The sequence below is a fragment of the Skermanella aerolata KACC 11604 genome (genome assembly GCF_000936425.1).
In the GTDB taxonomy this organism is placed as follows: Bacteria; Pseudomonadota; Alphaproteobacteria; order Azospirillales; family Azospirillaceae; genus Skermanella; species Skermanella aerolata.
The window spans coordinates 168,126-225,796 of the sequence record NZ_AVFK01000002.1 but is presented as its reverse complement, the minus strand read 5'-3'; the positions used below and the strand labels follow the sequence as shown (position 1 = coordinate 225,796).

Below are 57,671 nucleotides of genomic sequence, written 5' to 3'. Positions count from 1 at the left end.
TCGTGGCTCTCAGCATGGGCGTCTTCGGCTTGGGTGAGATCCTGCGCAACCTGGAGCACGAACACAGCCGCAGCGTCATGGTCAAACACGTCAGCGGCCTTATGCTGTCCAAGGCTGACTTCAAGCGGATCATCGGTCCTGTATTGCGCGGTACCGGCCTGGGCTCGGTCCTCGGCATCCTGCCCGGCGGCGGCGCCATGCTGGCGTCATTCGCCGCCTATACGATGGAAAAGAAGATTTCGCCCAACCGCGCCCAATTCGGCAAGGGCGCCATCGAGGGCGTTGCGGCACCGGAGTCCGCCAACAATGCCGGCGCGCAGACGTCCTTCATTCCGATGCTGACGCTGGGCATCCCGTCGAACCCCGTCATGGCGCTGATGATCGGCGCGATGATCATCCAGGGCATCACCCCCGGCCCCAACGTCGTGACCGACGAGCCGGAACTGTTCTGGGGCATGATCGTATCGATGTGGATCGGCAACCTCATGCTGGTCCTGCTCAACCTGCCGCTGATCGGCCTGTGGGTCCGGATGCTGACGATCCCCTACCACCTGCTGTTCCCGGCCATCATCGCGTTCTGCTGCATCGGCGCCTTCAGCGTCAACAACAGCGTGTTCGACGTCTTCATCATGGCTGTGTTCGGCGTGGTCGGCTACACGCTGATCAAGCTGGACTTCGAGCCGGCGCCCCTGCTGCTCGGCTTCGTGCTCGGTCCGATGCTGGAAGAGAACCTGCGTCGCGCCATGCTGCTCAGCCGCGGCAGCCCGATGGTCTTCATTACGCATCCGCTCAGCCTCGGCCTGCTGCTGGTGGCGGCTGCACTGCTGCTGATCGTCGTCCTGCCCTCGGTTCGCTCGAAACGCGAGGAAGCCTTCAGCGAATAGGCCCCACAGGCTCATCCACCGCCCGTCCCTTTCCCGATGGAGCAACCGATGTCGATCAAGGATCTTCTGGTTCACGTCGATCAGTCCCCGGCAACGGCAACCCGCCTGGACGCCGCCCTCGACCTGGGCGAGCGTTTCGGCGCCCATGTCACGGCCCTCCACCTGATCGCGGAACCGTTCATGCGCTCCATGGCTGGCTATCACCTGCCGGCCGACATCCTGAAGGAGCATCTGCGTCAGGCGGAGGCGGAGGCCGAACAGGTCTTCGCCCAAGCCCGCGAAGCAGCGGAACATCGCGGCATCTCCCTCGATGCGCGGGCCGAATCCGGCTCGCTCGACCGCCTGCCGGCTTTGTTCGCCCGCAACGCCCGCAACGCCGACCTCGTGATCGTCGGCGAGCCCAACCCGGAAGCGGGCGGCGCAGACGAGACGCTTCTGGTCGAAGCCGCCTTCATGGACACCGGCCGGCCGGCGCTGGTCATCCCCCAGGCCGGCGCCGTCAAGCTCCCGCCCGAACGGATCATGATCGCCTGGGACGGCTCCCGTGAGGCCGCGCGCGCGGTCCACGACAGCATGCCCCTTCTCCGACTTGCCGAGGAAGTCGTCATCCTGATCGTCGACGCCAGCAAGCTGGGTCCGCGCTTCGGCCAGACGCCCGGCGCCGGCATCGTGGCGCATCTCGGCCGTCACGAAGTTGCCGCCCGAATCGCACAGGTGCAGAGCGGCGGCAGCGCGATCACCGACCTGATCCTTGCCGAAGCCAAATCGGCCGGGGCTGACCTGATCGTCATGGGCGGCTACGGCCACTCCCGCCTGCGCGAGTTGATGCTGGGCGGCGTCACCCGTCACATGATCGAACGGATGACGCTTCCGGTCCTGCTGGCACACTGAACCTGGAGACCGCCGCGCGCGGAAGGCGCGGCGGTCTCAACGATGCCGGCTGAAGTTTCTCCGCCTCTCGGGCTACGATGACCCGTCGGCACCGTAGTTCTCCGGCTCGCGCTTTCGCTCCGGTTCCGGCCCGCCGTTCGGCCCTTTCCCTTGCTCGTGCAGCGGACTGCGGACCGAAGCGCCGTGCGGCTTCGCCTTGCCCTTGGACCGTTTCGGGTCCTTCTGCCGCCACCATGCATCCAGCCGGTTCATCACAGGCGTCACCGTCATGCCGTGGACCAGGATCGAGCACATCACCACGAAGCCGGTCACGGCCCACAGGATCTCCTTCTCCGCCAGCGCCGTGTGGTTGACCGCATAGGCCAGGTAATAGAAAGATCCGATCCCCCGAATACCGAACAGGCCGATCACGAAGCGCTCCGACATCGGCAAGCCCGATCCCGTCAGCGCGATCAGTCCCGCGACAGGCCGCACCAGGAACACGAAGGCCAGACCGGCGAGCATCGCCTCCCACGTCAGCGCCGACAGCAGTCCGCCGGCGATGGTGCCGCCGAACAGCACCAGCACGACCATCATCAGCAGCTTTTCGATCTGCTCCGAGAACGTGTGCAGGCTTTCATGGAAGTCATGCGACCGCTCGGTATGGCGCAGCGTCACCGCCGCGACGAACACCGCCAGAAACCCATAGCCGTGGACCAGCTCGGTGACGCCATAGGAGACCAGAGTTATTCCAAGCGCCGCTAGTCCCTCGCGCGTATCGGCGATCCTTGTCTCGGCGGGCAGACGGAACGCGAGCCAGCCCAGTACTCTGCCGACGATCCAGCCCACGACCAGACCCGCTGCCAGTTTCCAGAAGACATCGACCGCCAGCCACTCCGCCATCCACCAGTCGGGCGTCAGCCAGTTCGCGGCACCCGCGCCGATGGTGGCGGTGCTGGCCGCCATGGCAATGGCGAAATTCGTGAAGGGAAACGCCAGCCCGTCGTTCAGGCCGGCTTCCGAGGTCAGGCTGAACCGCACCTCGTCCTCGCCGCCCGAACGGGGCGGTCCGACCTGGATATCCGCCGCCAGCACCGGGTCTGTAGGCGCCAGGACGGCGCCGAGCAGGATCGCAGCCGGTAGGGAAAGCCCCAGTATCCACATGCTTAAAAGGGTGATGCCCAGGATCGACAGAGGCATGGTGACACCCAGCAACAGCCAGGTGGTCCGCCACTCCCTCAGGCCCATTGGCCGATCCAGCTTCAGCCCGGCCCCCAGCAACGCGATGATCACCACAAGCTCGGTAATGCGCTCGACGAAGCTCGACTGCACCAGGAAGTTCGGGTCGGGTCCCGTCCCCGGCACCATGAAAAGCCCGAACCCAAGCATGACGCAAAAGATCGGCAGCGACAGCGGAGCATTGCGCAGCAGCATGGGAAGCCATGCGATGGCCAGGATGACCACGCCAAGCCCGGTCAGGAGAACGATGTAAGAGTCCATAAAGCTTTCTGAAGTTCCGGCGCGATACCGCCCTTCTGCAACACTCCCGGCAGGCCGATGTGCCGGAGAGCCCTGCGCGCGGCAGCCGTGCTGAGCGCCTTACTATCCGGCGACTACTAACAAAAGGTAGTATACCGCAACCGTGGATCATACTATGTTCATGGAACGTTACCGAAACCCCGGCGTTTTCCTCACCAGATTTCATCCTTGCCAATTTCCTCCCCAACTTCCTCCCGCTCAACCGGTCCCGCACGGAGCGCATGACACGGCCCTTTCGCCGACATCAGGAGATGGTCAACAACATCGTTGGCGCTATCGCCCGGCGAGAAACCGATGTGCGCGACATCCTCGCGGCGGTCACTCCCGGCGGCGGCAAGAGCCTACTCCCCGTGATCGCCGCCGCTCGCCTGATCCAGGCCGGCGTAGCCGAACGCGTCTGCTGGATCGTGCCGCGCGACAGCCTGCGCCTTCAGGCGGAGGAAGCCTTCGTCGATCCGCACTGGCGTACCGCGCTAGGCCATAACCTGACCGTACGGGCTGCGGAAAATGCACCCGATCCGTGCCGGGGCCTGCAAGGCTACGTGACGACCTATCAGGCCGTGGCCGCCGCGCCCGAACTTCATCTGGCCGAGTTCCAGCGGCACAAATACCTGATCGCGATCGACGAACTCCACCACCTGCCCGCCCTCTCCGATCTCGACACGCTGACCGTGGCCGCCGACGAGACCGCCTGGAGCCGAACCATCGTGCCGCTGCTGGAGCTGTCCGCGGTACGCCTGCTAATGTCCGGCACATTGCAGCGGACCGACGGCAAGGCGATCCTGTGGTTGCCGTACAGGAAGCCGCAGGGCATGCGGCGCGTCCGCGAAATCGACTTCACCGCCGACAACTGGGCCATCGTCGGTTACAGCCGCCGTCAGGCGCTGGCCGAACGGGCGGTCCTGCCGGTGACGTTCGGAGCGCTCGACGGCGATGCCGAATGGCGAGATCCGCTGTCGCAGGAGCGCAGCGTCGAAAGCCTGAGCCAATCCGGAGAATTGGCCCACGATGCCCTATTTACCGTCCTGCGGACGGAGTTCGCCGACGCCATGCTCCGCGTCGCCTACAATGCCTGCCGCGATCACCGCACCGCCCGCCGCAAGGCCATCGGCGCCCGGCCCGGCGACGAGGTCCGGGGCCTCGGCAAGCTGCTCGTGGTCGCCCCCGATCAGGCGACCGCGTGGCGTTATGTCGAGCATCTGAGGAAGCCCTTTCCCGACGACCTCAAGCAACTGATGGTGCGGGCAGCCATGAGCGACGTCGCCGACGCCCAGCAGGCCATCGCCGAGTTCCGCATGCGCCCTTTTCCGGCGATCCTGGTGACGGTGTCGATGGCCTATGAGGGGATGGACTGCCCGGAAATCTCCCACATCGCCTGCCTGACCCATATCCGCTCCCGCCCCTGGCTGGAACAGATGATCGCCAGGGCCACCCGCGTCGATCCCCATGCCGGCGACTACGAAGGTCAATCCGCGCTGGTCTACCACCCCGACGACCCGATGTTCCGCGCCTTCCGCCACGATATCGAGACCGAACAGGGCACCAAGGCCCGCATCGTCCGCCGCCGCGCCCAGCACAGCCTGCCGCTGGAGGAGATCGAGCACAACCGCCCGCCGGCCATCACCCCCTTGCACAGCAACGCCACCGCTCTCCGCTTCGACGTCGTCGCACCCGGCCCCGACTTCGGCATAACGGCAGCGGCCAATGCCAGCTCCGGCACCCTGCCCCTGTTCGACCCGCCCTCCGTCGCCGAACACCGCCTGCGCCAGCGTATCGGCCAGATGGTCGCCGCCCAGGTGATCGAGGACGAGGACGCCCACCTGATCCGCCGAAACTCCGGCTACCATGCCTACAACGCGATCCTGAAACGGGTGCTCGGCAAGAGCCGCGCCGAAATGCACCTGTCCGAACTGGAAGCCGCCGTCGGCTGGCTGGAGCGCAACCGCCTCAGCGACCACGCCGGCCTGATCGAGAACGACCCCCAATACCGCTGGTCCGCAACCCGCCGCCCCAGCTCCATCCGGCTCGGGCCGCACAAGTTATGACCGGTGGTTCTCAGAGTTTCAGGTTTGAATAAACGCTTCAGATCGTCGTACCAAGACTTGATCTTGACATCTCCCAACTTCAATTTTGTGGAGAAACTCACCAATAAGCTCGATACTGTGCAGATCATTGCAAACAACTTTGAATCTAGACTGAGGTCTTTACGCCGGGAGATACCAAGATCAAGTCTTGGTATGACGCTTATGAAGTTTTTTATGCAACCCTGTTAAGCACGAATCGCGCGCGCTTCTGTTGAGAGTAAAGGACCATCCGAACCAGATGCAAGGAAGCGACACATGACAGACGAAGCACAGGCCGCCGCCAAGGCTCAGGAACGCCTCAAGGGCGACAGCACAATTCCGCAAGGCGGCGGAGAGGGCGGCAAGAAGGACACCACGACATCGGGCGGCACCGGCAGCAAGCAGGGGCCAGCCTCCGATGCCGCCCCCAACCTGAAGCCGCGCAAGCCCGGCGACAGCTAAAGCCGGATCAGGCTGCGGAAACCGCCTTCAGGGCGGTTTCCAAGTCCGCCCGCAGGTCCTTCACGTCCTCCACCCCGACCGACAACCGGATCAGCCCGTCGCTGATGCCCAGAGCTTGCCGCTGATCCGGTGGAATGGTCGCGTGCGTCATGATCGCAGGATGCTCGATCAGGCTCTCCACACCCCCTAAGCTCTCAGCTAGCGCGAACAACTGCGTCCGCTCCAGCATCCGCTTGGTTTCCGCCAGACCGGCATTCAGTTCGACCGTGACGATACCGCCGAAGCCGTGCATCTGCCGCCGCGCCAACGCGTGCTGCGGATGGCTCTCCAACCCTGGGTAGATCACCCGCTTGACCTCCGGCCGGGTTTCCAGCCAGCGCGCCAATTCCAGCGCGTTGCCGCAGTGGCGCTCCATCCTCAGCGCCAGCGTCTTCAGCCCGCGCAGCGCCAGGAAGCTGTCGAACGGCCCGCTGATCGCTCCGACGGCGTTCTGGAGGAACTTCATCTGGTCGCGCAGCTCGGTGTTCTCTCCCACCACCACCGTTCCGCCGACCATGTCAGAGTGGCCGTTCAGGTACTTCGTCGTGCTGTGGACGACCGCGTCGATTCCCAACTCGATCGGCCGCTGCACCCAGGGGCTGGCGAAGGTATTGTCCGCGACCGTCCAGATGCCGCGTTCCTTGGCGAAGCGGGCGATTGCTTCCAGGTCGCTCAGCTTCAGCATCGGGTTGGTCGGAGTCTCGATCCAGATCAGCTTCGTCTCCGGCTTAACCGCCGAGGTCAAGGCATCCATGTCAGCCAGATCGACATAGTCTATCCGCAGGCCGGCCGAGCGCTTCCGCACCCGCTCGAACAGCCGGAAGCTGCCGCCGTAGAGATCGTCCGACGCCACCACATGGGCGCCGGCATCCAGCGTTTCCAGCAGCGTCGAGATTCCGGCCAGCCCCGAGGCGAAGGCAAAGCCCGCCGTCCCGCTTTCCAGATCGGCGATGCAGCGCTCGAACGCCATACGGGTCGGGTTCTGGCTGCGCGCGTATTCGTACCCCTTGTGGACGCCGGGGCTTTCCTGGACGAAGGTCGAGGTGGCGTAGATCGGCATCATGACCGCCCCGGTCGATGGATCGGGGGACTGCCCGGCATGGATGACGCGGGTGGAGAAGGCCAGCCGGTTCGCGGAATTCGAGTTCATCATTGCCCCAGGCGGAAGTGGTTGATCATGTCGACCCGCGTCACCAGCCCGATGAAGCGGTCGTTCTCCGTGATGATGGCGACTCGGTCCGCCGCGAAGATCGGGAACAGCGCGTCGATCGGCGAGCGCGCATCCAATGTCTGGAGCGAGCCGGTCATGGCGTCACGGACATTCCGCTGGAACGCCTTCGGCCCGCCATGTCCCGAGATATCCCTGAGCAGGTCGCTCTCGTCCACCAGCCCGACCAGCTTGCCGTCCTCGATCACCGGCAATTGTGAAATATCGGCTGCCCTCATGCGGCTATAGGCGGTCCGCAGCGTGTCGTCCGGTCCGACCGAGATCGTGCCGCCCCTGTCGTAGCGGCGCGTCACCAGATCGCGGACGTCGCCGTAATGGGGCCGGTCGGTGAAGCCCTGCTCCAATAGCCAGAAGTCGTTGAACATCTTGGACAGGTACTTATTGCCGCTGTCGCAGATGAAGGTGATGACCCGCTTCGGCACCGTCTGGTCCCGGCAGTAGCGCAGCGCCGCCGATACCAGCGTACCGGACGACGATCCGGCCAGGATGCCTTCCAGCACCAGCAGGTCACGCGCCGTCTCGAAGCTTTCGCGGTCGGGGATGGTGTAGGCCGAGGTCACAAGTGACATGTCGGCGACCGGCGGGATGAAGTCCTCGCCGATGCCCTCGACCGCCCAGGAACCAGCCTCCAAAAGCTCTCCGGTCTTGACGTAATGGGCCAGCACCGAGCCTTCCGGATCGGCCAGCACCATTTCAGTTTCCGGCGACACGCGCTTGAAGAAGCGTCCCAGCCCCGTTAGCGTCCCGCCCGAACCGACGCCGCAGACAACGGCATCGACTTGTCCCTCCATCTGCCGCCAGATCTCCGGCGCCGTCGTGGTCTCGTGGGACAGCGGGTTAGCCTCATTGCCGAACTGGTTGACGTAGAAAGCGTTGTCCAGGCCGGCGGTGATTTCATGGGCCAGGTCCTGGTAATACTCGGGATGGCCCTTGCCGACATCGGAGCGGGTGATCCGCACGTCAGCCCCCAGCGCCCGCAGGTTCAGGACCTTCTCTCGAGCCATCTTGTCCGGAACCACCAGGATCAGCTTATAGCCCTTGCGGGCCGCGACCAGAGCCAACCCCAGCCCCGTGTTGCCCGCCGTCGCCTCGATGATCGTGGCGCCCGGCTTCAGGCGGCCGTCGCGCTCCGCCGTCTCGATCATCGACAGGGCGATGCGGTCCTTGATCGAGCCGCCGGGGTTCTGGCTTTCCAGCTTCACGAACAGCCGGCACGGTCCGGTGTCGAAGCGGGTTATCTCAACCACAGGCGTATCGCCGATCAGGCCGAGCACCCCCGGCCGGGGCGCCGTCGATATCTGAGTAGCTGGCATGTCACAAACTCACTTCGATGTTGAGTTGCAGAAGACATGGACGCAGAAAACCACCAGTCACCCTATACCAACGTCATCCCCCGCCCGGCGCAAGCGCCAATTCAGGGCTATCCGACCGAACGTTCCGGCGTTTCCATATCCCTTGGAACTACGAACACCCCATCCGCGCTTTCTTTCCATAGCGCCCCGATCAACGGCACCAGGACCCCCAGATGCCAGCAACCCGCCTCCTCGTCGCCGCCATCCTGTGGCTCAGCCTGCCGGCATTCGCGGCGGCACAGTCCGCCACCGACCGCGTCAATGCGCTCAACCAGGGGATAATCGCTTTGATGAAAGCCGCTGAACAGAAGGTCCCCGCGCGCACCCGCCTGCAACAGTTCGAACCTGTCGTCCGGGAAAACTACGACCTGGAAACCTCGCTTCGGGTCGCCGCATCCCCCGACTACGACCGCGCACCGCCCGACCAGCAGAAGTCGCTCCTGGAAGCCTTCGCCCGCCGCAGCGCCGCCCAGTACGTCCAGCGCTTCACCGGCTACGGCGGCGAGAGCTTCGAGACGGTCGGCGACCGCGTCGGCCCCCGAGGCACCACCCTGGTCGAAACCCGCCTGATCCGCCCGAACGACAAGCCGGTGACGCTGACCTACGTGCTCCGCCAGCGCGACGGCAAATGGGGCATCGCCGACGTGCTGCTCGACGGCACCATCAGTCAGCTTGCCGTGCAACGCTCCGACTACGCCAACGCGCTCCGCAACGGCGGCATCGCGGCGCTGACGAAGGAGTTGAACAGCTACGCGGATGGGGTGGCAGCGGGGCGATAGCCTCGGTACCTCCTGCCAGAGGTGATCGGTCGCATGCCTCGGCCGTAAGGCGGAGGCGATACGGCATTGACGCCATTAGAGAACGTATATAAAAAAGCTACATAAATTGTAGGTTTTTTGGATGTGTAACTATGGAAACATACAGAAAAGATTACCGCCCCCTGCCGGACACAGAAGGTCTTGAACATGTCCGGATGAGCAATGCGAGTTCGCCTCTCGATTACGACAAGATCAGGGAACGTATGACCGCCGCAGAGGATCATATCCGCTCAAGGACTGAAAAAATGATAAATCGCATGCGTCATCAAGACCTGGAATAATGAGCGAATCAGTTTTTGTAGACCTTAAACGTCGCGGCATGCTGCTCGACGCTGGAAAAAAGACAGAGTCGCTCTTCTCGAGTTTAGGATTTCCTGTTTCTTTCCTGCGTAAAAGCGTTGCAATCGATAAAGCTCTCACTGACTACCTGAAGCTGCGAACCGAGTTTGCCGAGATCCAGGGGACGGGTGATAACCTGCTCGCCAACCACAAAATTGCTGCCTTATACATCTGGACACTGGCCAATTATACAGCATCAGAGTTCTTCACATTCAAGGGCAAGGTACCGAATTCAGGAAAACGTATCGCCCTTGTAACGTTTATGTATTTTGTCATTTATGGCATTTTAGAAATAGACCCTCAAGATATGGATGAGTCGATTCAGGACGACCTTGAGTACTGCCTTCTCAAAGAACGCCCAGAAAATCTTGAGTGGCTTTGCCTAACCATGCATGCCTTCTGTAGATATAGAGGCAAGCCCACTAATATAGTAGAATAATCTACAAATTCTAGAACCATTTTCACTTAATATTTAGCGAACTATTCGGCAGAGGAATGCTGCTGAGTTGCATTCATGCCCACCCCCGGCGCCTTCGATCTGTTTCCACCCACCCGCTCCCGCATCCGCTGGAAGATCACGTAGAGCATCGGGATCAGGAAGATCCCCAGCGTCGCCGCCGCGATCATTCCGCCGAACACCGCCGTGCCGACCGCCCGCCGGCTGGCCGCTCCCGGTCCGGTCGCGATCACCAGGGGCAGCAGGCCCAGGATGAAGGCGAAGCTGGTCATCATCACGGCACGGATACGCGCCCTGGCGCCGCCGACCGCCGCGTCGATGATGGAATCCCCATGCTCGCGCCGCTCCTTGGCGAACTCGATGATCAGGATGGCATTCTTGCTGGCCAGCGCTATCAGGACGACGATGCCGATCTGGGCGAAGATGTCGTTGCTGAGCCCTGCGAGCCACAGCGACGCCATCGCACCGACCAGTCCGACGCTGACCGACAGCAGCACGGGAATGGGGATGTTCCAGCTCTCGTACAGGGCCACCAGGAACAGGTAGGCGAACAGCACCGCGATCCCCAGGATCACCGTCGTCTGCCCGGCCGCCGCCTTTTCCTGCAACGCCGTCCCAGTCCACTCGAAGGTGTACGAACCCGGCAGTCCCGTCGCCGAAACCCGCTCCATCGCGGCCAGCGCCTCGCCGGAGCTTCGCCCAGGGGCGGCCTGCCCGTTGATGGTGACGCTCCGCAGGTTGTTGTAGCGGATCAACGATTGCGGCCCCAGGATCAGCCGGACTTCAACCAGCGAGCGCAGCGGCACCATATCGCCGGCGCTGTTCCGGACATGGATGCGGTAGATGTCCGTAACCTTGGCGCGGTCGGCGGCCTCCGCCTGGATGTTGACCTGCCAGACCCGGCCGAAGGCGTTGAAATCGTTGACGTAGCTGCCTCCCAGCGACGCCTGGAGCGCGGCGAAGATGTCGCCGACAGCGACTCCCAGGGCCTGCGCCTTTTCCCGAGCGGCCTCGACGTAAAGCTGCGGTGTATTGGCGGCGAAGGTGCTGAAGACGGCCCCCAACTCCGGCTGCTGGTTGGCCTGGAAGATCAGCCCGCGCATGGTCGCCGCCAGATCGGCGGCGCTGCCGCCCGCCAAATCCTCGAGCTGGTACTCGAACCCGCCGCTCGAGCCCAGACCTATGATCGGTGGCAGGTTGAACGGGATGACCGTGGCGGCGCTGATCGCCGCCAGCTCGCCCCGGATGCGCCCGATGATCGAGGCGACCGACAGGCTAGGATCGTCGCGCTCCTCGAACGGCTTCAGCGACACGATCATGAAGCCTGCGTTGGACTGGTTCAGCCCGTTCAGGAAGCTGTAGCCAAGCACGGTCGATACGTTCGCAACACCCGGCGCTTCCGCCACGATCCGCTCGACCCGCTCCGCCACCGCCAGGGACCGGTTGACCGACGCACCCTCCGGCAGTTGCATCTCCATGAAGAAGGCGCCCTGATCCTCTTCCGGCAGGAAGCCGGACGGCGTCACCGTGAACAGATACCCGGCACCCGTCATTGCCAACACCAGGAAGACGATGCCCAGCAGAGCCCGCCGGACCAGCATCCTGACGATGGAGGAATAGCCGTCGCAGGTCCGATCAATCACGTTCAGCACCCGCCCCATGATCCCTTTCCGCCCATGGCTGGGCTTCAGCAGGATCGAACAGAGCGCCGGGCTGAGCGTCAGCGCGTTGATCGCGGACAGCACCATCGATACCGACACCGCCACCGCGAATTGCTGATAAAGTTGCCCGGTGATACCCGGCACGAAGGCTACGGGCACGAACACCGACAGCAGGACCAGCGTGATGGCGATGATCGGGCCGGTGATTTGGCCCATCGCCTTCCGCGTCGCTTCCTTCGGCGGAAGCCCGTCCTCCTCCATCACGCGCTCGACGTTCTCGACCACGACGATAGCGTCATCGACGACGATGCCGATCGCCAGCACCAGGGCCAGCAGCGATATCGTGTTGGCGGAAAACCCCAGCGCCAGCATGATGGCGAAGGTGCCGATCAGCGATACCGGCACCGCTATCGTCGGGATCAGCGTCGCCCGCCACTGACCCAGGAAAAGGAAGACGACGGCGACCACCAGTACGAAGGCCTCGATCAGCGTATGGATGACCTCTTCGATGGTCGATGACACGAAGACGGTCGTGTCGTAGACGACCTCGTATTCGATATCGTCGGGGAACCGCGTCGCCAGCCTTTCCATCGTGGCGCGGACGCCCTCCGCCACCGCGACTGCATTGGCGCCCGGCGCCTGATAGACTCCCAGCATGGCGGCCGGCTTGCCGTTCAGCCGGCTCGACTGGTCGAACGACTTGGCCCCCAGCTCGACCCGCCCGACATCGCGCACCCGCACCACCGAACCGTCGGGATTGGCGCGGACGATGATCGCGCCGAATTCCTCCGGGCTGGTCAGCCGCCCCTTGGTCTGGAGCGACAGCTGGAACTGCTGGTCCTCGGAAATCGGCTCCGCTCCGATTCGCCCGACCGGAGCCTGGACGTTCTGGCTGCCGATAGCGGCCGAAACGTCCTTGGACGTCAGCCCGAAATTGGTCAGCCGCGTCTGGTCCAGCCACACCCGCATGCTGTAGTCGAGTGCTCCGAACTGCGAGGCCTGCCCGACGCCGGGTATCCGCGCCAGCGCATCGGTCAGGTTGATCGTGACGTAGTTGCTCAGGAACAGCCCGTCATAGGTCCCGTTGGGCGAGTACAACGAAATGACCTGGAGCAGGGCCGACGACATCTTGCGGACGTCCAGCCCCTGCCGCGTCACTTCCTCCGGCAGCTTCGCTTCCGCCAGCTTGACGCGGTTCTGCACGTTGACCGTATTGATGTCGGGATCGGTCCCGACCGCGAAGGTGACCGTCAGCGTGTAGCTGCCGTCGTTGCCGCTGGTCGACTTCATGTACAGCATGTCGCTGACGCCGTTGACCTGGGACTCGATCGGCTGGGCGACGGTGCTCTCCACGACATCGGCCGAAGCGCCGGGGAAGAACGCCGTCACCCGCACCTGCGGCGGCACGATGTCGGGGAACTGGGCGACCGGAATCCGCGTCAGGGCTATCAGGCCGGCCAGCGTTATCACGATGGAGATGACGAAGGCCAGCCGGGGCCGGTCGATGAACAGGCTGCTCAGCATGACCTTACCCTCATGTACCAGCCGGGGGAGCCATGGGACTGGCGGTCACGACTTGTCCCGGCCTGACCTTCTGCCCGCCCTCCACAATGACAAGATCGCCCTCGTTCAAGCCCTTCGCGACCGTGATCCTGCTCCCCTGGGCCTGGCCGACCTCGACCCGCCGGGGTTCCACCTTCTTCTCCGACCCGACGACCAGAACGAAGGGACCGGCCTGATCGATCTGCAAGGCAGCCTGCGGGATCACCAGAGCCTCTTCGGGCGCCGATTCCTCGATCACGATCTCGGCGAACTGGCCCGGCACCAGCACGCCGTCCGGGTTCGGGAACTCGGTCCGCACCGCGACCGTGTCGGTCCCCGGATCGACCTTGACGTCGAGGAAATTGAACTTGCCTGCCTTGCCGTACATCGACCCGTCGGCCAGCCGCAGCTTTACCGCCAACTCCCCTTCCTTGCCCGATGCCTGACGCTTGCGGACATCCAGCAGCTCCCGCTGGCTGACCGGGAACGTGACATAGACGGGGTCCTGGCTGACCACCACCGCCAGCGGGTTCGACTGCGGTCCCACCAGACTGCCGACCGTATATGCCGCCCGTCCGACCCGCCCGCCGATCGGTGACGCGATCTTCGTGTAGCTCAGGTTGATTTCGGCGTCCCGAAGCGCCGCCTTCGCCTGAAGCACTCCGGCGCGGGCGACGCCGGCGGCGGCCTCGCGCTCATCGACCGAAGCTTCGGAGATGTTGTTGCGCTTCAGCAAGTCGCGGCCTCGGCTGAGTTGGACTTCGGCATTCGCGACCTCCGCCTCCGCCCTGGCGACCTCCGCCTGCCGTTGGGCAAGCTGCGCCTCATAGGGCTCCTGCTCGATCAGGAAGAGCGGATCGCCCGCCTTGACCACCTGCCCCTCGGTGAACAGCCTCTCCCGCAGGAACCCCTGTACGCGTGCCCTGACATCCACTTCATCGACCGCGACGACCCGGCCGATAAAACTGTGATTGGCGGTCACCGCCTCCCGGTTGACGGCGGTTACTCCGACAGCCGGAGGCGGCGCCTGGGACGCCGCACCGGTTGCCGCATCTTTGCGGTCGTCGCACGCCCCGAGCGACAGCAGAGCGGCAAGGGCCGCAATGCTCCGCAAAGATCTGATTCTCATTGAACTCTCCCCGCTGCCGCACCGGCTTCCGGCAATGGGGAGTATTCTAACGAAGTTACCGATTACGCCTCAGAATTGCCGTGCAACTTACTGTAATCCCCCAAAAACGCCGGGTGACGTACACGTACGTCGGAACCTAGCCTCCCGTCAGTCGTTCCCAAACCAGGGGAAATCAGCGGAAAGGCCGGGGCCATGACATGGAAGAACGGCTGGCGTGCGGCGTGCGGCACGCTCCTGATGCTCATGGCGCTCGGCGCGTCGCCCGCATCGGCGCAGGTCCCGGACGATGTACTGGTCGTCGGGCAGATCGCGGAGCCGAAGTCGCTGGACCCGCACGCTGTCACGGCGACCAACGATTTCCGTATCCTGATGAACCTCTATGACGGTCTCGTCCGGGTCCGCAGCGGCACGCTGGAGATCGAACCGGCGCTGGCCGAGACTTGGGAAGTTTCATCTGACGGCAAGACCTACACCTTCAAGCTCAGGCAGGGCGTCAAGTTCCATGACGGCGCGCCGTTCGACGCCGAGGCCGTCAAGTTCAACTTCGACCGCATGCTGGACGGCAAGCACCCGCAGCATGACACCGGTCCCTTCCCGCTGGCCTTCTTCTTCAGCGCCATCGAACGAACGGAAGCCGCCGATCCGCGAACAGTCGTCTTTCACCTGAAGGAACCTTACGCCCCGCTGCTGTCGAACCTCGCCTACCCGACCGGGCTGATCGTATCACCCGAAGCCGTCCGCAAGGGCGGCAAGGACTACGGCCGTAAGCCGGTCGGCACAGGGGCCTACCGCTTCGCCGAATGGCAGAGCAACACCAAGGTCGTGGTCGAGCGTAATTCCGACTACTGGGACGGCGCGCCCAAGCTCCAGGCCGTGATCTTCCGCCCGCTGACCGACGCTAACACCCGCTTGACCGAGCTGCTGGCCGGCGGTCTCGACCTGATGGTCGAGGTTCCGCCCGACGCGGTTGACCTGCTTGGCAAGGCCGGCGGCTTCAAGTTCCATGAGCAGGCGGGACCGCATCTATGGTTCCTGATTCTCAACACCCGCGAAGGTCCGTTCAAGGACGTCCGGGTTCGGCAAGCGGTCAACTACGCCATCGACAAGGAAGCGCTGGTCAAAGGCGTCCTCCAGGGAACCGCCACGGTGGCGGACAGCATCGTCCCCGCAGCGTTCGAGTGGGCGCATGACGACACGCTCCAGCCCTATCCCCACGATCCCGACCGTGCCCGCGCCCTTCTGCGAGAGGCCGGCGCCGAGGGCGCCGAGCTGAAGTTCCTGGTGGCGGAAGGTGGCTCCGGCATGCTGGCGCCGGTCCCGATGGCGACCGCGATCCAGGCCGACCTTGCCAAGGTAGGATTCAAGGTCACGATCCAGACCTATGAGTGGAACACCTATCTCGGGCTGGTCAACCAGGGGCTAGTCGGCAAGGGCGACATGGCGGAGATGGCCTGGATGACCAACGATCCGGACACGCTGCCCTTCCTGACGCTCCGCACCGATGCGCTGCCGGAGAGGGGCGGCTTCAACTCCGGCTACTATTCCAACCCTGAGGTGGACAAGCTGCTGCTGCAAGCCCGCCAGTCCACCGACCGCGACGCCCGCGCCGAACTCTATCGCCAAGTCCAGCGCATAGTCCGCGAGGACGCCCCCTGGGCCTTTGTCGCCAACTGGAAGCAGAACGCCGTCACGACGGAACGCGTGCAGGGTTTCGAGCTTCAGCCCTCCTTCCTGCTCAACCTCGCCCATGTCTCCAAGGCGGCCCAATGACGGAGACCTGAGCAATGCTGTCCTACGCGCTCCGCCGTCTGGCGATGATCGTCCCCGTCCTGCTCGGCATCTCCGTGATCGTCTTCCTGATCATGGCGATGATCCCCGGCGACCCGGCGCTCGCCATCCTGGGAAGCTTCGCGACGCCCGAGAACACGGCGCAGCTTCGCCAGGACCTTGGCCTCGACCGTTCCCTGATCGAGCAATACGCCGTCTGGCTGGGAAACCTGCTCCAGGGCGATTTCGGCCGCTCCTACAGCCTCAACCGACCGGTGCTGGACGAGGTAACCGAACGCCTTGGTCCGACGCTGCTGCTGGCGGGAGCGTCGCTGATTCTCTGCACCATCCTGGGGCTGGCGGCGGGCGTCGTCTCCGCGGTGCGCCAGTATGGCTGGCAGGACAAGGCGCTGACGCTGGCCGTCCTCGTAGGATTGTCCACCCCGTCGTTCTGGCTGGGCTTGATCCTGGTCCTGATCTTCTCGGTCGGGCTGCGCTGGTTCCCGGTCAGCGGCATGTACGCGATCTACGGTGGCGGCGGCCTTACCGATCTGCTGCACCATCTGGCGCTACCCGCCTTCACCCTCGCCGTGGTGGCTACCGGAGTGATCGCCCGCCTGACCCGCTCGACCATGCTGGAGGTCTTGCGGCAGGACTTCGTGCGCACGGCCAGGGCCAAGGGCGTGACCGAGAGGACGGTGATCCTCCGCCACGCGCTCCGTAACGCTCTCGTCAACATCGTGCCGATCATCGGCATCCAGACCGGGTTCGTGCTCGGCGGCGCCGTCTATATCGAGACGGTCTTCCAGTGGCCGGGCATCGGCAGGATGCTGGTCACCGCGATCTCGACCCGCGACATCCTGCTGGTGCAGGGCGGCGTGCTGGTGGTAGCGGCCTGCTACGTCCTGATCAATCTTGCGGCCGATTTGATCCAGCACATGCTGGACCCGAGGATCGGCACATGACGGCGACCACCACCACTCTTCCCGCTGCCCGGCCCGGCACCTGGGCACGCTTCGGCCGCAATCAGCTTGCCGTCGCCGGCGGCTTGATCCTGGCGGCCGTCGCATTGCTGGCGATTGCCGCCCCGCTGCTGCCCCTGCCCGACCCGAACGCCACCGATCTGCCGAACCGGCTGGCTCCTGTCTTCAGCGCCGGGCACCTGCTGGGAGCCGACCACCTTGGCCGCGACATGCTTTCCCGCATCGTCTGGGGAACCCGCGTCAGCCTTGCCGTCGGCCTGATCGCCGCGGTCACGGCGGCGGTGATCGGCTCGACCATCGGCATCGTCGCCGGCTTCTGCGGCCGGTGGGTGGACGGCGTGCTGATGCGGGCGATCGACATGCTGATGGCGTTCCCCTACCTGCTGCTGGCGCTCGCCATCGTGGCGGCCCTGGGTCCGGGCCTGCTCAACGCGCTGTTCGCGATCTCCATCGTCAACATCCCGTTCTTCGCCCGCGCCGTGCGGGGAGTCACCGTTGGGCTGAAGCGGCGCGACTACGTCGCCGCCGCCCGTCTCAGCGGCCAGGGCAACCTGACGATCCTGACCGGCGAAATCCTGCCGAACCTGCTGCCGGTCATCGTCATCACCTTCTCCACCACGCTCGGCTGGATGATCCTGGAAACGGCGGGGCTGAGCTTCCTCGGCCTCGGCGCGCAGCCGCCCCAGGCAGACCTCGGCTCCATGCTGGGCGAAGGCCGCAGCCTCCTGCTGGTGGCGCCGCACATAGCACTGATCCCCGGTCTGGTGATCCTGCTGGTTGTTATCGGCATCAACCTCGTCGGCGACGGCATCCGCGACCTCGTCGATCCACGGCTCGCATCCGGCGGACTGGTCCGCCCCGGCCCCGCCACCGCCGTCGCCTGTGACGCCATCCGGCAGCAAGCTGGCAATCCCGCCGCTCCGGACGCGATCCTCAGCGTCCGTAACCTCCGGACCCACTTCCTCCTCAACGAGGAGCGCTACAAGGCGGTGGACGACGTCAGCTTCGACCTTCGCCCCGGCGAGTGCCTGGGCATCGTCGGCGAGTCCGGCTCCGGCAAATCGGTCACCGCCCTCTCGCTGCTCGGCCTCGTGCCTACTCCGCCCGGCGTCATCGTCGGCGGCAGCATCCGCTACCGGGGCCAGGAACTCCTGGGCCTGCCGCTGCCGAAGCTTCAGGAGCTGCGCGGCAACCGCATCGCCTTCATCTTCCAGGACCCCCTCGGCACCCTCAACCCGCTGATGACCGTGGGCGAGCAGATCGTCGAAACCATCACCCGCCACCAGGGCGTCACCCACGCGGAAGCCCTGACCCACGCCATCGGCCTGATGGACCGCGTCCGCATACCCAACGCGCGCGACCGCGCTTCCGCCTACCCGCACGAACTCTCCGGCGGCCAGCGCCAGCGCATCGGCATCGCCATGGCGCTGGCCAACGATCCCGACATCATCATCGCCGACGAGCCGACCACGGCGCTCGACGTGACCATCCAGGCGGAAGTGCTGAAGCTGCTCCAGGACCTCCGCCGCGAGCGCGACACGGCGCTGCTGTTCATCACCCACGACTTCGGCGTGGTATCGGAACTGTGCGACCGCGTCATGGTCATGTATGCCGGCCGCATCGTGGAGACCGGCACCACGGCTGAAGTCCTGCGCGATCCGCGTCACCCCTATACCCGCCGCCTGATGGCCTGCGTCCCCGTGCTGGGTCAGCCGGAACGCGCCCTCGACGCCATCCCCGGCCTGCCGCCCGCCGTCAACCACCTGCCGCCGGGCTGCCATTTCGCCGATCGCTGCGACCGGGTGATCGACCGGTGCCGGATCGGCTCGATCCCGCTCGAAGACCTCGGCCCCGGCCGCTCGTCCCGCTGCATCAGGGCTTTCGAACCATGACCCACGCGCTGCTGGAAGCCGCCGACCTGCACAAGAGTTTCGGCGGAGACGGCTGGTTCACCAAGCGGCAGCCGGTCCACGCCGTCCGGGGCGTCAGCATCGCGGTGCGTCCCAGTGAAACGCTCGGCATCGTCGGTGAGTCCGGCTCCGGCAAATCGACCCTCGCCCGCATGCTGGTCGGCCTGGAAACGCCCGACAGCGGCACGATCCGCATGGAGGGGCATGCGGTAGCGAAGCGGCGCTCGCTGGATTTCCACCGGCAGGTCCAGTTCGTCTTCCAGGACGCGTCGAGCGCACTGAACCCGCGCAAGACCATCCGCCGCATCCTCGAAGACCCGCTCAACCACCTCCTCGGCCTGACGAGAAGCCGTCGGCGCGAGCGCGTCGAGGAGCTGATGGCGCTGGTCCATCTCCGCCCCGAGTTCCTCGACCGCTATCCCCACGAGTTCTCCGGCGGACAGGCTCAGCGCATCGGCATCGCTCGCGCATTGGCGGCAAAGCCGCGCCTGATCGTGCTGGACGAACCTGTCTCAGCCCTGGACGTCTCGATCCAGGCGCAGATCCTGTTGCTGCTGAAGAAGCTCCAGCAGGAATTTGGCCTCGCCTACGTCTTCATCAGCCACGATCTGGCCGTCGTCGAGACGTTGTGCGACAGGGTCGCCGTGATGCGGAACGGCGAGATCGTCGAGCAGGCTCCCCGAACCACCCTGTTCAGCCAGCCCCGGCATCCGTATACGAAGACCCTGCTCGCAAGCGTGCCGGGCGGATTGGCTGATACCGCAACAGCCTGACAGCCGCGCTCACAACGGCATGCGGAAGGTGAACCGCGTCTCCTGGTCCGACGATTGAACCGTCAGCGTCCCGTCATGGGCGCGCGCGATCTCCGACGCTATATAGAGCCCCAACCCGAGGCCTTGCTGTCCGGGGCTGGCCGATGCCCGTGAGAACGGCTGGAACAGGTTGCCCAGGATGTTTGCGGGGATCGGAGCGCCGCTGTTGGCAACCGAGATTTCAAGGCCTTCCTCGCCGCTCGCCGCCTCGACCCGCACGGCTCCGCCGGGATCGCCATGGGTGAACGCATTCGCGAGCAGGTTGGACAGCAACTGCGCGATGCGTCCGCTGTCGCAGGCCACGGGTTTGTTCAAGGCGAAGCGGCTTTGGACGATGCGGTCCGGCCAGACTGCCCGCATCTCGGCGACCGTCTGCTCCAGCATAGCCTCCAGATCCGGATCGACCACCCTGGTCACCGAGAGGCCGCCGCCCAGGCGGCCGCGCGCGAAGTCGAGCACGTTGTCGATCAGACCCGCCATGCGCGAGGCACTTGCCTCGAGCAGATCTACGATCCGCATCGCCTTCTGGCTGAGCGGCATAACCCGCAGAATCTTAGCGCCCGCATCGATCGAGGCGAGCGGGTTTCGCAGGTCGTGCCCCAGGACGGCGATGAACTGCTCCCGCAGTTGCGCCGTCTCGCGCTCGTCCAGCAATGCCTTCTCGCTGGCCATCAATCGTTCCTGAACGTCCAGGTGAAAGCCGATCAGATCGGTGAACAGCTTGAACATGCCGATCGTCGCCGGCGTATTCACGCGGGCCGGTTTCGGGTCGATCGCGCACAAGGTCCCGAAGAACCGCCCGTCCGGACGGTAGATCGGCATCGAGATATAGCTTTGGAATCCGTACATCCGTGGAGTCGGATGGCCGCAATAGATCTCGTCCTCCGCCACGTGGTCGATGATGACGGGCTGGCCGCTGTCGCGGATTTCGTCGCAGATCGTCGAAGCGACCTGGAGTTCGCCGCCGGGCTGGAGACCGAGCGAGATCTCGTCGCGGATGGCGCAGGCGATCCATCGGTCCTCCGTCACCCGCGCAACCGCCGCGAATCCCATTCCCGTGGTACGGCAGACGACTTCAAGGATCGTCGGGACGGCGTCGATCTTGACGATAGCCGCCAGATCGTCAGCAAGGTCATCCTTCAACGCCGGCTCCTCGCCAACAGCAACGCAGCCGGGCGGATGGCGCCGGCAACGAGCAAAACTAGCGCGTACAGGGCCACCAGTGCAAGCGTAGGAAGCTAACCACACCAACATGTTACCCGACATATATCTTACTTCATATTTATTTAAGATTTTAGGTATCTGTAGTGGAGCAGTCCGGTCCGGGCCGGGCCGGATATCGAACCGAAGAGGCGTGCAATGCCGCGAGCCGATCTCGTCAAGGTCATCTGCGTCGATGACCAGGAAAGCATGCTGCGCCTCCATCGCTACGCTTTCTCCCAGCTCGGCATCCGCAAGGTGACGGAATGCACCACGGCCCAGGCCGCCCTGGAAGCGGTGCTGGCAACCGATTTCGACATGATGACGCTGGACTGGAACATGCCGGGCACCGACGGGCTGACGCTGTTCAAGATGCTCCGCAGCAATCCCAAGACCGCCAAGCTGCCCATCGTCATGGTCACCGGCAATGCGGAGGAACACTCCGTCAAGACAGCCATCGCGGCCGGCGTCCGGCTGTTCCTGCGGAAGCCGGTGGCGATCAAGGACCTGAAGGTCCGCGTCGAGGCGGCCATCGGAAAACTGACCTGAACCGCTTCGCCCAAGCGACAAGCCGAGATTAAGGAACGGCGATGAAACCGACTTTGTCCGTGCCGATCATCGGCAAGGTGCTCCTGATCCTGGCCATCCTGGCGGTCGCGGTATCCGCCGGGATCTACCGGATCAAGGCGATCCAGGACCAGACCGAGGCCCAGTTCACCGCCCTGATCGACCCCGACGCCGTCGGCATCGTCTGGATGGCGCGGGCGCGGGCGACCGCGATGAACACCGTTCGCCTGACGTTCGAAATGCTGGGCGAGCCGAGCGGGTTCCGTGCCCGGCAGACCAATGCCCGGATGAAGGAGGAAATGGTCAATCTCGTCCTCCGCATCGCGGAAGCGGAACGCCATCTGCCGGATTTCGCCAGGGACCTGAAGCTCGCCCGCGACGCCTTCGACCGGGTGACCCAGCGGATCGAGCCGCTGACCGCAGCCAAGCTCGCCCAGAATGACGGCGCTCACGGAGAAGCGCTCCGCGAGCTCGTCCGGCCGGTAATCTCCTCGGTCGAGGAATTCGATGGCCTGATGAACAAGCTGATCGATCAGGCGCAGGAACAGGCGCGGGTCCAGGCCCTCGCTACGGTTGAGCGATCCCAAGCCGACAGCGGCATGATCGTGGCCCTGGTCGCGGCATCGCTGGTGGCGGTCTTCATCTTCGCCCTCACGCTGCTGCGCCTGACCGTGGTCCGCCCGCTGCATCGGCTGATCGCCACCGCCAAGGACATCCTGGGCGGCGCGCTCGACCGCACCGTGGAAGGCGTCGAACGCGGCGACGAGGTCGGCGATATCGCCCGCGCCGTCCAGCTTCTCAAGGACACCCTGGCAGCCTCCGACGACCTGTCGCGCCGTACCCAGTCGGCGGCGGAACAGGTGGCCGCCGCGACCAGCCAGGCGGCGGCGGCGGTCGAGCAGGTGTCCGGCGGGTCCCAGCGCCAGATGCAATCGGTCGAGGCGATCACCGGCTCGGTCTCGCGCACCACGGCGATCATCGGCACCATCGCGTCGGTCAGCCTGTCGGCCAAGGACCGCTCCCGCGCCGCCGCGACCCAGCTTGCCAGCGGCCTGACCCAGATGACGGCGATGACCGCCGCCGTGCAGGAGATCGCCGTCACCAGCGCCCGCATCAACAGCATCACCCAGAGCATCGGCGAGCTTGCCACCCGCTCCAACATCCTGTCGCTGAACGCGGCGATCGAGGCCGCCCGCGCCGGCGAGCATGGCCGGGGCTTCTCGGTCGTGGCGGAGGAAGTCGGCAATCTGGCGCAGCAGACCGCCAATCTCGCCCAGGAGATAGCCTTGCTCGCCGCCGACAGCGGGGAGCGCATCCAGAACGGCGTCAGCATCGCGACCGACGTCGGCGGCGTCATGAACAGCGTCGCCGCCGCCATCAACGAGACCGACAGCCTGTCGGAAGACATCGCCCAGTCCATGGAGGAACAGGGCGCCGTGCTTCAGCAAATCGAACTGAGCCTGCAACGCCTGACCGAGATCTCCAACGCCAACGCCACCGCCAGCGAGGAAATCGCGGCGACCATGATCGAACTGACGCGGCTGGCTGACAGCACCCGCCAGCAGGCCGAATCGGTGCGCCGTCCGGCCAGCGGCGCCGCCGCGTGACGACCGGCGGAACCGACGTGCCAGAAACCCAGCCCAGCGTCCTGATCGTCGACGACTCGTCGATGATGCGCAGCCTGCTGTCGCGGCTGGTGGAAGGCGACCGCGACTCCGGCGGAAACAGCATCTGGCGCTTGGCCGGCACGGCTCCCGACGGGCGTGTTGCGATCACCCAGGCGCGCGAGCTGTGCCCCGACATCTGCCTCCTCGACTTGGAAATGCCGGTGCTCGGCGGCCTCGACGCGCTGCCGGCGATCCGCGCCGTCTGCGACGCCGCCGTCATCGTCGTGTCGTCGATAGCAGCACCCGGATCGGCGGAACGTCGTGCCTGCCTGATGGCGGGAGCATCCGCCGTCGTCGCCAAGCCGTCCGGCGCCGTCAGCGCCGATCTGGTGGAGATCAGCGGCCGGGCCATCCTGTCGGCGATGCGGGCTGCCCTGGCCCGGCCGGAGGGCGCCTGATGCCGCCGGTGCCGCAGGTGACGATACCGCCGCTGGCACTCGACACCTGCCGCCTGATCGGGGCGAACCCGGCCGGGCCGGTCGGCGCCCGCCTGATCGAAGCGTGCGGTGCCCTGTCGCCGCAACGGACCCTGGCGACCGGCACGGAGCGCGACGCGCTGGTGTCGATGCTGATAGACGGCGCCACCAACCGCGAGACCTACTTCTTCCGGGATCGCCGCCAACTCGGGCTGATGGCGGCTCTGCTGCGGGACGATGCATCCCCCGGCGTGCCGCTGACGCTGTGGTCGGCCGGCTGCGCTACCGGGGAAGAAGCCTATTCCCTCGCCATCATGCTGCGCGCAAAGGGTTTGCCCGCCAACGTGACCGGCACCGACGTCTCGCGGCAGGCGCTGACGACGGCTGTGGCCGCGCAGTACCGCACCGGCCAGATGTCGTCCTGCCGGGAAGTTAGGACCGAAGACGAAACCTACCTGCCGGCGATGCCCGACGGCCGCCGTACCGTCGCCGGCGAGATCCGCGCCGCCGTCCGTTTCGTCGAGCACAACATCCTCTCCGGCATCCTGCCTCCGCCGCAGCGATTCGACGCGGTCGTCTGCCGCAACGTTCTGATCTACATGGACGCGGCATCCCGGAGCGTTGCCCTGCGGGCTCTGGCGTCGGCGGTCAGACCCGGCGGGCTGCTGCTGCTGGGTCCCGGCGACGTGGCGCCGCCGGTCGATCCGGCGGCGCTGGGTTTCCGTGCCCTGTTCCGCGACGGCGCCGGCGTGTTCATCAAGGGGAAATCCGATGGCCGCTGATGCCGCCGCAGCCGATACGACCGCAGCTGGCCATCCTTCCGTACTGGCCTCCGTCCTGGCCTTCGAGCGGCGTGGACAGGCGTTCTGCTGCCCGACCGCCGATGTGCTGGAGATCATCGAGGAACCGGCCCTGGACGATCCGGGTTATCCGACGCCCTTGGTCGCCGGGGTCCTGCTGTACCAGGACCGGTTCGTCGCCGCCGTCGATCCCGCCTGCATTTTCGACCACGTCCCCGAACGCCGGGGCGACGTCATCCTGATCCAGGGACCCGCCGGCGCCGTGGCCCTGCTTGCCGACAGCGTGCTGGGCTTCCGGACGCCGGCGGCGCTTGCCCCGGCGCCGTGGATTCCGGCGGGCCGCATCTGCCGGTCGGCGGCGGTGATCGAGGGCATCGGACGCGCCTTCGTCCTGGCGGGCGACGGCCTCGGCGACGTTCCTTCCGCATCCAGGGCAACCGCTCCTGGGGAGTTCCCCGGCACGGCGTCCTGCTCCGGCCGTCGGAATGAGCCGGACGCGGCCCATGCCGCGCCGATGCATCTGGTCTTCACGGTCGCCGGACGCCTGTTCGCCGCCCAATATTCCGACGTGCAGCGGATTCTATACCGGCAGCGCCCGTTCCGGATACCGGGAGCGCTGCCGCCCATCGACTTTGCCGTCGACGTGATCGGCGCCATCGTTCCGGTGCTCGACCTTGCCAAGGCCGACATGCATCCGGCATCGGCCGACTTCGTCGTCCTGTCGTCGTCCGTGGGTCCGCTGGCGCTGCGGGTGGACGGGATAGAGCGGCCGCTGGCGCTGGTCCGCGACGTGACGGAACCGGGCTGGTTCCCAGCTCCCGGCGTGGCGGGCATCGCGCGCAAGCCTGGAAGCGATGCCGCCGAGCCGAAGGATCACGCCTATTCCGTCATCACCGGGGAGATGCTGTTGCGCGGCCTGACCGCCGGCGCCGCATTGTGGGAAGGACGGCCGTCATGACGCTTCCGCCGCCGGGCACGGCTCCGATGCGCGTCCTGATCGTGGACGACTCCGCCTTCATGCGGGCGTCGCTCCGCCACATCGTCGGCAATACGCCCGGCTTCGTCGTGGCGGGAGAAGCCACCGACGGGCTGACGGGGGTGGACGCGATCCGCTCGCTTCGGCCCGACATCGTCACGCTGGACATCGACATGCCGGGCCTGGACGGCATCGGCGTGCTGAAACGGGTGCGCGCATCCGCGGCAGGACCGCCCGTCTTCATCATGGTCAGCGCCTTCACGACCCAGGGCGCCAGCCTGACCGTGACGGCTCTCAGCTGCGGCGCCATCGACTTCGTGCCCAAGGCATCGGAGCACTTCAAGACCGATCTCGCACAAGTGGGGGAGTTGCTGCGCAGCAAGCTCGCCATCGCCGCCGCCATCCTGACCGGCCGCGACCGTCCGCCCATGCGACCGGCGGCCCAGATCCCCGCTGCGATTTCCCAGCCCGCCGCTCCGGCCCAGTCCCTCCCTCCGGCCCGGCGCTCCTCTGCCGCCGGCGCGCCTGATGTCGTCGTCATCGCGTCGTCCACCGGCGGTCCGCAGACGCTGCCGCAGGTCCTAGGTCCGGCCTGCCCGTTCAAGGCCCCCATCGTCATCGCCCAGCACATCCCGCCGGTCTTCAGCCGGAGCCTCGCCGACTCCCTAGCCGCCACGCTCGGCGTCGCCGTCGTCGAAGCGGAGGACGGCCGGGAGCTTTCCCCCAACACCGTCTATCTGCTGCCGGGGGGACGCAACGGCGAGCTGGTGCGGGTCCGCGCCGGCGTCTTCGCCCTGCGTCTCCTGGACGAGGGCACGGCGGTCTACCGGCCGAACGCCGATATCCTGTTCCGCTCCGCCGCCTTGTCGGCGCGGCGTCCGGTCGGCCTGATCCTGACCGGAATGGGAACGGACGGGACGGAGGGCGCCCGGGCGCTCAGCCAGCGCGGTTGCCCCGTGCTGGTCCAGGACCCGGCCTCGGCCGTGATCTGGGGCATGCCGCGCTCCGCCATCGACGCCGGTCTGGCGACCGAAGTGCTGGATGCGCCCGGCCTTGGGCAGCGGCTTGCCGCAATGGTAGAGAAATCCGGATGAGCCCGACCGATCCCGACGATCCGACGGAGGAATTCTGGGCCCTGTTCGGCGCGGAACTGGATGAGTACCTGACCGCCATCGAAACGATCCTGGCCGCCAGCCCGGTCGACCTGACGCGGGTGGACGAGCTGTTCCGTGCCTTCCATTCCGTCAAGGGCGGTTCGGCGGCGCTGGCGCTCCGCTGCGTCGAAACGGTGGCCCACGCGGCGGAGGATGTCCTACACCTCGTCCGTGCCGGCAGCAGGACGCTGGATACCGGTCTGGTCAGCGCCTTGCTGGAAGCGCTGGACGAGATGCGCCGCCTCCAGGGCACCGCGATGGCGACCCGCACCGACCAGCCGGTCAACGCCGCCATCGTCGCCAAGCTGAAGAGCCATCTGACGCAAACGCCGGCGCCAGCGCCCGCCGCGGCGGTTCCCGCAGCGCCGCCGCCCCCGCAACCGGCTCCGGCGCCGATGCCTGCCGCTCCGGCGCTGACTATCGGCGATGCCGATCTGGAAGCCTTGCAAGACGCGACGCTTGGCCTGATCGGCGCCATCGACGCGGAAGACCCCACTGACTCGGCGGCCCTGCTGGCGGAAGCGGCGGATACAGCCGGCCTCGGCGGTATCGCCGGTGCTGCGCGCCGGCTGGCCATCGGCGGACGCTGGGGCTGGCTCGACCTCGTGCTGCGCCTGCGGGGAGCCGAAACAGCCAGCGGCAGGACGATCGGCGCCTTCGCCCTGACCGCAGCGCTGGAAGTTCCGTTCGGCGACCTGTTGCTGGAACATGCCGGCGCCCTCAGGACGGAACCGGACGAACCGGCGGTCTGGCTGCACGCCTCCCGCCTACTCGCCGCGATGGAGATCGAAGCGGGCGTCGAACTTGCCGATCTGGTGGCGACCCGCCTGCTGCGCGGAGAGGATCTTCCGGACACCGAAGCTCTGACCGACCTGTGCGCCCTGATCGGCATCTCCGCCAGTTCCGGCATGGACATCCCGCACGAGGAAATCACGGCGCTGCGGGACGCGTGGTTCGAGGTCACCGGCTTCGCCGCCGCCGGCGACGCGTCCGCCTCGCCGCCTTCGGCGGGCCAAGCCCATCCCTGGCCCGCCGAAACCCTGATCCGCATGGCGGAGGAGGCGGCGTCCGGCTGCGCGTTGACCCTGGTCCTGCTCGACCTGGAAAGCGACCCGGCGGCGGTCGATGCCGTGACCGACCGCCTCCGCGCGGAGCGCTGCCTGTACAACCGCTCGCGCCTTGACTTGGGCGGCGGGATGTTCGAATACGTCGTCGCCGTTTTGGGCAGCCCCGATGCCTTCGCGGTGGCGCTGGCGGAAACCGACCCGTCACACGCCTGTCTGCGTTCGGTCCTCGTGACCGACTCCAACGCCGCGCCGGGACGGGAAGCAGGCGTGGTTTCCACTACGTCAGCGCCGTCACCGCCGCCAGTGCCGACAGTGCCGGCATCGCCGCCGCCGGTCCCCTCCCCCCTCGCCGGCGTTCCCGCCGCCGCCCCGGTCGCTCCGCGCCCCGTCGATGCCATGGTCCGCGTTCCGAGCGCCGCGATCGACGGCTTCATGGACCTGATCGGGGAACTGCGGCTGGGCCTGACCGCGCTGTCTCGCGTGCTGGGCGAGGACGGCTCGCCGCAGGCCGTCCAGCCCACGCGGGCGACGCGGGAGGAGTTCCGGCGGCTCGACCGCGCCGTCCGCCAGCTCTACGACGGCGCAATAGCACTCCGCGTCGTTCCCATCGGCACGTTGTTCACTCGCCTGCTCCGGCCGATCCGCGACACCGCCGTCCTGGTCGGCAAGGAGGTGGCGCTGACCACCGCCGGCGAGGACGTGCAGGTCGATAAGGCGATGATCGAGATGCTGGTCGATCCGCTGACCCATATCGTCCGCAACAGCGTGGACCACGGGATCGAATCTCCCGAACGGCGTCTCGCCTCGGGCAAGCCCGCCGCCGGATCGATCCGCATCCGTGCCCGACAGACCGCCAGCCTCGCCATCATCGACGTCGAGGACGACGGAGCCGGCATCGACGGCGCCCGCGTCCGCGACAAGGCGGTCGGCAAGGGCCTGATCGGGACGGCGGAAGCGGCGGGGCTCTCCGATGCCGACGCGCTGAACCTGATCCTGCTGCCCGGCTTCTCGACCAGGGACGAGGTGACGGCCACATCCGGTCGTGGCGTCGGCATGGATATCGTAGTCACCGCGATCAAGAAGCTCGGCGGCCGGCTGACCATCGACAGCCGCATCGGCGCCGGCACGCGCATGACGATCGAGTTCCCGGTCTCGGCCGCCATGCAGCGCGTCCTGACCGTGGAAACAGCCGGCCAGACCATCGCCATCCACGAACGCTCGGTGCGCGAGGTCGTGGAAGTTCCGTCACGCGACCTGCAAAGGGTAGGACGGCGGCTGACCCTGTCGCTGCGCGGACGCTTTCTGCCCGTCCTCGATCTCGGCGCCTTGCTCGGCCTGCGGGAAACGCCGTCCGGCCCGCTCTCCGGCAACCGCACCGTCGTCGTCGCCGACGACGGCGATTCCAGGATCGGCCTGATCATCGACCGCATGGCGGTACGGCGCGAAGTCTTCTTCAAGCGCCTGCATCCGCTGATCGAGGTCAATCCGCTGATCGCCGGGGCCGCCGTGGTCGGCAGCGGCGGCGTGATGTTCACCCTCGACACTACAGCCCTGTTCGCCCGCGCGGCCCACTGGCTGGAGCCTGAGCCTGCCGAAGCGGCTCCGGTCACCCATACCCTCATCATCCATCCTGCCGACCGAAGGGAGGAGCCATGCTCCATCGACTGAGCATAGCGACCCGCCTGGGTTTCGCCGCCTGTCTGTTCCTGGCTCCGGTCGGCTATGGCCTGTGGGTCCAGACCAGCGCCAATCAGGCGCAGATCGTCCAGGCGCATCGGGAGGCAGACGGGGCGGCCTATCTGCGCGGTATCGACGCCGTGCATTCGGCGCTCACCCGCGCGGTGGTGCTGCGGCAGTCGCTGGACGGCGACGGCTTGGCGGCGAAACTGGCGGAACTCCGCACCGGCTTCGGCAGCGCGCTGGAAACCGAAGCGCTCTCGCAGAAGGCGGAGGTGCTGATCCGCGCCAGGGACCGTTCCGCCATGAAGGTGGAAGCCCGGCGGGCGCTCCGCAGGCTGGGGCAGCAGGTCGCCAACCGTTCGGGCATCGTGCTCGACCCCGAACTGGCGTCGTACTATCTGGGCGACATCTTCGCGTCCAGCCTCGCCGACCTGCGCGAACAGTTCACCGAACTCCGGCGCAACAATGCAGGCGGCGCCGGCCATGATGCCGACGGCGACGCCAAACGGTTCGACGGCGCGCTGCTCAGCGGCCGGATCGAGAACCTGCTGCAAAGCATCGAGTACGCGGTCGCGACCGCGACCGGTCCGCAGGGCAATCCCGCTATCAAGGAGACGCTGGACAAGACCTTCCAGCCCTTCGGCATGATGATGAGCCATGCCGTGGCGATGATGGAGAGCGGCAGGGGCGATCCCGCCGCCGTTCAGGCCACCTTCGACGCCATCGACCGCTTCGCCCAAGCTGCCAACGACCAGTTCGTCGAACTGCTGGACGCGCGTGCGACCCGCCTGCGGGAGGAGTCGCTACGGACCGCCGCCATCGGCGGCGCCTTGTCCCTGCTGGCGCTGCTGTCGGTCGTGGCCCTCGTCAGGCAGGGCGTCATCCGGCCGTTGCGCCGGATGACGGAAGCGCTGGGCCGGCTGGCCGATGGCGACATCGCGACCGAAGTTCCAGCCTCCCGGTTCGACGACGAGATCGCGGCGCTGGGTGCCGCCATGCGCCGCTTCAAGCAGGCGCTGGAGGACTCCCGCTCGCTGTCCAACACGGTGGTCCAATCGACCATGCACGTCTCGGTCGCCACCGGGCAGGCCGCCGCTGCCATCGCTCAGGTATCGGACGGCGCCCACGGGCAGATGGCGTCGGTCGAACGGCTGCGCCGTTCCTTCCTGGAAACGCGGGAAGCGATGAAGGAAGTCGCCGCCGTGACCCGCACCGGCCAGGAACGCTCCCGCGACGCGGCGGACCGGCTGGAGGAAAGCCTGTCCGACATCGACGCGATGGCCGATGCCGTCCGCGAGATCGCCGACATGAGCAGCGAGATCAACCGCGTCACCGTCGCGATCGGCAAGCTGGCCGCCCACTCCAACATCCTGTCATTGAACGCCTCGATCGAGGCATCGCGGGCGGGCGAGCATGGCCGGGGCTTCTCGGTCGTCGCGGGCGCCGTCGGCACGCTGGCCCAGCAGACCTTGAAGCTGGCGCAGGAGATCGCCGAACTCGCCCGCCGTAGCCACGACCGCATCGGCCGCGGGCTGGAAGTTGCCGCCGCCGTCGGCCGCCGGATGCAGGAGGTTTCCGTCACCATCGCCGAGACCGACAGCCTGTCGCAGATCATCGTCGATCAGGTTGCGCGCCAGCGCGAGAGCGTCGACGGCATCGAAACCGCCCTGATCGAGCTGTCGGAGATTTCCCACGCGAACGCGTCGGCCGCCGAGGAAATCACCGCCACCATGCGCGGCCTCGCGGCGCTGACCGACGACACCCGTCTCCGGGCGGAGGAGGTCGCGGGCAGCGCCGGCGCTTGAAGTATGGCCCAGTCACTACTTTGACGCCCGGCCCTGCACGTAGGTTTCCCTGACCGCCCGGTCGTCGCCCAGCGTCATCAGGACGAACAGTTCCTCGTCCAGGTCGCCCTCGATCGTCTCCATCCGGTGCGCCATCGCCGGCGTCGCCCGCGCATCCAGCACCACCAGATCGGCGAAACAGCCCGGTTCGATCGTCCCGATGCTCCCGCCCATCCCCAGCGCCAGCGCATTGCCGCGCGTCATCATGTGAAAGGCCGACAGCGCCGGCAGGTTCTGCCCGCCCAGTTGCAGCACCTTGTAGCCCTCGGCGGCGGTCCGCAGCATGGAATAGCTGGTGCCGCCCCCGACATCGGTCGCCAGCGACACCCGCACCGGATCGGCCCCGCCGCTCAGCCGCTTCAGGTCGAACAGCCCGCTGCCAATGAACAGGTTGGACGTCGGGCAGAACACCGCGACCGACTTGCTGTCCGACAGCCGCCTGACCTCGTCGTCGTCCAGGTGGATGCAATGACCGAACAGCGACCGCTCGCCCAGCAATCCGTAGCGGTCGTAGACATCCGTGTAGTGCCGCGCATCGGGGAAAAGCTGCCGCACCGTCTCGATCTCGCGCAGGTTCTCCGACAGGTGCGTCTGCATGTAGACGCCGGGGTTCTCCCGGTTCAGCGCGCCCGCCGCTTCAAGCTGTTCCTCGGTCGAGGTGATGGCGAAGCGCGGCGTCACGGCGTAGCGCTGCCGCCCCTTGCCGTGCCAGCGCTCGATCAGCGTCCGGCTCTCGTCGTATCCGCTTTGCGCTGTATCGCGAAGCCCCGGCGGGGCGTTGCGGTCCATCATGACCTTGCCCGCGATCATGCCGGTGCCGCGCCGTTCCGATTCCGCGAAGAAGGCCTCGACCGATCCGGGATGCACGGTGGCATAGACGACCGCCGTCGTCGTGCCGTTCCGCAGCAGCTCGTCCATGAAGAAGACGGCGTTCCGCTCGGCGTGGCCGGCATCGGCGAAGCGCTGCTCCTCGACGAAGGTGTACTTGTTCAGCCATTCCAGCAGTTGCGCCCCGTAGGACGCGATCACCTGGGTCTGCGGGAAGTGGATATGGGTGTCGATGAAACCGGGCACGATCAGTCCGTCGGGATGATGGTCCACCGCCGTCCCCGGCGGCAGGGCCGGCGCCAGTTCCGACGCCTCCCCGACCGCGTCGATGCGGCCGTCCCGCACCACCACGATGCCGTCCTCGATAAAGCAGTAGCTGCTCCGGTCGCCCGGTCCCGCCGGTTCCGAAACGAAGCTCAGCAGCCGTCCCCGGATCGCCTTCAAGTCCGATCCCACCATATCCCGCATCCCTCCAGTCTCCCCCTGCTCACTTGGCCCTGCTCACTTGGCCCTGCTCACTTGGCCCTGCTCACTTGGCGGCGACGGCGGTCCAGGCCGCCAGCACCCGCCGCTCTTCCGGCGTGATCATGGTGATGTTGCCCGGCGGCATGGCGTTGGAGAACACCGCCTGCATCCTGATTTCCCCGGCATGGCGCGTGATTTCCTCCGGCGTTTCCAGCCGGACGCCCTTGGGGGCGGTCGCCAGCCCTTCCCATCCCGGAGTTTCGGCATGGCACATGCTGCACCGGGAAATCACGACCTCTTCCACCTGGGCGAAGTCGACCGGTTCCGCCGCATGGGCGGTGCTGGCGACCGCATCCGCGTTTGGACCCAGCGCGCTCAGCCAGATGATGCCGACGACGCCGGCTACGGCGACGCCCCAGGTCCACCACGGCGTCGGCTTGCCGGCATGGCGACTGTTGAAGAAATGCCGGATCGTGGCGCCGACCACCAGCACCAAGGCGACGATCGCCGGAATATGCCCGGTGCCGAACGCCAGCGGATAGTGGTTGCTGATCATCAGGAACAGCACCGGCAGGGTCAGGTAGTTGTTGTGAAGCGACCGCTGCTTGGCTTCCTTGCCCAGGGCCGGGTCCGGCTCCTTGCCCGCCAGCAGGTCGGCGACGACCTTCTTCTGGTTCGGGATGATGATCATCGCGACGTTGGCCGCCATCATCGTCCCGATCAGCGCACCGACCTGAAGCATCGCGCCGCGTCCGCTGAACACTTCCGAAAAGCCCCAGGCCGCCAGCACCAGCATCGCCAGTCCCGCTAGGGCCAGCCCCGTATCGTTCTTTCCGACTGGCGACTTGCACAGCCTGTCATAGGCGACCCAGCCCAGCACCAGCGTTACGACGCTGATCGCCACCGCCTGCCACTGGCTCAATTCCATGACGCCCTGGTCGATCATGAACAGATCGGCGCCCCGGTAGTACAGGACGACCAGCAGGAAGAAGCCGCTGATCCAGGTCGCGTAGGCTTCCCATTTGAACCAGGTCAGTTCATCGGGCATTTCGGCCGGAGCAACGTTATACTTGACCATGTGGTAGAAGCCGCCGCCATGGATCTGCCACGCCTCGCCGCTGGTTCCCTTGGGCAGCCGTTCGCGCTTCTTCAGGCTGGCGTCGAGATGGACGAAATAGAAGGACGACCCGATCCAGGCTATCGCCGTGATGACATGGAGCCACCGCAGCATGAAATTGACCCACTCCCAAACGATGGTTTCCATTTCGTCCTCTCCACTGTTCACTTTGGCGCGCATCGTGTCGGGGGCTTGGATACCCAGGCGATGCCGTGTTGACTGAATTGGTAGACATGTCCGTGCCGACCGGGAAGCGGGGGCGTTCGGCAGGACCTTCAAATAAACCGGTAAGATCGGGTAAACCGGCGAAAAAGCCGGTCACCCCCGCCGGACGCGGGAATGGGCGGCACAGGGAAGGGTAACGGATTTGTCATTGCTCGAAAACATGCGAACCTTCGTCCGCGTCGTCGAAATGGGAAATCTCTCGGCGGCGGGGCGCAGTCTTCGCATGTCCCCGGCGGTGGTCAGCCATAGAATTCAGCAGTTGGAGCAACATTTGGGCGTGCGTCTGCTCAACCGGACGACGCGTCAGCTCCAGCCGACCGAGCACGGCCATATCTTCTACCGCGACAGCCTGGAAGTACTGGACGCTGTGGAACGCGCCCAGACCAACCTCGCATCGGCCAGCGGCGTACCGTCGGGCAGTCTGCGCGTCACGGCGCCGCTGGGATTCGGCCGCCGTGTCCTGGGGCCGATGATCCCGAAGTTCCGCGAAGCTTTCCCCATGGTCGATGTCCGCCTGCGCCTGTCCGACCACCTGATCGACCTGCTGCATGAGGCGGTAGACGTCGCGATCCGCATGGCCGTGCTGCGCGACAGCACCTTCGTCGTCCGCAAGATCGCCGACTGCCCGCGCGTCCTCTGCGCCACGCCATCCTACCTGGAAACCGCCGGAGAACCTGAGCAGCCGGAAGACCTCCAGGCCCATAACTGCCTGCTGCTGCGCTTCCCCGGCTCCCAGCAATACCAGTGGACCCTGACCACGCCGGACGGTCCCGCCAAGATCTCCGTCACCGGCAGCTTCGACGCGGACTATGGCGACGTGCTGACCGACTGGCTGCTGGCCGGACACGGCATCGCGATGAAACCGGTCTGGGAAATAGCGGAGCACCTGAAGAGCGGCGCGCTGAAAATCGTCCTGCCGGCCTTTCCGCCCGAACCCGCAGTCCTCGCGGTCCTCTATCCGCACCGCAACCTGCTGCCCGCTAAGGCCCGCGCCTTCGCCGACTTCGTCGTCACGGAAACTCGAGCCACCCTCAGCGAAGCCCTGGCCTACGACCCGCGCTGAAGCGCTTCGACCAGAAGTGCTCCGGCCCGATCCACCTCTTCCGCGGTAGTGAACCGTCCCAGCCCGATCCGGATGCTGCCGAAGGCATCCTCCACCGACCGGCCCATCGCGAGCAGCACGTGTGACGGCCCGCCCTCCCCGCTGCTGCACGCCGATCCGGTCGAGAGCGCCAATTCCGGCAGGTCGAGCAGCCGGTCCGCCGCATCCAGCCCCGGCACCGCGACATGCAGGCATCCCGCCAACCCCATGCCCTCGGCTGAAGGACTGTTCCGCCTCAAGCCCGGCACGCCGTCGGCCAGAACAGCGAATAGCCGTTCCCGCAACTCCCGAAGCCGTGCCGCATCGGCAGCCCCGCGCTCGCGCGCGATCCGGCAGGCAGCACCCAGCCCGACGCACAGCGCCGTCGGCAAGGTCCCCGGCCGCTGACCACCCTGCTGTCCGCCGCCGAACAGCAGCGGCCGCACGGCCACGCCCTGCCTCACATACAGCGCGCCGATCCCCATCGGTCCATAAAGCTTGTGCCCGGACAGGCTCGCCAGATCGATACCCATCGCCGCAACATCCAGCAGACCCGTGGAAAGCGCCTGAACAGCGTCGGTGTGGAACAGCCCGCCCCGCTCGCGGCAGCGCCTCGCCAGGTCGGCGACCGGCTGGATCGTCCCGACCTCGTTGTTGGCCGCCATCACGGAAACCAGCGCAGGCCCGTCGATCCGCACCGCATCCGGATCGACCCGGCCCGCTGCATCGACCGGCAACGTCTCCGTCGCATGCCCGCGCCGCGCCAGTTCCCCAACGCAGGCCAGCACGCTGGGATGCTCTACGGCGGAACACAAAACGGGCCATCCCTCCGGCACGCCGCCCAGCAGCGCCAGCGCATTGGCCTCGGTAGCGCCCGACATGAACAGGATTTCTCCCGCCCTCGCGCCGATCAGGGCAGCGACATCACCGCGCGCCCGTTCGATCGCTTCGGCTGCCCGCCAGCCGCGCCGGTGCCCGGCGGCATGCGGATTGCCGGCGGCTGCAACCCCCATCCACGGCAGCATTTCCTCCAGCACCGCGGGATCGAGCGGCGTGGACGCCAGGTGGTCGAGATACATCAGCCCGTCCGCAGCGCCGCCGCTCACCCGCTTGTGCTCCCTAATCCTCCGCGTCAGCGGCCCTGGCATTGCGCGTCGCCGACGAACCGCCCCGGAACCCAACCGCCACGACATAGGTCTCCGCCGAGTCCGCCCGGCTCGCCGGCGGCTTGGCATGCTTGACCGAGGCGAAGTCCTTCTTCAGCCGGTCCAGCAACGTGCGTTCGGTACCGCCCTGGAACACCTTGGCGATGAACGCCCCGCCGGGGGACAGCACCTGCGCCGCGAAGTCGTAGGCCAACTCCGCCAATCCCATGATCCGGATATGGTCGGTCTGGGGATGCCCGGTCGCCGGCGCCGCCATGTCGCTCAGCACGATATCCGCCGGCCCGTCCAGCGCCTCGTGCAGCCGGTCCGGCGCGTCCTCGTCGTTAAAGTCGCATTGGAAGGTGATGGCGCCCTCGACTGGTTCCATCTCCAGGATGTCCAGCCCGACGACCTTCCCCTTGCCCGCCTGCGGTTTGACCCGCTCGACCGCGACCTGCGTCCAGCCACCGGGTGCGGCGCCCAGATCGACCACCCGCTTGCCCGGCGCCAGCAACTTGAACTTGTCGTCCAGTTGCAGCAGCTTGAAGGCAGCCCGGCTGCGATAGCCGCGCTTCTGCGCCTCCACGACATAGGGGTCGTTGAGCTGGCGCTGAAGCCATAGCGTCGACGACAGCGAGCGCTTCTTGGCTGTTTTGACGCGCACGCCGAAGTTACGGCCGCTGGGAGTGTTCGGTCCGGATGATTTGCTGGTCATAACGTCTGATATAGCAATAGCTGGCCGTTTTCGCGCGGCAATTCGCCGTTCATACCCCGTTGGCGGCGATCAAATCCACCAGGATGCCTTCCCGCAGACCACGATCCGCGATCCGCAGCCGCGTTACCGGCCAGGTGTCGCAGATCGCCTCCAGCACGGCACAGCCCGCGACCACCAGATCGGCCCGCTCCCGCCCGATGCACGGATACGCGGCGCGACCCGCGAAATCCAATTCCAGCAAGCGCCGACTGACGGCCCGCGCGTGGTCGATCTGAAGGTAGCTGCCATCGACGATGGACCGCTCGTATCGTTGCAGTCCTAAGTGGATCCCCGCCAGCGTCGTGACCGTGCCGGAGGTGCCGAGCATCTGGACCTCGCCGCGCTCGACCGCCCGCTGGATGCCGTTCCGCGCCTCGAACGCCGCCAGCGCCGCCGAGATCTCATCGACCATCCGGACATATGTCGCGGCCGAAACCCGGTCGCCGCCATAGGACTCGGTCAACCCAACCACGCCCTGCGGCACCGAGATCTGGTCGATCATCCGGGTCCGCCCGCCCGCTCCCAGTTCCAGCCACATCAGCTCGGTCGATCCGCCGCCGATGTCGAACACCAACGCCCCGCGCACGGTGGGGTCGAGCAGCGGGGCGCATCCCGCCAGCGCCAGCCGGGCTTCCTCGTGGGTCGAAATGATGTCCAGCGCGATGCCGGTTTCCCGCTCCACCAAGTCGATGAACGCGTCGCAGTTCTCCGCCCGCCGGCAGGCCTCGGTCGCGACCGCCCGGACGGCGGTGACGCCACGCCGCTCCAGCTTGGCGGCGCAGATCCGCAATGCCGCGACCGAACGTTCCATCGCGGCATCCGACAGTCGGCGCGACCGGCTGACGCCCTCGCCCAGCCGCACGATCCTGGAAAACGCATCAATGACCCGGAACCCGCCGCCCATCAGCGGGCGCGCCACCAGCAACCGGCAATTGTTGGTCCCGAGGTCGAGGGCGGCGAACACCGGACGCATGTACGAAGCCGGGCGCATGCCCGCCGCCGTCCCCCGCCGATCGATCCCCAATTCGATGTTCACATCGCCCTCGAAAGTCCGACCGAACAACCGAAGGGCTGTCCCGGACATGGAATGGTAACCTAAGCTGCCCCAGGGATGAAAGGATGCCTTTAGCCGATGCGGCACCCGACCGATGGATGAGTGCAAAAAAATCTTCAGAAAGGGCTTTCCAGTCCGGCAACCCTTTGCTATAAGGCGGCTCCCGAGCACAGAGCGGCACAAAATACGGTGCGGCGACAGCTTGATGGGGGATCGTCTAGTGGTAGGACAGCGGACTCTGACTCCGCCAGCCTAGGTTCGAATCCTAGTCCCCCAACCATTCCAAATCAGGCACTTAGCCGAACTCTCCCGAACGCTCGACTCGCTTCAGTAAGCACCCGGTAAGCACCGCAGCGGGTTTCATGCGTCCGAGTTGTCGGCAATTGAGCAATCCAGCGGCAGTATCCTCGTTTTCGCCCATCCCGACGCGGTTGCAGCCATAGCACATAAGACCTTCGAATTTCTGCTCTGGGTTGAGACATTTCCGGCTATGTGGAATTCGATTTTCTTCGGCAATGAAGAAGCATGGCGAACCCTGGGCACGATCATGGACAGCCGCCACCCGCCCGGACGCTCTCCGTGACAACAGGGGCTGGCTTATCGGTGGGTTTACGGCTGCGCTGGCGCTTGGGGCGGCGGCTGGGATTGCTATCGGCACAATTCGCTGGAATCGACAGTCTGCTGCGACCATCGCATGTCTCTACGCTCACGAACCTGTAACCGGGGATGTTGCGGATGCCCGGCGCGAGGATCTTCCCGAGCCGGTCGAGCGGTATTTCAGGTTCGCGCTGACGGCAGGGCAGCCACTTGTCCGGCATGCATTCATCCGCTGGAGCGGCGAGTTGCTGATGTTCGGCTCATCGGGCTGGCGGCCGTTCAGTGCGGAGCAGCACTTTTACGGCAAGCCGCCCGGCTATGTCTGGGATGCGAGTGTCCGGGTGGCACCCTTCCTTCCAGCCCGTATCCGCGACAGCTATATCGATGGCGTCGGTGCATCCGAGGCCTCGATCGTTTCGCTGGTGCCGCTGAAAGGTCAGCATGGCACGCGGGAGGTCGCCGAAGCCTCGCTCATGCGCTATCTGGCGGAGGCGGTATTGGCTGCCGACTGCCCTGCTGCCCCGGCCGGGGCTGTCGTGGTCCGCCATCGATGCCGACGCCGCACGGGCGACGCTGACCGACCGGGGCCTGTCGGCGGCGGTCGATTTCAGGTTCGGGGAAGCCGGCGAGATCGTGAGCTGCTCGGCCGACCGTTACCGCGCCGCCGGCGCCGGCGTGGTGCTGACACCCTGGCGCGGAACTTACCGGAACTATCGACGGATCGCGGGCATGATGGTGCCCACCGCTGCCGAGGTCGCATGGGTCCTGTCGGGAAGGCTCATGCCTGTCTGGCGCGGGCGTCCCCTCGATATCGAGTACGGTTTCATCGACTGTAAAGGCCCAGGCTGAAAACTCGCGGCGTACCGGCCGGCACCATGCCCGACGGAACCGAAATCATTGGACGGGAGGGGCAGCGATCCCATTTAGTTCGCATGATTGAACCTGCCGTCCATCCCAATCCTCCCGGCCCCGGCCAGGAAAGCGTCTGGTCGTATCCGCGTCCGGCAATTGCGGAACCGTGCTCCCGGCATATCAGGATATTGCATTTGGGGATCATAGTAGCCGACACCGTGGCAAGCGTCCGCACGATCGAGACGAGCCATCCGCCCAGCTACTACATCCCGCCCTCCGACATTATCCCCGGCGCGCTTTGGCCATCGGCTCGACGATCGTTCTGCGAGTGGAAGGGCGACGCCGTCTACTTCGATCTCGCCGTCGGCGGCGTGAGACTGCGCGATGTCGCGTGGAGCTATCCCGCCCCCAGCCCGGATTTTCGGGTCCTGCGGGACTACGTCGCCTTCTATGCCGGAGCCGTCGACGAATGCTTTGTGGATGGCGAACGCGTCACACCGCAGCCGGGCGACTTCTACGGCGGCTGGATCACGTCCCACGTCGCCGGACCCTTCAAGGGTGTACCCGGCAGCCGGTTCTGGTAAATCTCGGAGCAGGGAGCTATCCAGAGTTATCCGAGGTTCGACTCCAATGCTAATGGCATGCTCCTGTGCTATGCCAGGAAACGACGCCAGTTGGACCGAAAGCGTGATCCGGTTCATTTAGAACCTATCAATGCTACTCCAGACTGCCTGCATGAACAGGATCATGCGTGAAGTTCTCTTCTTCACCCTCGCATCCGCAATCATCCTGCCCACGCCAATGCTACTCCTGGCCTGGATGACAGGCCGGACGTTGAGGGAAGTGCTCTTCCGCTGACGGTAACGGAAGCCGTAAAGCGCATGGCTGGAACGTTATTTCCATCTCGTGTCGGCGTCATGGGATGGACGGTTTCCACACGCGGTCGCCTATCCCGCCGCTCAGGCGCCAATCTCGCGATGCTCAATCAGGCAATGATGCGGTCGTACAGGCTCATCACATCGAAGCGCGTCGTGATGAACCATGACGCTTCGGCACCGGCAACATGCGTTGGATTTATAGATGCCGCTGTCCATCCTCGCACCGGCTCAACTCCTCCATGCCGGTTCAGACAGACGTTGGATGAAGAATTCGGCCAGCGCGGCGACCTTTGCCGGGCGCGTTCGGGCCGACGGGGTGATGAAGTAGAGGCCTCCCACGGGCAGCGACCAGTCGGTCAGGATGGCGGCGACACGTCCGTCGGCGAGATATTCGGCGGCCATGAACTCCGGTAGTTCGGCGATCGCCAGTCCTTCCAGGAGCATGGGCACCAGCGCGTCGGCGTTGGTGACGCGCAGTGGGCCGGACGGCGTCACGCTCTCCTCGTCGCCTTCGCCGTTGGTGAAGCGCCAGATGTCGCGCTGTGACCGGTAGGCATAGCCCAGGCAATGGTGGCCGTTCAGCTCGCGCGGGTGCCGGGGCTGCCCGTGGCGCGCGAGATAGGCGGGAGCGGCCAGCACCAGGGGCGCGATAGGGCACAGCATACGGGCGACCAGCGAACTGTCCGGCAGTACCGCGATGCGGAGTGCCGCATCGAAACCGCCGCCCACCAAGTCGACGACGGCGTCGCTCAGATGGAGATCTATGGCAACCTCCGGATAAAGGCGGAAGAAATCCGGAAGCAGGGGCGCCACCCAGCGCAGCCCGAACGACATCGGCACGGCCAGGCGGATCAGGCCGCGCGGGCGGCTGGACATCTCGCGCGTCGCATTCTCCGCAGCTTCGGCCTCGCAGTAGATGCGCGTGGCGCGCTCTGCCAGAGAATGGCCGATCTCCGTCAGGGCGAGCCGGCGGGAAGTGCGGTTGAACAACCGGGCGCCGAGCCGGTCTTCCAACCGGCTGACCGCCCGCGAGACGGTGGCGACCGACACGCCCAGGGTGCGGGCGGCACCGGCGAAGGAGCGTTCCTCCGCCACCTTGGCGAACATCGCCAGTCCTTCGAAATCTGGGAGCTTCGACATCGACAAATCTGCAATGATGAGTTCCAGCCATTTCTATTTCAGCGCGATGCCACCGTCCATACCTTTGAGGGCATGCAGAACACACCCAACGCTGACAAAGAGATTCCAGATGTCTCACAAGCTCGATGGTAAGATCGCTCTCGTCACCGGTGGCACCAGCGGCATCGGCCTCGCTACGGCCAGGCGCTTTGCCGCGGAAGGCGCCTTCGTCTATCTCACCGGGCGCCGCCGGCCCGAACTGGAGGCCGCAGTCGCCGCGATCGCCGCGGCCGGCGGCAGCGCGACGGGTGTCGCGGCCGACTCGTCCAGCCTCGCCGACCTCGACCGCCTCTATGCCCAAATCCAGGCCGAGAAGGGCCGCATCGACGTGCTGTTCGCCAATGCCGGCGGTGGCGGCATGCTGCCGCTCGGCGCCATTACGGAGGAGCACTACGAGGACACCTTCAACCGCAATGTGAAGGGTGTTCTGTTCACGGTGCAGAAGGCGCTTCCGCTGCTTGGACGCGGCGCCTCGGTGATCTTGACAGGCTCCACGACCGGCAGCATGGGCACGGCGGCTTTCAGCGTCTACAGCGCGAGCAAGGCGGCCGTGCGCAATTTCGCCCGCAGCTGGATCCTGGACCTGAAGGACCGTAGAATCCGAGTCAATACGCTCAGCCCCGGTCCGATCCGGACCCCGGGTCTGGTCGACCTAGCCGGCCCTGACGCTGCACAGCAGCAGGGGCTGGTGGATCAACTGGCGGCGCAGGTGCCGCTGGGCCGCGTCGGCGATCCCGACGAAATCGCCAAGGCTGCGGTCTTCCTGGCATCCGACGACAGCAGCTTCGTCAATGGCATCGAAATGTTCGCCGATGGCGGCATGGCCCAGGTTTGACCTGGGGTTCGCCGGGGTGGAAGAGGCTTTGCGGCCGTCTTCCGCTTAGGCGGCCGTCAAGATCCGGTCACGATGCCGGAGAGCCGGTGAAGAACTTCTCCAGTTCCGCGAAACCGATGGCCTTCTTCGAAAAGCCGAAGGTCCCTTCCTCCTTCATTTCCCGTGCCGCTTCAACGAACGCTCCGAACGCCAGCCGTGCCAGGGCGGAGCCGATGCTGATGCGCTTGACGCCGGCGTCCGCCAGTTCCGCTACGCCAAACGTCGCTCCCGGCATGCCCATCACGACGTTCAGCGGCTTCGTCACCGAATTGCACACCGTCCTGATCGTGTCGAGATCCGGGAGCCCCGGCGCATAGAGCACGTCTGCGCCGGCCTTCTCGTAGGCTAGCAGCCTCCGGATCGTGTCATCGAGATCGGGGCGGCCCCACAGGAAGTTCTCGCACCGGGCGGTGAGCACGAAGTCCTTGCCGAGCGAGCGGCATGCCTGCGCGGCGGCTTCGATCCGCTCGATGGCCAGCGCCGGATCGTAGATCGGATCGTCGGTGCGCCCGGTATGATCCTCGAGCGAACCGCCGGCCAGACCGATGCCGGCGGCAACGCGGATCGTCTCGGCAGCACTCTCCGGGCTGTCGCCGAATCCTCGTTCGAGATCGGCCGAAACCGGCAGGGAGGTGGCGGCGACGATCGTCCGGCAATGATCCAGGATCACGTCCCTGGACACGTGGCCATCAGGCACTCCGAGCGAAAACGCCATGCCGGCGCTGGTGGTGGCGAGCGCCTTGAAGCCCATGGCAGCCAGAATGCGCGCCGTACCGGTATCCCATGGATTGGGAATAACGAACACGCCGGGCTCTTCGTGGAGCGCTCGAAACGCAGCACCTTTATCCAACGCCACTTTTTCCTCCAGGCTGGAACTCCATCGAATGCGTACGAAAGTATTGTGCCAATACGAGGATATCGCCGCAGGCGGCACAGGGACAGGATAGCCTTTCCCGCTCTCCGGGGAACAAACTATCCTTGCGAACACGATTTGCATCCGGTGAAGGCCTCCAACTCGACGAGCAGTACCGTCTTGCGCATCTTCCCCTGATCGCTCCAGATCATCCGCGCGTGATCGCGACCCAGGCCGGAAAGGTCTACATGATGGGGCGGCATCCAGAAACGTTCTCGCTGGTGCTGCCCATTCCAGGCGACGCCCTGCTTCGTTCAGCAGCTTTTCAGGAACTCGACGCCGACCTCCGCTCCGAACTTCACGTGTCCGAGCTTCCGGAAATTGTGCAATCCGTCGACAGCTGTGACCGGCGTGCTTTGGCATTGGATGCTGAGTTCATAGGAACTTGATGATGCTGACTATCGGCGCCATCCACACGGACTCGCGCGGTCCAGCCGATTTGCGAATCCTCTGAATGCATCAGTAGATGACCAGGGCCAAGGCAATGTGCCGGCACGAAAGCCGCTGCCAGCCGCAACGGTCGGGGTATCGACATTGTCACCAACGTTGGGATCGCGGCCACGACCGGCATTCCCATGGTCTCACCCGACTTCGCACAACGGGTAGGGATTCACCCCACAGAAGATCCAGCACTGGGAACGAAGGTGCGCCCGCGAGAATGATTTGACACCTCCACCCGCGATACGTTGGCATGTTGCTGGCGTTGCAATTGATGATCACTATTAAATTACTTAGCATGAACCGACAACCTCCCGAGCGTTTCGTCTGCACAACTGAGTGCAGCCGGTTTTCCTCCGAAAGGTGCGGTGTTTCGACTCATGCAGAAGCAGTTAGACGCTCTATTTCGCCAGTACCATGAAGAGTTGTACAGCTTCGCCTGCCGAAGGCTCGGCCGTTGCGACATCGCCGCCGACGTGGTCCAGGACGCGTTCGTGCGCTACGCCGATATGGCGCAGTTCGATACGGGCTGCGATGCCGTGGAGCAGCCAAGGCTGTTCCTGTGCCGCATCGTCGGCAACCTGATCATCGATCTGGCCCGGCGCGACCGCCGCCGGGGCAACCATGCCATTCTCGACGACGTGGCCGACCATGTGGCAGACAGCCAGCCTTCCCCCGACAAGGCCTTGGAAACCCGCCAGCGGCTGGCCTTGCTCCAGACAGCCCTGGGCGAGCTTCCGCCGTCCTGCCGCGACGCGCTGCTGCTCAGCCGGGTCGAAAAGCTGACCCATGCCGAGGTGGCGGAGCGGCTTGGCGTGTCATGCAGCATGGTGTCGAAGAACATCATGCGGGCGCTCCGCCATTGCGAGCGCCGCGTCCCTCGTCAGTGATGCTCCGGACCCCGGATAAGCCGCCGCGCAAAAAAATTTGCTCTTCTGGAAATAATGCTGTCGGGTTCCAATTCCCCATCGTCAATGAGGGTAAGAGTCATTCGCATTTATATCGTGGGGCATTGTCATGAGCCGGGATGGAATTGAAGCGTCGATGAGCAGGGTGTGTTTGCGGCTTGGGTTGACCGCCGCGCTGATTTCCGCAGGCGCCATCGCACCGGCAGCCAGCGCCCAGCCGGAAGGCGACGTGATCCAGCTCGATCCGGTGACGATCGACGGATAGGCGCCTCGGGCGCCGGCCACGACCGAAGGGACCGGCTCCTTCGCCAGCCCGCTGGCTTCCGCCGGCTCCAAGGGACCGACGCGGCTTCGCGATATCCCGCAATCGGTCAGCGTCATCACCCGGCAGCGGATCGAAGACCAGAACATGACACGGCTGGAAGACGCCCTGCGGCGCTCGACCGGGACCACCGTGCTGTCCAACGATCAGGGGCGTTCCAGCCTGTTCTCCCGTGGCTACGAACTGGATTCCTACATGGTCGATGGGCTGCCTTCGCCCATTTCCAGCGTCTACGGCACGCAGCCGGACCTCGCCATGTTCGACCGGATCGAGGTGCTGCGCGGCCCGTCCGGCCTTTTCGCCGGTACCGGCGAACCGGGCGGCTCGGTCAATCTGGCGCGGAAACGGGCACTCGACAAGTTCGGGGCCAGCGGGTCCGTCACGGCAGGGTCCTGGCAGGGCTACCGGGGCGAGGCCGACATCACCGGCCCGGTGAGCGGGTCCGGCCGGGTCCGGGCACGCGGCGTCGTGGCGATGCAGGACCAGGACACCTTTGTCGACGTCACCGACAACAAGAGCAAGCTCGGCTATGGCACGGTCGAGGTTGACCTGACGGAACAGACCACGCTGTCCTTCGCGGCGTCCCATCAAGAGAAGGACATCACCCCGTTCAACGGCCTGCCGGCCTATGCCGATGGAAGGCTGCTGGACGTCCGGCGCTCCACCTTCATCGGTGCGGACTGGAACCGGTTCGAGAATTCGTCGAACGAGGGCATCGTCGATCTGGAGCACCGTTTCGACGATGGCGGGGAAGCCCGCGTGGCGCTGCGCTATGTCGATCGCGACGCCGACTTCAAATATGCCTATGCCCGCACCGCCGTCAATCCGGTGACCAATTCGGTCGGCATGACGGCCCTGGCGCGCGACTACGAGGAAACTTCGCGCGCCATGGACGCCCATGTCAGCAAGCCGGTTCCGTTCCTGGGCCAGACCCACAACATCGTCGTCGGCACCGATTACCGCCGCTACGATCAGCGGATGTACCAGGGTACCGCGAACCCCGCAGGCACCGTCAATGTGTTCAAACCGGCGACCAACATCGCCGAACCGGCTATCGCCTTCACCACGCGCACCCGGAACGTGCCGGAGCAGGTTTCCGGTTATGCCCAGGCGCGGATCAAGCCGCTGACGCCGGTGACCGCCGTCCTGGGCGGCAGGCTCAGCTACTACAGCCTGGAATCGACTAATCTGGTCAACAACGTCAAGACCAAGAGCGAAGTGAACGGCAAGTTCACGCCTCAGCTCGGCTTGATTTACGACCTGACCGACACGATTTCCGCCTATGTCAGCTATACCGACATCTTCCAGCCGCAGACCGCCACTGGCCGGGATGGCCGTCCGCTCGCCCCGCGCGTCGGCAGTCAGTATGAAACCGGCGTGAAGGGCGAGTTCCTCGACGGTGCGCTGACATCGACCCTGGCGTTCTTCCGCACCAGGGACGAGAACCGGGCCGTCGCCGACCTCACCACTCCGGGCGTGTCCAATGCCGCCGGCGAAGTCGAATCCCAGGGGATCGAGATTGAAGTCAGCGGCGAACCGCTGCCGGGCTTGAGCGTCTTCTCCAGCTACTCCTACCTGCTCAGCGAGTATCTGACCGGCACGCCGGCGCAGGTCGGTCAGGTCTTCAACACCTGGACGCCGAAGCACACGGTCAACCTGTTCGCCCGCTATGCCTTCGAAGGCCCGCTGGACGGTTTCAGCGTCGGGGGAGGCGCCAAGGCGGTTTCCAGCTACTACGGCCAGTCCGGGGCCACCCGCTGGATACAGGACGGCTACATGCTGTTCGACGCCCAGGTCGGCTACGAGGTGACCGAGAACGTCAGTGCTACCTTCTCGGTCAACAATATCCTCGACAAGAAATACTACTCGCGGGCCGCGAGTTCGACCGTATTCAACTACTACGGTGAACCGCGCAGCGCATGGCTGAAAGTATCGGCCAAGTTCTGACACGGCGGCTGACGACACACTGCCGTCAAATAACTGTTCCGATAGAATGAAGGGTTGAATTTCATGATCAGGGCGGTTCTGCTCGTCATGGGGTTGCTGCTGACGGCTGCGTGGATGCAGCCGGCTGCAGCAGCCGAAGTCATCGATCTGGCCGGGCGCACGGTGACATTCCCCGCCAGGGTGGAGCGCATCATCCTGGGCGAAGGCCGGTATCTGCCGACGCTTGCCATCCTTGACCGGACCGACCCGCTGAAGCGCGTGGTCGGCATGATGGGCGAATTCACCCTGCTCGACCCCACCGGGTATCAGCAATACCTCGACCGGTTCCCGGATCTGGGAAAAATCACGCAGGTCGGACAGGCGTCGGGCGACAGCTTCAGCGTCGAAAAAGCCATCGCCCTTGCCCCCGATCTCGCGATCTTCGCGTTGGAGGGGCACAGCCCATCGCCCAAGAACATCGAAACCGTCGCCCAGTTGGAGGCGGCGGGCATCGCCGTGGCGTTCATCGACTTCCGCAAGGACCCGCTGGTCAACACGCCGCGCAGCATCGACCTGCTGGGCAGGCTGCTGGGCCGCGAGGCGGAGGCTGCGGAATTCACGGCATACTACGATGAGCAGTTGAAGCTGGTGACGGATCGGCTGGCCAGGGTGGGCGCGCGTCCCAGGGTCTTCCTGGAATCGCGGGTCGGCCGGACCGAAGAGTGCTGCGCCACGATGGGAAACGGCATGATGGGCCGGTTCATCGAGAAGGCGGGCGGAACCAACATCGCCACCGCCCTGGTGCCCGGCCCCAGCGGCACGATCAATCTGGAATACCTGCTGGCGCAGCAGCCGGACATCTATATCGCCACCGCGATCGGCTCGGCGGCGGGTGCGGCCAAGGCACCCCGGCGCGTCGCTCTTGGGGCGGATGTGCCGCCGGACTTGGCCCGCGAAACGCTGGCCCGCGCCACCGGCAGGCCGGGGATCGCCGATCTGGACGCCGTCAGGTCCGGGCGCGCCCATGCGATCTGGCATCACTTCTACAATTCCCCCTTCAATGTCGCCGCCGTCCAGGCTTTCGCCAAGTGGTTCCACCCTGCCCTGTTCGCCGATCTCGACCCCGGCGAGACCCTGCGCACGCTGTATCGGCGCTTCCAGCCGGTAGCGGCCACCGGCACCTACTGGATCGACCTCAAGTGAGCCGGGCGCATACCAATACGGCCGATGCCGGAGCCGCGCCGCTGGCACGGCTTTACGGCCGGTTCGTCTGGAGCAGGCTTGCCGTCATCGGCATCCTGGTCGCGGCACTGCTGGTATCGGTGCTGTTCGACGTGGCGACCGGCCCGTCGCCGCTTTCGGTGGCGGACATCGTGACCGGGCTGCTCGACCGCGGCGCCCTGCCGCGCGGACAGGCCGTTACCCTGTGAGACCTGCGGCTACCCTTCGCCGCGATGGCGGTGCTGGTGGGTGCCGCACTGGGATTGGCGGGGGCGGAGATGCAGACCGTCCTCAACAACCCGCTGGCCAGCCCCTTCACGCTGGGCGTATCGGCCGCCGCGACGCTGGGAGCCTCCCTCGTCATCGTGATGGACCTCAGCGTTCCGGGGATCGGCGCCACCTATCTGATACCGGCGGGAGCCTTCGTGTTCGCCGTCGGGTCCGTCATGATCATCCAGATGCTGGCCCGCAGCTTCGGCGCCACGACCGATACCGTCGTGCTGTTCGGCATCGCCATGCTGTTCGCGATGAACGCCCTGCTCTGGCTGGTGCAGTACGTCGCCAGTACCGACGCCTTGCAGCAGATGGTGTTCTGGACGATGGGCAGCTTGGGCCGCTCGACCTGGGACAAGGTCGCGGTGGTGGCTGCCGTGCTGGGGGTCTGCCTGCCGCTGTCGATGCGCAAGGTCTGGGCCATGACGGCGCTGCGCGGCGGCGAGGATCAGGCCAAGAGCTTCGGTATTTCGGTGGAGACCCTGCGGCTCCGGGTGCTGCTGCGGGTCAGCATCCTGGCCGCCGGCGCCGTGGCCTTCGTCGGCACCATCGGCTTCATCGGGCTGGTCCGTCCGCACATCGCCCGTCTGGCCCTGGGAGAGGACCACCGCTTCTACCTGCCGGGCAGCGCGCTGGCGGGGGCGCTCCTGCTGTCGCTGGCGTCCATCGCCAGCAAGAACCTGATTCCGGGCCTGATCCTGCCGGTAGGCATCGTCATGGCGCTGGTCGGCATCCCCCTGTTCATGACGCTGATCCTGACCCAGGGGCGGAAGCTGTGAGCGCCGGTCTTTCCCTAAACGGCATTTCGGTCGGCTATGGCGGGCGGGCGGTGCTGTCCGGTCTCGATCTTCCCGCCGTGGCGCCCGGATCGGTCGTGGCGCTGCTCGGCGCCAACGGCGCCGGCAAGTCGACCCTGCTGAAGGCGATGGCGGGCCTTGGCGGAGCGACGGGACGGCCTTCCGGGCAGATCATCCTGAACGGACAGGACCTTGTCGGCATGCCCCTGGAACAGCGGGTCCATGCGGTGGGCTACCTGCCCCAGGCGCTGCCCCAGGGCAGTTCGCTGGTCGCCTATGAAGCGGTGCTCAGCGCCGTGCGAGCGGTCAGGCCCGATACCCCGCGCGACCATGTGGAAGCGTCGATCGAGCGCGTCTTCGACACGCTGGGCCTGCGCCCGCTGGCCCTGCGGCGGCTGCGCGAGCTGTCAGGCGGCCAGCGCCAGATGATCGGGCTGGCGCAGGTGCTGGTCCGCAATCCACGCCTGCTGCTGCTGGACGAGCCGACCAGCGCGCTCGACCTCCGCTGGCAGCTTACCGTGCTCGAAACGGTGCGGCGCATTGCCGATGCCGAACGGTCGATCTGCGTCATCGCCATCCACGACATCAATCTGGCGCTCAGGTTCTGCGACCACGTGGTCGTTCTAGGCCACGGCCGCGTCCTGGCGTCCGGCCCTCCGACCCATGCCCTGGACTCCGACGTGCTCCGCCATGCCTACGGCATCGAGGCGCGGGTGGAACAGTGCTCCCGAGGTTTCCGCCTTGTTCTGGCCGACCGCGCCTTGCCCGATGCGGGCAGGGCCGCGACCCCTTTTCAATAGGAGAACACCGATGAGAAGAAGCGCGGTATCACAGCCGGCGGTACTACCGCCGAACGGGCCGGCTGCCGACAGCGCCACCCGGCTGCTGGCTGAATACACCGCCCGGTCGCCTTTATTCTTCGCGTCCCCCCAAGGGACCCTGCTGGCGCAGGAGGCTTTCGCCACCGTGCCGAAAGCCGCCGCCGGCGCCTCCCCCGCCACGCTGGCCCAGCGCGTTTCCCGCTCGCTCGACGAGGCGCGGAAGGCAGGACACCCCGATCCGGTCGCGGTCCGCGCCGTGCCCTTCGACCTCTCCGCCCCCGCCCGGCTCATGGTCGCCCGCAACCTGCGCAGCGCCGACCGCCTCTCGCTCAGATCGGCGGAGTTCCGCTACGCAGCAGAATACGACAAGACCCTTGGTCTAGACCGCCTCATGTATCGCGCTGCCGGTTCTGCGGAAACTCGTCGTGAGGACCTTCGTCGGGGAAATGCAGGATCGGCCGAGGCGTGCCTGATCCCGATGCGCGCCGGCCCCCTGCTTCGAGGCATCGACGATGGAGCTCGCACTGGCCCTGCTCTTCCCCATGACCAGTCCCGGCATTCGGTTTTCCTCCGGTACCGGCATACAGCACCCCACTGCTGAGGATCGGCTGCGCATGCAGGGGGTGAGGCAATGAGCGATTCCTGTTCCCATACCGGTTCGATCCGGCACGTCCATCCAAGCGCCAAGGGCTGCGAGGACTGCCTGAAGATCGGCAGCGAGTGGCTTCATCTGCGGGTCTGCCGCACCTGCGGCCATGTCGGCTGCTGCGATCAGTCTCCGCATCGGCATGCCACGACGCATTTTCACGGCACTGGACACCCGATCATCGAAGGCTACGATCCGCCGGAAGGCTGGGGCTGGTGCTACGTGGACGAGGTTATGCTCGATCTTGGCGACGACACGACGCCGCAGGTCGGGCCGATCCCGCGCTTCTACTGACCGGATGACCGGAAGCTTCGGGAAGCCGCTTCGACGCCCCGCACGATCGGCGTTCCGTCCAGACCGCAGCAGGCTCAGACAAGACCGCTTACCAATAATACGGCATGATACGCCGCAGTACCGGATGGAAACCGTCGAGTTTCCCCAACCCGAAAGGAACCATGACCATGGCAACCATCAAGACCAGGGACGGAACTGAGATCTTCTACAAGGATTGGGGTTCGAAGGACGCCCAGCCCATCCTCTTCTCCCACGGCTGGCCGCTCTCGGGCGATGCCTGGGCCGCGCAGATGCTGTTCTTCGGCACGCAGGGCTACCGCGTGATCGCGCATGACCGGCGCGGCCACGGCCGGTCGGGTCAGCCCTGGGACGGCAACAACATGGATCAGTATGCCGACGACCTGGCCGAGCTGATCGAGCATCTCGATCTGAAGAACCTCGTCCTGATCGGCCACTCCACCGGCGGCGGCGAGATCACCCACTATGTCGGCCGCCACGGCACGGGCCGCGTCGGCAAGATGGTCCTGGTCGGCGCCGTGCCGCCGCTGATGCTGAAGACGGAGACCAACCCCGAGGGCACGCCGCTGGAGGTCTTCGACGGCATCCGCAAGGGAACGGCAGGCGACCGGTCGCAGTTCTTCAAGGACCTGACGATGCCGTTCTACGGCTTCAACAAGGACGGCGCAAAGATCAACGAAGGCCTGCGCGAGAGCTTCTGGCTGCAAGGCATGATGGGATCGATCAAGGGCGAGTACGACTGCGTCCGCGAGTTCTCGGAGGTCGATTACACCGAGGACCTCAGGAAGATCGACAAGCCGACCCTCGTGATCCACGGCGATGCCGACCAGATCGTGCCGATCGCGGCCGCCGGTCTGAAGTCCGCGAAGATCGTCAAGGGCGCACAGCTGAAGGTCTATCCCGGCGCGCCTCACGGTCTTGCGGAAACCCTGGCCGATACCTTCAACGCCGACGTCCTCGCCTTCATCAAGGACTGAGGCCGACGTACCGGATCGAAGCCGGATGAAAGGGCCGGTCCCGCGCGTCAAGGCGAGACCGGCCCTTTCCCATCGGTCACTCCGTTCATTCCGCTCGCTGTCAGGCCCTAGTCTTCGCCCAAGTCTTCAGACGGGCTCGGGATGGAGAAAGGCGTGGATCGCCTGGACCACGACCGATCCCTCTCCGACGGCGGAAGCCACCCGCTTCACGGATCCTGACCTGACGTCGCCGACGGCGAAGATGCCGGGCAGAGTCGTTGCATAGGGCGATGCCAGAGGCTTGCCGGCGCCGTCGGCGCCGGTCCTGACGAACCCTTTCCGATCGAGGTCGAGACAGCCCCGCAACCATTCGGTGTTCGGCTCGGCGCCGATCATCACGAAGATGCTGCCGACATCCACCCGCGCTTCCTCTCCGGTCGCATGGTTGGTCCAGGTGACGGCGCGAAGATCGTCGTCGCCGTGCAGCGCGGTAATCGCTGTCCGGGTGTGGACGGTGATGCGGGGAGAGCTGAGGATGCGCTGCACCAGATAGTCCGACATGGTGGCGGAGAGGTCGTTGCGCACCAGCATATGGACGTGCCGCGCCGTTCGGGACAGGAACATCGCCGCTTGACCGGCCGAGTTGCCGCCGCCGACGACCACGACGTCCTCGCCGGAACAGACCTGCGCCTCCATCTGCGTCGCCGCGTACTGGATGCCCTGACCCTCGTATTTATCGTAGTCGGGCAAGTCGAGCTTTCGGTATCTGGCCCCGGTCGCCACCACCACCGCCCGAGCGCGCAAGGCCAGTCCCTCGTCGAGTTCCAGGCGAAGGGGGTGGTCCGAGCAGTCGAGCGACACGGCGGAACGGGATACCGCGAGCCGCGCTCCGAACTTCTGCGCCTGGATATGCGCCCGCCCCGCCAGCCCCTGGCCGGAAATCCCGGTCGGGAACCCCAGATAGTTCTCGATCTTGGAGGAAGTGCCGGCCTGCCCACCCGGAGCCAGGCTTTCCACGACGATCGTCCGCAGGCCTTCCGACGCCGCAGAGACGGCGGCAGCCAGCCCCGAGGGACCGGCGCCGACCACGGCGACGTCGTAGACGACACCCTCCTCCGGCGCTTCCATGAGGCCCAGACGGTCGGCGAGCGCCGCGTTGGACGGATTGAGCAGGGTCGAGCCGTCCGGCGCGATGACCACGGGAAGATCGGCGGCACCAAGCGCGAAGCGTTGAAGCAGCCCGGAAGCGCCGTCATCGAATTCGACGTCCACGATCTCGAGCGGGTAGCCGTTGCGCGTCATGAATCGCTGGAGACGCATGAAGTCGGCACCGTGGCGATGGCCCACTAGGAGGACGCCACCCTGGGAATGACGGATGAACCCGACGCGGCGCAGGATGAAGGCCCGCATGACGATCTCGCCGATATCCGGCTCCCCGGATATCATGTTGCGGAAGTCGGCGTTCTTCACCCGGAAGACCCGCGTGCCAGCCTTCGCCAACCCCGACAGGAGTACCTGCCGGCTGTTGAAAAGGTTCAACTCGCCCGAGAACTGACCGGGCCGATAGGTGTAGAGGGTGGATCGTCCGGAACGGGCGCTTGTCGCGAAGATCTCGATCTCCCCGGCGATCAGCAGGAAGAAATCGATGCTGCGCTGGCCACGCTCGAACAGAAGCGTGTCTTCCGCAAACCCCTCTTCCTCGCCATAGGCAGCCACTCGGCGCATCATCTCCGGCAATAGATCGGGAAAGGTCTGGGCTTCGCGGAGCCAGGGGTCGGTCGGATCGATCTCCGAGGGAGGGATCATGGGCGGGGTCACGGTTGGACCGCTGGAGAGCAACCCAGCGATCGTAAGGTGAAAACCATCACCCTTGCTTGCAGGGAATTCCGCCGTCTTGGACGATCTCGCCTGCTTCGGCCCTAGCCGGGTGCGGTTCCATCCAAAATGCGCAGGGATCGGCAAGACGTATCCCGGCCCAGGGGGTTGGATGCGCTATCCCAGGACCGCGAAGCCATCACGGTCGCCCAGAATGAGATCACAGCACCATGAACTTCGTCCATCGAACCATTCGCGCCAACGGCATCCGGCAGCATTTCCTGGAAGCGGGCTCCGGTCCGCCCGTCGTGCTGCTTCACGGCTTTCCCGAGACCAGCTATGCGTGGCGCTACCAGATCCCGGTCCTGTCCCAACGTTTCCGCGTGATCGCTCCCGACCTCCGGGGCTATGGCGAAACGGACAAGCCGGCGACCGGATACGACAAGAGAACGATGGCGCGCGACCTCGTGGAACTGCTCGCGTCGCTCGACATCGACAAGATTGCACTGGTCGGGCATGACCGCGGCGCCCGCGTAGCGACGCGCTTCGCGAAGGATCACCCGGGGCTTCTGGACAGGCTCGTGGTGATGGACAACGTCCCGACCCGGATCGTCTCGCGCGCCATGAACGCGGCGACGGCGCGGGCCTACTGGTTCTTCCTGTTCCATCTCGTGCCCGACCTTCCGGAAGCGCTGATAGCGGGACGCGAGGACATCTGGCTACGGCACTTCTTCTCCGATTGGTGCTTCAATCCGCACGCCATCTCCGGCGCCGACTTCGACACCTATGTCGCGGCTTATCGTGCTCCCGGCGCCGTGCGCGGCGCGATGGCGGACTACCGGGCCAGTGCGCAGGACATCGAACAGGACACGGCGGATGCCGATACCCGCATCGCCTGTCCCGTGCTGTCGCTCTGGGGCGCCGACTTCGGCGCGGTGGCCCAGACCTTCGACATGGCTGCCGTCTGGGCCGAAATGGCCAACGACCTGCGTACGAAGGCGATCGAACGCTGCGGACATCTGCCGCACGAGGAGCAGCCGGATATCGTCAACGAACTTCTTCTCGACTTCCTCCAGGGCTGGAACGGATAAGCGCCGGCACTGAGGCAAAAGGCCGTTGATGCCAGTCAGCCTCCCCCTTTCGGACTCTCCATTTTGCTAATAAGAATCGTTTGCAATTAGCTTACGAACCATGAGAATAACTCTCATTCTTATTCGCATGGGGACAGAGAGTGCGCAGACAGGAAGTTGGTGGCTGGCGGCCGCAGGGGACGGCGCTGGGCATATTGGTCTTGGCCGGTTTTATGGCGCCATCCGTGGCGATCGCGCAGGACGGTGGTTCGGGCGCGTCCGGCGCACCGGTGGAACTGCCGGCGGTGACGGTTACCGGTCAGGGAGAAACGGCGCTGACGCCGGTCACGGGTTACGTTGCCAACCAGCAGGCTACCGGCACCAAGACGGATACCCCGCTGATCGAGACGCCGCAGTCCATCTCGGTCATACCCGCCGACCAGATCCGGGACCAGAACGCACAGTCGCTGAACCAGATCGTGCGGTACACCGCCGGCGTCACGCCGGAGACGCGCGGTGCCGTGTCCACGCGCTACGACCAGCTCACGATCCGCGGCTTCGATGCCGATTCGTACTGGAACGGCCTCAAGCTCCAGTCGCTCTACTACGCCGCTCCCCAGCTCGATCCCTTTCTGCTGGAGCGGGTCGAAGTGCTGAAGGGACCGACCTCGGTGCTCTACGGCCAGTCTCCGGCCGGCGGCCTCATCAATCAGGTCAGCAAGCGTCCGACGGCGACCCCTCAGAACGAGGTCGGGTTCGAGTTCGGCACCAACAATCACCTGCGCGGCACGGCCGATTTCTCCGGTCCGATCGACGCGGAGGGCAAGTTCCTCTACCGCCTCAGCGCCGTCGGCCTCACCGAGGACGGCCAGTTCCGCACGACGGAGAACGAGCGCGTCGCCCTTGCCCCCACGTTCACCTGGCAGCCCGACGCCGATACCAGCCTGACGCTGTTCGGCTTCTACCAGCGCGACCCCAAGTCCAACTCCTACGGCGGCGTCCCGCCGGAGGGAACGGTCCTGCCAAACCCATTCGGCAAGATTCCGGTCGATTTCTATGACGGCGATCCGAATTTCGAGAAGTTCGACCGGACGCAGAAGTCGGCCGCCTACGATTTCGACAAGCGGTTCAACGACACCTGGAGCCTGCGCCTGAACGGCCGCTGGCTGCGCACCGAGGCGGACTACGACAGCGTCTATGCCAACGGCCTGCAACCGGACTTGCGCACGCTCAACCGCGGCGTCGCGACCTCGCGCGAGGCGATGGATTCCTACACCCTGGACAATCAGATCGAAGGCCGGCTCGCCACCGGGCCGGTCAGCCATACGGTGCTGGCCGGCTTCGACTATCAGCGGCTGGACGGTCACTACGCCCCCGGCTTCGGCGTGGGTCCGTCACTCGACGTCTTCGCGCCGGTCTACGGGCTGCCGATCGTCCCGCCCGACACCAGCCGTACCGATCTCAAGTCGAACCAGTACGGCGTCTATATCCAGGATCAGCTGAAGCTGGGCGGCTTCGTGCTGACGCTCGCCGGCCGCAAGGACTGGGTCGAAACCAAGACGACCACCGAGTTCGGATCGTCGAACAAATCGGATCAGGCGCTCACCGGCCGCGCCGGACTGACCTACCTCTTCGAGAACGGCATCGCGCCCTATGTCAGCTACGCCGAATCCTTCAATCCGCAGACCGGTACCGATTTCTTCGGCAACGTCTTCGATCCGGAGGAAGGAACCCAGTACGAAGTCGGCGTGAAGTATCAGCCGCCGGGGACCAACAGCCTGTTCACGGCGGCGGTCTTCGAACTGACCCGCAGCAACCTGCTGACCAGCGATCCGGCCTTCCCGGGGTTCTCCGTCCAGAGCGGCGAAGCGCGGTCGCGCGGCATCGAGCTGGAAGCCAGGATGGCCGTGACCGACCAGCTGGACGTCATCGGCGCCTATACCTTCCTCGACACCGAGTACACCAAGGACAACGACGGACGCGAAGGCTTCCGGCTGGCCGCCATACCGCGCCACCAGGCGTCGGGCTGGGCCAATTACCGTATGCCGGAAGGCTCGGTCCTGGAAGGTCTCAGCATCGGCGGCGGCGTGCGCTTCACCGGCAGCACCGTGAACTCGGCGAACACCTTCAAGGTGCCGTCCTTCACGCTGGTCGATGCCGCGGTCACCTACGACCTCGGGTCCCTCACCCCCACGCTGGCCGGTGCCGAGGTCTCGCTCAACGCCAAGAACCTTTTCAATAAAGAGTACGTAGCATCCTGCTACTTCGGCGAGTGGTGCGCCTATGGCTATGAACGGACGGTGACCGCCGGCCTGCGGTACCGCTGGTGACCCGGTCCCTTCCCTCTTGGCGCCGCCGGCAAAGGAGATTGCCATGAAACCCGCGAACCTGCGTCGCTGGCGGCTGGTCCACCGATGGACCAGCCTGATCTGCTCGGTGAACCTGCTGATCCTCTGCGTCACCGGACTGATCCTGGTATTCCATCATGAGATCGAACACCTGATGGGCGACGAGTTCGATACCAGCTACACGGAGGGGCAGGCACGCCTGCCCCTCGAATCCCTGGTCGGCGTTGCGCGCGCCACCAATCCGGGGCTGGAGCCCAAGTTCGTCTCCTTCGATCCCGAGGAACCCGGCGCGAACTTCATCTTCATGAGCGCCCCCGGAGTCCGCGACTTCGAAGACGGGCGCTGGGTCATGCTGAACGGCTACACCGGCGCCAATCAGGTCCTGAAGCCGCCGGAAGAAACCCTCACGGGCTTCCTCCTGAAACTGCACGTGGACCTCTTCGCGGGCTTCGCCGGCCAGATGTTCATCGGGGTCATGGGCCTGCTGTTCGTCGTCAGCACGGTCAGCGGACTGGTCGTCTACGGTCCCTTCATGAAGAAGCTGGCCTTCGGCCTGCTGCGGTTCCGCCGGGGCACCCGCATCGCCAATATCGACCTGCACAACCTGCTGGGGGTAGCGACCCTGGTCTG

At 65.7% G+C, this 57,671-nt stretch carries 50 protein-coding genes, 1 tRNA gene and 1 pseudogene (2 of these 52 cut by a window edge); 38 read left to right on the top strand and 14 right to left on the bottom strand.

Features of this window, described 5'->3' with window-relative positions; genetic code table 11:
* Together N826_RS04045 and N826_RS04040 are read left to right on the top strand one after the other, a co-directional pair.
* On the top strand, positions 1 to 884 hold the 3' portion of the coding sequence (locus tag N826_RS04045) for a tripartite tricarboxylate transporter permease (RefSeq protein ID WP_044426097.1). Its footprint begins 616 nt before the window's first position; only the last 884 of its 1,500 coding nucleotides appear in the window; the start codon falls outside the window, past its left edge; it ends in the stop codon at positions 882 to 884.
* A gap of 48 nt (positions 885 to 932) precedes the next feature.
* Positions 933 to 1,775, top strand: a complete 843-nt coding sequence (locus tag N826_RS04040) for a universal stress protein (protein ID WP_044426096.1) — start codon at positions 933 to 935, stop codon at positions 1,773 to 1,775.
* Positions 1,776 to 1,847: 72 nt separating this feature from the next.
* Here the strand turns inward: N826_RS04040 and N826_RS04035 are convergent, their stop codons facing one another.
* Positions 1,848 to 3,254 (bottom strand): cation:proton antiporter, encoded by a 1,407-nt coding sequence (locus tag N826_RS04035; RefSeq protein ID WP_063772188.1) that lies wholly within the window; start codon positions 3,252 to 3,254, stop codon positions 1,848 to 1,850.
* A gap of 260 nt (positions 3,255 to 3,514) precedes the next feature.
* Here N826_RS04035 and N826_RS04030 point away from each other — a divergent pair, with 260 nt between their 5' ends.
* Together N826_RS04030 and N826_RS04025 are read left to right on the top strand one after the other, a co-directional pair.
* The gene (locus N826_RS04030; RefSeq protein ID WP_147040129.1) at positions 3,515 to 5,338 is read left to right on the top strand and encodes a DEAD/DEAH box helicase; all 1,824 of its coding nucleotides are present in this window, start codon (positions 3,515 to 3,517) and stop codon (positions 5,336 to 5,338) included.
* A 294-nt stretch (positions 5,339 to 5,632) separates the two neighbouring features.
* Positions 5,633 to 5,818, top strand: a complete 186-nt coding sequence (locus N826_RS04025) for a hypothetical protein (protein ID WP_044426094.1) — start codon at positions 5,633 to 5,635, stop codon at positions 5,816 to 5,818.
* A 7-nt stretch (positions 5,819 to 5,825) separates the two neighbouring features.
* Here N826_RS04025 and N826_RS04020 read toward each other — a convergent pair whose 3' ends face one another.
* Complete coding sequence (locus N826_RS04020; RefSeq protein WP_044426350.1) at positions 5,826 to 7,007, bottom strand: trans-sulfuration enzyme family protein; 1,182 nt, start codon at positions 7,005 to 7,007, stop codon at positions 5,826 to 5,828.
* A complete protein-coding gene (locus N826_RS04015) occupies positions 7,007 to 8,398 on the bottom strand; it encodes a pyridoxal-phosphate dependent enzyme (RefSeq protein WP_044426093.1) in 1,392 nt (463 codons plus the stop codon). The genes N826_RS04020 and N826_RS04015 overlap by 1 nt, the downstream gene beginning before the upstream one ends.
* Before the next feature lie 212 nt (positions 8,399 to 8,610).
* On the opposite strand from N826_RS04015, the gene N826_RS04010 reads away from it, so the two are divergent.
* Both N826_RS04010 and N826_RS04005 read left to right on the top strand, forming a co-directional pair.
* Positions 8,611 to 9,216, top strand: a complete 606-nt coding sequence (locus N826_RS04010; protein ID WP_044426092.1) for an ABC transporter substrate-binding protein — start codon at positions 8,611 to 8,613, stop codon at positions 9,214 to 9,216.
* A 319-nt stretch (positions 9,217 to 9,535) separates the two neighbouring features.
* Complete coding sequence (locus tag N826_RS04005; protein ID WP_044426091.1) at positions 9,536 to 10,033, top strand: hypothetical protein; 498 nt, start codon at positions 9,536 to 9,538, stop codon at positions 10,031 to 10,033.
* A gap of 41 nt (positions 10,034 to 10,074) precedes the next feature.
* On the opposite strand, the gene N826_RS04000 is transcribed toward N826_RS04005, so the two are convergent.
* Positions 10,075 to 13,236 carry an efflux RND transporter permease subunit gene (locus tag N826_RS04000; protein WP_044426090.1) on the bottom strand — a complete coding sequence of 1,054 codons (3,162 nt, stop codon included), beginning with the start codon at positions 13,234 to 13,236 and terminating at the stop codon, positions 10,075 to 10,077.
* Between the two features lie 10 nt (positions 13,237 to 13,246).
* Positions 13,247 to 14,383, bottom strand: coding sequence for an efflux RND transporter periplasmic adaptor subunit (locus N826_RS03995; protein ID WP_063772187.1), 1,137 nt, complete (start codon positions 14,381 to 14,383; stop codon positions 13,247 to 13,249).
* 192 nt (positions 14,384 to 14,575) lie between these two features.
* Here N826_RS03995 and N826_RS03990 point away from each other — a divergent pair, with 192 nt between their 5' ends.
* Genes N826_RS03990 through N826_RS03975 form a run of 4 tightly spaced genes read left to right on the top strand, consistent with a single transcriptional unit; the run spans position 14,576 to position 19,816 of the window.
* Complete coding sequence (locus tag N826_RS03990; protein ID WP_084720465.1) at positions 14,576 to 16,153, top strand: ABC transporter substrate-binding protein; 1,578 nt, start codon at positions 14,576 to 14,578, stop codon at positions 16,151 to 16,153.
* Positions 16,154 to 16,167: 14 nt separating this feature from the next.
* Positions 16,168 to 17,115, top strand: coding sequence for an ABC transporter permease (locus N826_RS03985; RefSeq protein ID WP_044426088.1), 948 nt, complete (start codon positions 16,168 to 16,170; stop codon positions 17,113 to 17,115).
* Positions 17,112 to 19,025, top strand: a complete 1,914-nt coding sequence (locus N826_RS03980) for a dipeptide/oligopeptide/nickel ABC transporter permease/ATP-binding protein (protein WP_044426087.1) — start codon at positions 17,112 to 17,114, stop codon at positions 19,023 to 19,025. The genes N826_RS03985 and N826_RS03980 overlap by 4 nt, the downstream gene beginning before the upstream one ends.
* Positions 19,022 to 19,816: an ATP-binding cassette domain-containing protein gene (locus N826_RS03975; protein ID WP_044426086.1), complete on the top strand. Its 795-nt coding sequence runs from the start codon at positions 19,022 to 19,024 to the stop codon at positions 19,814 to 19,816. Before N826_RS03980 ends, N826_RS03975 begins: the two co-directional genes overlap by 4 nt.
* 9 nt (positions 19,817 to 19,825) lie before the next feature.
* On the opposite strand, the gene N826_RS03970 is transcribed toward N826_RS03975, so the two are convergent.
* Positions 19,826 to 20,998, bottom strand: a complete 1,173-nt coding sequence (locus tag N826_RS03970; RefSeq protein WP_044426085.1) for a GAF domain-containing sensor histidine kinase — start codon at positions 20,996 to 20,998, stop codon at positions 19,826 to 19,828.
* 216 nt (positions 20,999 to 21,214) lie between these two features.
* On the opposite strand from N826_RS03970, the gene N826_RS03965 reads away from it, so the two are divergent.
* From N826_RS03965 to N826_RS03930, 8 genes are read left to right on the top strand one after another with little or no spacing between them, the layout of a single operon-like run.
* On the top strand, positions 21,215 to 21,604 hold the full coding sequence (locus N826_RS03965) for a response regulator (RefSeq protein ID WP_044426084.1): 390 nt from the start codon (positions 21,215 to 21,217) through the stop codon (positions 21,602 to 21,604).
* A gap of 41 nt (positions 21,605 to 21,645) precedes the next feature.
* On the top strand, positions 21,646 to 23,229 hold the full coding sequence (locus tag N826_RS03960; protein WP_044426082.1) for a methyl-accepting chemotaxis protein: 1,584 nt from the start codon (positions 21,646 to 21,648) through the stop codon (positions 23,227 to 23,229).
* Positions 23,226 to 23,687, top strand: coding sequence for a response regulator (locus tag N826_RS03955; protein WP_052830819.1), 462 nt, complete (start codon positions 23,226 to 23,228; stop codon positions 23,685 to 23,687). Before N826_RS03960 ends, N826_RS03955 begins: the two co-directional genes overlap by 4 nt.
* Complete coding sequence (locus N826_RS03950) at positions 23,687 to 24,487, top strand: CheR family methyltransferase (RefSeq protein ID WP_052830818.1); 801 nt, start codon at positions 23,687 to 23,689, stop codon at positions 24,485 to 24,487. The genes N826_RS03955 and N826_RS03950 overlap by 1 nt, the downstream gene beginning before the upstream one ends.
* A complete protein-coding gene (locus N826_RS03945; protein WP_044426081.1) occupies positions 24,477 to 25,463 on the top strand; it encodes a chemotaxis protein CheW in 987 nt (328 codons plus the stop codon). Before N826_RS03950 ends, N826_RS03945 begins: the two co-directional genes overlap by 11 nt.
* Complete coding sequence (gene cheB, locus N826_RS03940) at positions 25,460 to 26,575, top strand: chemotaxis-specific protein-glutamate methyltransferase CheB (protein ID WP_044426080.1); 1,116 nt, start codon at positions 25,460 to 25,462, stop codon at positions 26,573 to 26,575. The genes N826_RS03945 and cheB overlap by 4 nt, the downstream gene beginning before the upstream one ends.
* Positions 26,572 to 29,370: a chemotaxis protein CheA gene (locus N826_RS03935; RefSeq protein WP_044426079.1), complete on the top strand. Its 2,799-nt coding sequence runs from the start codon at positions 26,572 to 26,574 to the stop codon at positions 29,368 to 29,370. Before cheB ends, N826_RS03935 begins: the two co-directional genes overlap by 4 nt.
* On the top strand, positions 29,355 to 31,187 hold the full coding sequence (locus tag N826_RS03930; RefSeq protein ID WP_044426078.1) for a methyl-accepting chemotaxis protein: 1,833 nt from the start codon (positions 29,355 to 29,357) through the stop codon (positions 31,185 to 31,187). Before N826_RS03935 ends, N826_RS03930 begins: the two co-directional genes overlap by 16 nt.
* A gap of 15 nt (positions 31,188 to 31,202) precedes the next feature.
* Here the strand turns inward: N826_RS03930 and guaD are convergent, their stop codons facing one another.
* Both guaD and N826_RS03920 read right to left on the bottom strand, forming a co-directional pair.
* Positions 31,203 to 32,522, bottom strand: coding sequence for a guanine deaminase (gene guaD, locus N826_RS03925; RefSeq protein ID WP_044426077.1), 1,320 nt, complete (start codon positions 32,520 to 32,522; stop codon positions 31,203 to 31,205).
* 61 nt (positions 32,523 to 32,583) lie between these two features.
* Complete coding sequence (locus N826_RS03920; RefSeq protein ID WP_044426076.1) at positions 32,584 to 33,783, bottom strand: urate hydroxylase PuuD; 1,200 nt, start codon at positions 33,781 to 33,783, stop codon at positions 32,584 to 32,586.
* Between the two features lie 226 nt (positions 33,784 to 34,009).
* Here N826_RS03920 and N826_RS03915 point away from each other — a divergent pair, with 226 nt between their 5' ends.
* Positions 34,010 to 34,924, top strand: a complete 915-nt coding sequence (locus tag N826_RS03915; RefSeq protein ID WP_308518117.1) for a LysR family transcriptional regulator — start codon at positions 34,010 to 34,012, stop codon at positions 34,922 to 34,924.
* On the opposite strand, the gene N826_RS03910 is transcribed toward N826_RS03915, so the two are convergent.
* The 3 genes from N826_RS03910 to N826_RS03900 are packed head-to-tail and all read right to left on the bottom strand — an operon-like array spanning position 34,909 to position 37,925.
* Complete coding sequence (locus N826_RS03910) at positions 34,909 to 36,048, bottom strand: cysteine desulfurase family protein (protein ID WP_244619428.1); 1,140 nt, start codon at positions 36,046 to 36,048, stop codon at positions 34,909 to 34,911. The two genes, N826_RS03915 and N826_RS03910, sit on opposite strands and share 16 nt — an antisense overlap.
* A 13-nt stretch (positions 36,049 to 36,061) precedes the next feature.
* Entirely contained in the window at positions 36,062 to 36,802 is a 741-nt protein-coding gene (locus N826_RS03905) for an RlmE family RNA methyltransferase (protein WP_044426074.1), read from the bottom strand.
* Positions 36,803 to 36,851: 49 nt separating this feature from the next.
* Complete coding sequence (locus N826_RS03900; RefSeq protein WP_244619429.1) at positions 36,852 to 37,925, bottom strand: Ppx/GppA phosphatase family protein; 1,074 nt, start codon at positions 37,923 to 37,925, stop codon at positions 36,852 to 36,854.
* A 176-nt stretch (positions 37,926 to 38,101) separates the two neighbouring features.
* Between N826_RS03900 and N826_RS03895 the strand changes: the two genes are divergently transcribed.
* From N826_RS03895 to N826_RS03885, 4 genes and pseudogenes are all read left to right on the top strand, one after another.
* Positions 38,102 to 38,175, top strand: a tRNA-Gln gene (locus N826_RS03895).
* Between the two features lie 235 nt (positions 38,176 to 38,410).
* Positions 38,411 to 38,935: pseudogene (locus tag N826_RS45905) on the top strand (DUF6544 family protein); the annotation flags it as partial.
* Positions 38,934 to 39,341 carry a DUF6920 family protein gene (locus N826_RS41485; protein WP_052830817.1) on the top strand — a complete coding sequence of 136 codons (408 nt, stop codon included), beginning with the start codon at positions 38,934 to 38,936 and terminating at the stop codon, positions 39,339 to 39,341. The pseudogene N826_RS45905 and the gene N826_RS41485, both read left to right, overlap by 2 nt.
* A gap of 197 nt (positions 39,342 to 39,538) precedes the next feature.
* Positions 39,539 to 39,928, top strand: coding sequence for a DUF427 domain-containing protein (locus N826_RS03885; protein ID WP_211099201.1), 390 nt, complete (start codon positions 39,539 to 39,541; stop codon positions 39,926 to 39,928).
* 522 nt (positions 39,929 to 40,450) lie between these two features.
* Here N826_RS03885 and N826_RS03880 read toward each other — a convergent pair.
* Complete coding sequence (locus N826_RS03880; protein WP_044426072.1) at positions 40,451 to 41,362, bottom strand: LysR family transcriptional regulator; 912 nt, start codon at positions 41,360 to 41,362, stop codon at positions 40,451 to 40,453.
* A gap of 109 nt (positions 41,363 to 41,471) precedes the next feature.
* On the opposite strand from N826_RS03880, the gene N826_RS03875 reads away from it, so the two are divergent.
* A complete protein-coding gene (locus N826_RS03875; RefSeq protein ID WP_044426071.1) occupies positions 41,472 to 42,236 on the top strand; it encodes an SDR family oxidoreductase in 765 nt (254 codons plus the stop codon).
* Between the two features lie 67 nt (positions 42,237 to 42,303).
* Here the strand turns inward: N826_RS03875 and N826_RS03870 are convergent, their stop codons facing one another.
* A complete protein-coding gene (locus N826_RS03870; RefSeq protein WP_044426070.1) occupies positions 42,304 to 43,131 on the bottom strand; it encodes an isocitrate lyase/PEP mutase family protein in 828 nt (275 codons plus the stop codon).
* A 122-nt stretch (positions 43,132 to 43,253) separates the two neighbouring features.
* On the opposite strand from N826_RS03870, the gene N826_RS42810 reads away from it, so the two are divergent.
* The 11 genes from N826_RS42810 (at position 43,254) to N826_RS03825 (ending at position 51,829) form a co-directional block, all read left to right on the top strand.
* Positions 43,254 to 43,577 carry a hypothetical protein gene (locus tag N826_RS42810; protein WP_147040133.1) on the top strand — a complete coding sequence of 108 codons (324 nt, stop codon included), beginning with the start codon at positions 43,254 to 43,256 and terminating at the stop codon, positions 43,575 to 43,577.
* 429 nt (positions 43,578 to 44,006) lie between these two features.
* Positions 44,007 to 44,516, top strand: a complete 510-nt coding sequence (locus N826_RS03860; protein ID WP_044426068.1) for a sigma-70 family RNA polymerase sigma factor — start codon at positions 44,007 to 44,009, stop codon at positions 44,514 to 44,516.
* Between the two features lie 154 nt (positions 44,517 to 44,670).
* Positions 44,671 to 44,799, top strand: coding sequence for a hypothetical protein (locus N826_RS45665; protein WP_280178419.1), 129 nt, complete (start codon positions 44,671 to 44,673; stop codon positions 44,797 to 44,799).
* A 51-nt stretch (positions 44,800 to 44,850) separates the two neighbouring features.
* Positions 44,851 to 46,803 carry a TonB-dependent siderophore receptor gene (locus N826_RS03855; protein WP_084720464.1) on the top strand — a complete coding sequence of 651 codons (1,953 nt, stop codon included), beginning with the start codon at positions 44,851 to 44,853 and terminating at the stop codon, positions 46,801 to 46,803.
* A gap of 63 nt (positions 46,804 to 46,866) precedes the next feature.
* Entirely contained in the window at positions 46,867 to 47,985 is a 1,119-nt protein-coding gene (locus tag N826_RS03850; protein ID WP_044426067.1) for an ABC transporter substrate-binding protein, read from the top strand.
* Positions 47,982 to 48,212 carry a hypothetical protein gene (locus N826_RS45175; RefSeq protein WP_244619430.1) on the top strand — a complete coding sequence of 77 codons (231 nt, stop codon included), beginning with the start codon at positions 47,982 to 47,984 and terminating at the stop codon, positions 48,210 to 48,212. The genes N826_RS03850 and N826_RS45175 overlap by 4 nt, the downstream gene beginning before the upstream one ends.
* A 3-nt stretch (positions 48,213 to 48,215) precedes the next feature.
* Positions 48,216 to 49,055: a FecCD family ABC transporter permease gene (locus N826_RS03845; RefSeq protein WP_280178426.1), complete on the top strand. Its 840-nt coding sequence runs from the start codon at positions 48,216 to 48,218 to the stop codon at positions 49,053 to 49,055.
* Entirely contained in the window at positions 49,052 to 49,873 is an 822-nt protein-coding gene (locus tag N826_RS03840) for an ABC transporter ATP-binding protein (RefSeq protein ID WP_044426066.1), read from the top strand. The genes N826_RS03845 and N826_RS03840 overlap by 4 nt, the downstream gene beginning before the upstream one ends.
* 10 nt (positions 49,874 to 49,883) lie before the next feature.
* On the top strand, positions 49,884 to 50,495 hold the full coding sequence (locus tag N826_RS03835) for a hypothetical protein (RefSeq protein WP_044426065.1): 612 nt from the start codon (positions 49,884 to 49,886) through the stop codon (positions 50,493 to 50,495).
* Between the two features lie 30 nt (positions 50,496 to 50,525).
* On the top strand, positions 50,526 to 50,834 hold the full coding sequence (locus N826_RS03830; RefSeq protein WP_044426064.1) for a UBP-type zinc finger domain-containing protein: 309 nt from the start codon (positions 50,526 to 50,528) through the stop codon (positions 50,832 to 50,834).
* A 167-nt stretch (positions 50,835 to 51,001) separates the two neighbouring features.
* A complete protein-coding gene (locus tag N826_RS03825; protein WP_044426343.1) occupies positions 51,002 to 51,829 on the top strand; it encodes an alpha/beta fold hydrolase in 828 nt (275 codons plus the stop codon).
* Between the two features lie 126 nt (positions 51,830 to 51,955).
* On the opposite strand, the gene N826_RS03820 is transcribed toward N826_RS03825, so the two are convergent.
* Positions 51,956 to 53,614: an FAD-dependent oxidoreductase gene (locus N826_RS03820; RefSeq protein ID WP_044426063.1), complete on the bottom strand. Its 1,659-nt coding sequence runs from the start codon at positions 53,612 to 53,614 to the stop codon at positions 51,956 to 51,958.
* Between the two features lie 239 nt (positions 53,615 to 53,853).
* On the opposite strand from N826_RS03820, the gene N826_RS03815 reads away from it, so the two are divergent.
* The 3 genes from N826_RS03815 to N826_RS03805 form a co-directional block, all read left to right on the top strand.
* A complete protein-coding gene (locus N826_RS03815; protein ID WP_044426062.1) occupies positions 53,854 to 54,714 on the top strand; it encodes an alpha/beta fold hydrolase in 861 nt (286 codons plus the stop codon).
* 224 nt (positions 54,715 to 54,938) lie between these two features.
* Positions 54,939 to 57,023 carry a TonB-dependent siderophore receptor gene (locus tag N826_RS03810; protein WP_244619432.1) on the top strand — a complete coding sequence of 695 codons (2,085 nt, stop codon included), beginning with the start codon at positions 54,939 to 54,941 and terminating at the stop codon, positions 57,021 to 57,023.
* A gap of 43 nt (positions 57,024 to 57,066) precedes the next feature.
* Positions 57,067 to 57,671: the 5' portion of a PepSY-associated TM helix domain-containing protein gene (locus N826_RS03805; protein ID WP_044426061.1), read on the top strand. Its footprint extends 547 nt past the window's final position; only the first 605 of its 1,152 coding nucleotides appear in the window; its start codon is at positions 57,067 to 57,069; the stop codon falls past the right edge of the window.

Excerpts from the sequence above, each read along its gene's own strand:
- N826_RS04040 (WP_044426096.1), top strand. The coding sequence starts at position 933 with ATGTCGATCAAGGATCTTCTGGTTCACGTCGATCAGTCCCCGGCAACG.
- N826_RS04035 (WP_063772188.1), bottom strand. The coding sequence starts at position 3,254 with ATGGACTCTTACATCGTTCTCCTGACCGGGCTTGGCGTGGTCATCCTG.
- N826_RS04030 (WP_147040129.1), top strand. The coding sequence starts at position 3,515 with ATGACACGGCCCTTTCGCCGACATCAGGAGATGGTCAACAACATCGTT.
- N826_RS04025 (WP_044426094.1), top strand. The coding sequence starts at position 5,633 with ATGACAGACGAAGCACAGGCCGCCGCCAAGGCTCAGGAACGCCTCAAG.
- N826_RS04020 (WP_044426350.1), bottom strand. The coding sequence starts at position 7,007 with ATGAACTCGAATTCCGCGAACCGGCTGGCCTTCTCCACCCGCGTCATC.
- N826_RS04015 (WP_044426093.1), bottom strand. The coding sequence starts at position 8,398 with ATGCCAGCTACTCAGATATCGACGGCGCCCCGGCCGGGGGTGCTCGGC.
- N826_RS04010 (WP_044426092.1), top strand. The coding sequence starts at position 8,611 with ATGCCAGCAACCCGCCTCCTCGTCGCCGCCATCCTGTGGCTCAGCCTG.
- N826_RS04005 (WP_044426091.1), top strand. The coding sequence starts at position 9,536 with ATGAGCGAATCAGTTTTTGTAGACCTTAAACGTCGCGGCATGCTGCTC.
- N826_RS04000 (WP_044426090.1), bottom strand. The coding sequence starts at position 13,236 with ATGCTGAGCAGCCTGTTCATCGACCGGCCCCGGCTGGCCTTCGTCATC.
- N826_RS03995 (WP_063772187.1), bottom strand. The coding sequence starts at position 14,383 with ATGAGAATCAGATCTTTGCGGAGCATTGCGGCCCTTGCCGCTCTGCTG.
- N826_RS03990 (WP_084720465.1), top strand. The coding sequence starts at position 14,576 with ATGACATGGAAGAACGGCTGGCGTGCGGCGTGCGGCACGCTCCTGATG.
- N826_RS03985 (WP_044426088.1), top strand. The coding sequence starts at position 16,168 with ATGCTGTCCTACGCGCTCCGCCGTCTGGCGATGATCGTCCCCGTCCTG.
- N826_RS03980 (WP_044426087.1), top strand. The coding sequence starts at position 17,112 with ATGACGGCGACCACCACCACTCTTCCCGCTGCCCGGCCCGGCACCTGG.
- N826_RS03975 (WP_044426086.1), top strand. The coding sequence starts at position 19,022 with ATGACCCACGCGCTGCTGGAAGCCGCCGACCTGCACAAGAGTTTCGGC.
- N826_RS03965 (WP_044426084.1), top strand. The coding sequence starts at position 21,215 with ATGCCGCGAGCCGATCTCGTCAAGGTCATCTGCGTCGATGACCAGGAA.
- N826_RS03960 (WP_044426082.1), top strand. The coding sequence starts at position 21,646 with ATGAAACCGACTTTGTCCGTGCCGATCATCGGCAAGGTGCTCCTGATC.
- N826_RS03950 (WP_052830818.1), top strand. The coding sequence starts at position 23,687 with ATGCCGCCGGTGCCGCAGGTGACGATACCGCCGCTGGCACTCGACACC.
- N826_RS03945 (WP_044426081.1), top strand. The coding sequence starts at position 24,477 with ATGGCCGCTGATGCCGCCGCAGCCGATACGACCGCAGCTGGCCATCCT.
- cheB (WP_044426080.1), top strand. The coding sequence starts at position 25,460 with ATGACGCTTCCGCCGCCGGGCACGGCTCCGATGCGCGTCCTGATCGTG.
- N826_RS03935 (WP_044426079.1), top strand. The coding sequence starts at position 26,572 with ATGAGCCCGACCGATCCCGACGATCCGACGGAGGAATTCTGGGCCCTG.
- N826_RS03930 (WP_044426078.1), top strand. The coding sequence starts at position 29,355 with ATGCTCCATCGACTGAGCATAGCGACCCGCCTGGGTTTCGCCGCCTGT.
- guaD (WP_044426077.1), bottom strand. The coding sequence starts at position 32,522 with ATGCGGGATATGGTGGGATCGGACTTGAAGGCGATCCGGGGACGGCTG.
- N826_RS03920 (WP_044426076.1), bottom strand. The coding sequence starts at position 33,783 with ATGGAAACCATCGTTTGGGAGTGGGTCAATTTCATGCTGCGGTGGCTC.
- N826_RS03905 (WP_044426074.1), bottom strand. The coding sequence starts at position 36,802 with ATGACCAGCAAATCATCCGGACCGAACACTCCCAGCGGCCGTAACTTC.
- N826_RS03900 (WP_244619429.1), bottom strand. The coding sequence starts at position 37,925 with ATGTCCGGGACAGCCCTTCGGTTGTTCGGTCGGACTTTCGAGGGCGAT.
- N826_RS41485 (WP_052830817.1), top strand. The coding sequence starts at position 38,934 with ATGGCACGCGGGAGGTCGCCGAAGCCTCGCTCATGCGCTATCTGGCGG.
- N826_RS03880 (WP_044426072.1), bottom strand. The coding sequence starts at position 41,362 with ATGTCGAAGCTCCCAGATTTCGAAGGACTGGCGATGTTCGCCAAGGTG.
- N826_RS03875 (WP_044426071.1), top strand. The coding sequence starts at position 41,472 with ATGTCTCACAAGCTCGATGGTAAGATCGCTCTCGTCACCGGTGGCACC.
- N826_RS03860 (WP_044426068.1), top strand. The coding sequence starts at position 44,007 with ATGCAGAAGCAGTTAGACGCTCTATTTCGCCAGTACCATGAAGAGTTG.
- N826_RS45665 (WP_280178419.1), top strand. The coding sequence starts at position 44,671 with ATGAGCAGGGTGTGTTTGCGGCTTGGGTTGACCGCCGCGCTGATTTCC.
- N826_RS03850 (WP_044426067.1), top strand. The coding sequence starts at position 46,867 with ATGATCAGGGCGGTTCTGCTCGTCATGGGGTTGCTGCTGACGGCTGCG.
- N826_RS03835 (WP_044426065.1), top strand. The coding sequence starts at position 49,884 with ATGAGAAGAAGCGCGGTATCACAGCCGGCGGTACTACCGCCGAACGGG.
- N826_RS03830 (WP_044426064.1), top strand. The coding sequence starts at position 50,526 with ATGAGCGATTCCTGTTCCCATACCGGTTCGATCCGGCACGTCCATCCA.
- N826_RS03825 (WP_044426343.1), top strand. The coding sequence starts at position 51,002 with ATGGCAACCATCAAGACCAGGGACGGAACTGAGATCTTCTACAAGGAT.
- N826_RS03820 (WP_044426063.1), bottom strand. The coding sequence starts at position 53,614 with ATGATCCCTCCCTCGGAGATCGATCCGACCGACCCCTGGCTCCGCGAA.
- N826_RS03815 (WP_044426062.1), top strand. The coding sequence starts at position 53,854 with ATGAACTTCGTCCATCGAACCATTCGCGCCAACGGCATCCGGCAGCAT.